This window comes from Streptomyces sp. NPDC002209, from assembly GCF_042890265.1.
Taxonomy (GTDB): Bacteria; Actinomycetota; Actinomycetes; order Streptomycetales; family Streptomycetaceae; genus Streptomyces.
Genome location: NZ_JBIARX010000031.1, coordinates 1 through 53412 on the forward strand (window position 1 = coordinate 1; position 53412 = coordinate 53412).

The window sequence follows — 53412 nt, forward strand, 5'->3', positions numbered from 1 at the left end:
GCGGCGTACGAGCCCGCGAAACCGATCCCCGCGATGACCACGGCTCCTGCGACCACGACGCCGATGAGTATCCGGTGCGTACGAGTCAGCTGCATCGCGGCCACCCGCGATCCCCTCCCCTTGTCGAGCTACGGCAGGCACAGCGTACGGGTGACTGCACAGGTGACTGAATGTCAGCCTCCTGTTAAGCCGCCCGGATCCGCCACCGCCTACTGCGCGGAGGGAGAAGCCTGCTGCTCAGGCTGCTTCTGCTGCTGGTTGGCGGTGCCGACCGAAGCCACCGCTTCCTTCGCCGCCGCGATCGCGTTCTCGAGCAGCTTGGCCTGATCCGGAGCCCCGGCACCCTCGTACGCCGCACCGTTGTAGTCGAGCGTGATCACGACGTTCTGCGTGCGCGCCACGATCGTCGTGTTGAAGAAGTCCACGTCCTTCTTCACTCCGTACACGACCGACGACGCCTGGTCGCCGATGCCGCCCGCCTGCTCGACCTTCACGTCGTGCGCGCCCTCGGCCGCCTTCGCGGTCTCGACCTGCTTGGCGAACTGCTCCTCGGCGCGCTTGTTCGCGCCGCCGAGCGAGGCGTGCGACTCGTAGCGGACCAGGGAGATCGACAGCCAGCGGTACTGCGAGCCCTTCAGGCCGTCCTCGTCCAGGCCGTTCCAGGAGCAGCTGGCGCGGGCGGTCAGGTCGTTCGACTTGGTCGCGGTGCCGTTCTTGTCCTTCGCCTCCGGGACGAGGGTCTCGACGGTCTTCGTCGCTATCGACTTGCACGGGTCGGGCAGCGTCGCGAACGCCGCCTTCTCCAGCGCGGCCGACGCCTTGCCGCTCGGCTTGGCGGACGAGGACGCGCCGGGCTTCTTGTCGCCGCCCGACCCCGAGTCCTTGCCCGAGTCGGACGAACAGCCGGCGACGGTGAGGATCACCGGGACGGCTGCGCAGGCGAGAACGCGAGTGAGGCGCGAGGCTGATCGGTGCATGGTTCCTTCAGTACGTTGTGGGGCGCGTTCTGTGGACGCGGTGCGGGCGTGGTGCAGGCGTGGTGCGGGCGCGGGACCCGAGCAACGGTAGCCCGATCCGGCGCGCGCCTGCTGTGCGCGCCGTCACGCCGAGCCCCCCGCGCCCGCTCCGCGCCGACTTCTCACTCGTTGAAACGCTCGACGAGGGCCTGCGCCAACTGCCGTGCCTTGTCCTGGGTTTCGGCGCTCGCCGGGACCGTGCCGGACAGCGCGGGCTGCACGCTGTACTCGACGGTGACGATGACGTTCGAGGTGCGGAACACAATCCGCACGGTCCGCGCCTGCGCCGCGCTGGCACCGGCCGCGCTCAGCTTGTCCTCGAGGAACGCCTCGGTCCCGAGCCCCTCGATGACACGGGAGCCGAGCTCGGGCGGCGGCGCGGAGGGGGTGCCGGCACCGGGGGACGGCGACTGCCCGGCCGGCGGGGGAGCGCTCGCGGCCGGCGGGGTGCCGGGCGCGGGGCTGGTGCTCGTGCCGGGAGTCTGCGTGGGGCCGGGGAAGGGCAGGTGCGCGTCCGTCAGCCGGCGCACGTACACCTGTCGCGCCTTGTCGTCGTCGCTCATGAGGGTCCGGTCGTACGAGACCACGCGCTCGAAGCCGACCGACAGCAGCCGGGTCTCCCCGGGCGTCTGCGCCGTCCAGCGGCAGCCGACGTGCCGGTCGCCGTCGTACGAGGTGTCCGCGCTGCCGGCGTACAACTGCGCGCGCTGCTCGTCGGTGAGGCTGTCCGCGGCCGGGAGCATGGCCTTGAGGCGCTTGCCGTCGGCGGCCCTGCACGGCGCGGGCAGGCTGCGGTACTTGCCGGCCGGCGCCGGTGCGGGGCTGCTGTCTCCCGCCTTGGAGTCGGTGTCGTCCCCGACGCCGTTGCCGCTGGTGCACCCGGTCAGGCCGGTCAGGCCGGCCACGAGTGCGGTCAGCATCGCGATGCCCGGCAGGACTCGTCGCCGTACCGCCTTGCGCTGCACGTCCACTGGCTCCCTTCGACCGGCCGGCGGCCCGGCGGTCAGGAAAATACGTTGCCGCGCTTTGGACGCGGATGAACACAATGTCTATCGCACACGCTGGTGCTGGCGCCGGTCCCCTGTCTGATTTGGGGCTAAGAGCGAGGCTTTTTGCGTATAACGAATTTTCTATGCTTCTCAGGGGATTGACGTCTTATGTCGTATGTAGAGGTACCGGGAGCGAAGGTCCCGATCCGGATGTGGACCGACCCGGCGTCGGTCGAGGCCGGCGCGATGCAGCAGTTGCACAACGTCGCCACCCTTCCGTGGATCAAGGGCCTGGCGGTCATGCCGGACGTCCACTACGGCAAGGGCGCCACGGTCGGCTCGGTGATCGCCATGAAGGACGCGGTGTGTCCGGCGGCGGTGGGGGTGGACATCGGCTGCGGCATGTCGGCGGTCAAGACGTCCCTGACGGCGAACGACCTCCCGGGGGACCTGTCCAAGCTCCGCTCGAAGATCGAGCAGGCGATCCCGGTGGGCATGGGCCTCCACAAGGAGGCAGTGGACCCGTCGCGGCTGTACGGCTTCTCGGAGGCGGGGTACGAGGACCTCTGGGCGCGCTTCGACCACCTCACTGACGCGGTCAAGTTCCGCCGGGAACGTGCCGCGAAGCAGATCGGAACGCTCGGAAGCGGCAACCACTTCATCGAGTTCTGTCTCGATGAGTCGGGTTCGGTCTGGCTGATGCTGCACTCCGGATCCCGGAACATCGGCAACGAGCTCGCCGCGCACCACATCGGCGTGGCCCGCAGCCTGGACCACAACCAGAACCTGGTCGACCGGGACCTGGCGGTGTTCCTGTCCGCGACCCCGGAGATGGAGGCGTACCGCAACGACCTCTTCTGGGCGCAGGAGTACGCCAAGTACAACCGCGCGGCGATGATGAGCCTCTTCAAGGAGGTCGTGCGCAAGGAGTTCCGCAAGGCGAAGGTCTCCTTCGACCGCGAGATCAGCTGCCACCACAACTACGTGGCGGAGGAGCGGTACGACGGCATGGACCTGCTGGTCACCCGCAAGGGCGCGATCCGCGCCGGCAGCGGTGACCACGGGATCATCCCGGGCTCCATGGGGACGGGCTCGTACATCGTGAAGGGCCTCGGCAACGAGAAGTCGTTCAACTCCGCCTCGCACGGCGCGGGCCGGAAGATGAGCCGGACGGCGGCGAAGAAGCGCTTCTCGGCGCGGGACCTGGCGGAGCAGACCAAGGGCGTGGAGTGCCGCAAGGACGCGGGCGTCGTCGACGAGATCCCCGGTGCGTACAAGTCGATCGAGCAGGTCATCGACCAGCAGACGGACCTCGTCGAGGTCGTGGCCAAGCTCAAGCAGGTCATCTGCATCAAGGGCTGAGCCCAGGGTGCAGTTGTCGGGGGAATGGAGGAGCCCGGGCCGATCGTGATCGGTCCGGGCTCCTCCGTGTCGACCGGTCAGTCGAGCAGCACGTCCACCGACAGCTCGACGCTCACCCCGAGGTAGTCGGGGAGGGGGACCGGTTGGCGGCCGCCTTCGGGCGGGAGCCGAGGCTGCTGCGGCCGCCGTACGGGGCCGTGGACGACGAGGTGCGGGCCGCGGCCAAGGCGTGCGGGGTGAAGGCGCTGGTCACGTGGACGTACGACTTCACGACCTGGAGCGGGACGCCGCCGACTCCGCAGCTCGAGGCCGGGGACATCGGGCTGCTGCACTTCACGCCGACGCCGACGCCGGCCGCGGATCTGGAGCGGGCCCTGGGTGCGGCGAAGGCCGCCGGGCTGGAGCCGGCGGCCCTCATGCCGCATCTGAGGGCGGCGGGAATCGTCTAGAGGTCGCGGTGGACCTTCGTGTTCGAGGCCTGGGCGCGGGGGCGGACCACCAGGAGGTCGATGTTGACGTGGCTGGGGCGGGTCACGGCCCAGGTGACGGTGTCGGCCACGTCGTCGGCGGTGAGGGGGGCCGCGACGCCCGCGTAGACCTTCTCGGCCTTCTCCGCGTCGCCGCGGAAGCGGGTCTTGGCGAATTCCTCGGTCTTCACCATGCCCGGGGCGATCTCGATGACGCGGACGGGCTGGCCGACGATCTCCAGGCGGAGGGTCTCGGCCAGCACGCGGGCGCCGTTCTTGGCGGCGACGTAGCCGGCGCCGCCCTCATACGTGGAGTGGCCGGCGGTGGAGGACAGGACCACGACCGTGCCGTCGCCCGAGGCGACGAGGGCGGGGAGGAGGGCCTGGGTGAGGTTGAGCGTGCCGATGACGTTGACCTCGTACATCGTGCGCCAGTCGGCGGGGTCGCCGGTGGCGACGGGCTCGGCTCCGATGGCGCCGCCGGCGTTGTTGACGAGGACGTCGCAGCGGTCGAGGGAGGCCGCGAAGGCGTCGACGGCGGGCCGGTCGGTGACGTCGAGGGCGTGGGCCGCGGCGGAGTGGCCGGCTGCCGTGAGTTCCGCGGCGAGGGCTTCGATGCGGTCCTTGCGGCGGGCCGTGAGGACGACGTGGTAGCCGGCGTCGGCGAGCTGCCGGGCGGTGGCCGCGCCGATGCCGCTGCTCGCGCCGGTGACTACGGCGGTTCGGGTGGCCGTGCTCATGTGCGGGGCTCCTCGGGCGTTCGGTCGTTCGTATGGGCGAATATCCGCCAGCATAGGCGGGGGTCAGCGCCCGCGCGGCGCGTACATGATCACCGCCATGCCGGCGAGGCAGACGAGGGCGCCGGCGATGTCCCAGCGGTCGGGGCGGTAGCCGTCGGCGGCCATGCCCCAGACGAGGGAGCCGGCGACGAAGACTCCGCCGTACGCGGCGAGGACGCGGGCGAAGTCACCCTGGGGCTGGAGGGTGGCGACGAAGCCGTAGAGGCCGAGGGCGATGACGCCGGCGCCGATCCAGGCCCAGCCCCTGTGCTCGCGGACGCCCTGCCAGACGAGCCATGCCCCGCCGATCTCGAGGAGGGCGGCGAGGGCGAACAGGGCGCCGGAGCGGGCGATCAGCATGGCCCGAAGCCTACGCAGGCGTGCCCGGACCGCCGCCCGCCGGTTGGGCGAGGGCTCGCCCTCGTTCGTGTGATGGTCCGACCGGACGGGGGCGGTGCTGGCTAGCCTCCGCGCGTGGAGGTGGTGGCGGTGCGCCGTGGTGCCGTACGGAGTGTGGTGTTGGCGGGCTTGCTGGTGCTCGGGGTGTCCGGGCTGCCCGGGGTTCCGGGGTGGTCCGGGAGCGCCGAGGCGTGGAGCGGGCCCGAGGCGGACGTGGCCTACCACGGGCGGGTGTCCCTGTCGCAGGGGCAGCTGCGGGTGTGGGTGGTGCCGCAGAACGAGGGGCCGGCGGCGCTGCCGAACGCGACGCTGCGGGTCCGGTTGTCGGCGGAGCTCGCGGACCGGCAGGAGCTGGCGGAGGGCTGCGCGCGGGCCGGGCTGCGCGAGGTGGTGTGCGAGACGGGCGCGCTGCCGCTGCACGGGCGGGGCCGGCACGTCGGGCTGCTGCTGGAGCTGAAGGAGCGGGTGCCCGAGGTGGTGGTCCGGATCGACACGTGGTGGAACGGCGGGGCGTCCGACCGGGACCTGTCCAACAACCAGCACGCGGTGCTGGCGCTGGACACGGGCGACTCCTACGCGTTCTGAGCCGGGGGCGGGGCCGCCCGGCTACGGGGTGGCCACGCCGCCGAACTCTTCCACGGCCTCGCTGACGATCCGCTCCAGGCGGGCGTGGTGGGCGCCGCGCCAGTAGACGCGCTCGCACGCCGTGCACTGGGCGAAGACGTCGTACGAACGGTGCGTGCCGCTCTCGAGGCGGTCGCCGACGCTGTCCTTGTCGGCGCTGCGCAGGGGCCCGTTGCAGGCGGTGCAGCGGGTCCAGGGAGTGAGGGCGGGGGCGAACCGGCCGAGGACGTCGCGCAGTTGCTCGTCGGGGTTGTCGCTGTAGACGTACGCGCCGGCGAAGAGCTCGCGGCGGCGCAGCAGCCCGCGGTCGCGGGAGAGCAGGACGCGCTGCTCGGCGGCGGAGCGCGTGGCGAGGGCGGGGTCGCCGATGTCCTCGTTCTCGTACGCGGCGTCCACGCCGAGCAGGCGCAGGCGGCGGGCGAGGGTGCCGAGGTGGACGTCGAGGAGGAAGCGCAGCGGCGCGCCGGGGATGTGCTGGGGTCGCTCGACGCCGAAGACCTCGACGGACTGCCCGGCGCTGGGCACGTACGAGACGGGCACCTCGTTGCCGTCGACCAGGAGCCGGCCGACCTCGGTGAGCGGTACGCCGGCCGATTCGACGACGTGGCCGAGGCTCGAGGCGCCGTCGGTGGCGGTCGGTACGCGTTCGGCCCGCCGGCTGGGCGGGGCGAACAGGCGTAGTTCGGGGGCGAGGGTGAGCTGAATGCCGGGTCCGTTCACGCTGTCAGCATGCCATCGGGGCCGCGGCGGCGCGGCCGAATTACGCGGCCGGATCACGGGGTGGCGGCGCTGCTGTCGTAGGCGGTGCGGTGGGCGTCGACCTCGTCGAAGTGGTTCTCGGCCCACTGCTTCACGGAGGTGAGGAGGCAGGCGAGGCTGCTGCCGAGTCCGGTGAGGCGGTAGTCGACGCGGACGGGGACGGTGGGGGTGACGGCGCGGGTGACGAGGCCGTCGCGTTCGAGGGAGCGCAGGGTCTGGGTGAGCATCTTCTGGCTGACGCCGGGGATCTTGCGGCCGAGGTCGCTGTAGCGCATGGAGTTGTCCTCGGCCTGGGCGAGGGCGGCGACGATGAGGCCGACCCATTTGTCGCTGATGCGGGCGAGGAGTTGGCTGGTGGGGCACTCCTTGAGGAACGCGTCGTAGGCGTAACGGGCCTCTTCGCGGCGGGCGGCGGCGGTACGGGTGGCCATCGGGTGCCCCACTTCCGGGTCGGGTACGCACCTCCAAGTGCGTACTTACGAAAGGAGAGTACCTCTCCCTAGGTTAGTGCTCAGCGGAACGCAGCAACGCGGCAACGCACCAGCGCAGCAACGAGCGCACGAAACCGGATCGGGGAGACACCATGAGCGAGAACACGCAGAACGTACGGACCATGCAGGCGGCCGTCGTGAACGCCTTCGGCGGGCCGGAGCAGGTGGAGATCGTGCGGGTGCCGATCCCGCAGCCGGAGGCCGGCCAGGTCCGGATCCGCGTGGCGGCGGCCGGGGTCAACCCGGTGGACGGCGCGGTCCGCGTCGGTGTCTTCGGCGGCGCCGGTACGCGGCTCGGGCTCGGCTGGGACGTGGCGGGCGAGATCGACGCGGTCGGCGCCGGGGTCACGGGCTGGTCGGTGGGGCAGCAGGTGGTCGGTCTGCACTACGGGCCGGTCAAGCCGCTGGGCACGCACGCGGAGTACGCGGTGCTCGACGCCTCGGCGGTGGCGGCCGCACCGGTCACCGTGGACGCCGTGGCGGCGGCCTCGCTCCCGCTGAGCGGGCTGACCGCCGCACGGGCGGTCGGGCTGCTGGGGCTGGCTCCGGGCTCCTCGGTACTGGTGACCGGGGCCGCAGGCGTGGTCGGCGGGCTCGCGGTGCAGCTCGCGGCACGGGCCGGGCTGGTGGTGACGGCCCTGGCGGGGGAGTCGGACGAGGAGTTCGTACGGTCGCTGGGCGCGACGGCGTTCGTCCCGCGGGACTCGGCTCCGGCCGAGCCGGTGGACGGGGTCGTGGACGCGGCCGTGCTGGGGGAGCCGGCGCTGGACTTCATCCGTGACGGCGGGGTCTACGTGGGCCTGCGGCCGCACGCCGGCCCGGCCGCGGAGCGGGGGATCCGGGTGGTGGAGCAGGAGGTCGCCGCGGACGGCGCGCACTTGGCGGAGCTGGTGGGTCTGGTGGACGCCGGCGCCCTGACCCTGCGGGTCGCGCAGGCGGTCCCGCTGGCGGACGCGGTGAAGGCCCACACCCGCCTGGCGGAGCCGGGCACCCGCGGCCGCCTGGTCCTGACGGCCTCCTGACGGCGCGCCGCCGGTCCTCCCGCCGGCCGCGGGGACCGGCGGGAGGACCGGGAGTCCGGGAGGGCCCGGAGGTACGGCCTAGTGGAACAGGGCGTAGCCGGTGGGGTCGCCGGGCATCTGCCAGGCGAAGCCCTGGAGGAAGAAGCAGGCGACCAGGTTGCTCGCGGCGAAGGCGAGCAGCACCGCCGAGGTGACGGGGCCCGCCCGGCGCAGCGCGGGGGAGGTGAGGCCCGCGTCGAGGGGCTGGGTCCGGGGGGTCAGGAACAGCGCGGCTGCGGCGGCGACGGCGGCGGCCAGGAAGGTGATCAGGGCCCAGGTGTAGAGGTGCAGGCCGAACAGGGCGCCGGCGTAGCCGGGGTCCGGGGGCACGATGTGCATCAGGACCTGGGTGGCGGAGACGGTGCTGCCGGCGAGTGCGGCGACGATGGCCCAGCCCCAGCCGGAGGCCCATTCCCCGGCGGTGACCGCGCCCTTGCGGGAGCGGGCGATGATCCAGGCCGGGCCCAGCGCGCTGAGCAGGAAGAACATCCGCTGGAGCAGGCACATGGGGCAGGGGTACTCCCACAGCCCGAACTGGAAGAAGTACGCGCCGGCCAGGGTGCCGCAGAGGCCGATGACGTAGGCGTGGGCGAACCAGAGGCCCAGGCGGTTCGAGGCCGAGGCGCGCCCGGGGCCCGAGACGGGCCCGGCCGAGGTGGGCCGGGGGGTCGAGGTGGTGGTCATGGGCTCTTCTCCTCAGAGGGCGATGTGGAAGGTGTGGTCGACGGCGTGGGGGAGGAAGGCGATCACGGAGGCGATCAGCGTTCCCGCCCACAGCGGCACCCGGATCCTGGCCGGGCAGTCCCTGAGCACTGCCATGACGCACAGGAAGATGAGGAGGAAGAGGAGGGTGTACATGGTGTCCCAGCTTCATCGGGGGGAACTCTTTCTGGTTCCACCCTCTGCCCGGGGGTTCCTCGCCGGTAGCGGCAGCGGCGCTATGGGCCCATAACCCCGCTTTATGGGCGGTCGGCGGCCGGCTCGGCGGCCCGCTCGGCAGCCGGTTCGGCCACCGGGTCGGCCGCCGGTTCGGCCGCCGGTTCGCCGGCCGCCCCGGCCGCCGGAACGAACGCCCCCGTGAACAGCCCGCGCAGGGTGAGGGACGCGGCGGTCGCCCAGGCCGCCAGGAGGCATGCGTACAGGAAGGCGGCGAGCCAGCGGTACACGTCGAGGCCCGTGTGCTGGGCCAGCCCCTCCGCCCCGGTGACGCAGGTGCCCACCGGGAAGGTCAGGGCCCACCAGGTCAGCGAGAAGCGCATGCCGAGGCGCCGGGCCCGGACGAGCATCGCGCAGGCGAACGCGAACCAGAGCAGCGCGAACCCCATCACCGGCACCCCGTAGATCACGGCGAGCATCCGGAAGCCCTCGGCGTACGGGGGCTGCACCACCCCCGGGGCGGCGTCGGCGAATTTGCCGGCGGCGGTCACCGACTGCCCCAGCGGGCCGAGGACGAGGAAGAGCGTCGGCGTCAGGGCGAGCGGCAGCCGCGGACCGGTCACCATCCGCCCGAAGACGATGGGGAGCAGCACCAGCGTGGCCACCATGCTCAGTCCGAACAGGGTGTAGCAGCCGAGCAGCAGGGCGCGCTGCCACTGGCCGGGGGGCAGGTGCGGGACCAGCAGCGGGCCGAGGGCGGCGGCGACCATCGGGGCGACGACGGGGAGCAGCCAGACGGGTGAGGCGCTGCCGGGGCGGAGCCGGTGGCCCTCGACCATCAGGTACGGGATGGCGACGGCGGCGAGCAGTCCGATGGCCGTCCCGGCGACGAACAGGACCCAGTCGGTGACCACGGCGGCGTGGAGGCCGATCACGTCCTTGCCGACGAGCAGCGTGCCGCCGCCGACGGCGAGCAGGGCCATGGACAGGCAGCCGTAGAAGGGGGCGACGGCCGGGTCGAGCAGATGGGCCCGGGCCTGGTCGGCGTGGCGGGCCCAGTGGAAGGCGCGGCTGGTGAGCAGGAGGGCCAGCATGACCGCGGACAGGGCCCAGAAGACGAGGCTGAACGTGTGCAGTCCGCGGACGTGCACGGGCAGGGCGACGCCCGCGTTGGCGACGATGGCGGTCCCCATCACGGCGGCGTACCAGTTGGGGCCGAGGTGCCGGATCAGGCTGGGGGCGGCGGTGGGCGGTGGGGGTGGCGCGGCCATGTGCCCACCGTGACCCGGGGCGGTGACCTCCGCAAACAGTGGGCGCAAGCGGTCTACGGTGGCCCGTCCGCCGCCGCGGTGGAACACTCGGGGGAGAGCGGCGACGAGCCGCCGGGAGTGTCGCATGGGTACCTCGACTGCGCCGGTCCGGCTGGACGACTCCGCGTACCACGAGCTGGCGCGTTCCTTCCGGGGGAGCCTGGTGCGGGCCGGGGACGCCCCGTACGAGGAGCGCAGGCGGATCTGGAACGGTTCGATCGACCGGCATCCCGCCCTGATCGCGCCCTGCACCGGTTCGGCCGATGTGGTGGCGGCGCTGAAGTGGGCGGTGGAGACGGGTGCGCCGGTCGCGGTGCGCAGCGGAGGGCACAGCTTCCCCGGGCATTCGGTCTGCGACGGCGGCGTGGTGATCGACCTGTCGGGGATGAAGGAGGTCCGGGTGGACCCCGAGGCCCGTACGGTCCGGGTCCAGGCGGGGGTGCTGCTCGGGGAGCTCGACGCGGCGACGCAGCCGTTCGGGCTTGCGGTGCCGTCGGGGATCGTGACGCACACGGGGGTCGCGGGGCTCACCCTGGGCGGCGGGATCGGCTGGCTGAGCCGCAAGTACGGGCTGAGCGTGGACCAGCTGCTGTCGGTGGACCTGGTCACGGCGGGCGGGGACCGGATCACGGCGAGTGCCTCGCACGAGCCGGAGCTGTTCTGGGGGATGCGCGGGGCGGGCGGCAATTTCGGGATCGTCACGGAGTTCACGTTCCGGCTGAACCCGGTCGGCCCGACCGTGCTCGCCGGGCCGGTGATGTGGCCGGTGGAGGATGCGGTGCAGGTGCTGGGCCGCTACCGGGAGTGGATCGCGCAGGTGCCCGACGAGCTGACGACGATCGTGGTCCACCGCAGGGTCCCGCCGCTCGCGGCGATCCCGCCGGAGCTGCACGGCAGGCGCGTGGTGATGGTGATCGGCTGCTGGGTGGGGGAGGTGGAGGCCGGTGAGGAAGTGATGAGGCCGATGCGGGAGTTCGGGCGGCCGCTGCTCGACCTGTGCCGGCCCAAGCCGTACCTGGCGCACCAGGCGATGTTCGACCCGTCGTTCCCGCACGGCTGGTGGTACTACTTCCGGGGCTGCGGCCTCGACCGGCTCGCCGACGGGGTCGTGGAGACGATGGCCGAGTACGCGGCGCGGATCGCCTCGCCGCAGAGCGGGTTCCCGCTGTTCCAGCTGGGCGGTGCGGTGGCCCGGGTCGGCGAGGACGACACGGCGGCCGGCGGGCGCGGGCTGGGCCACATGCTCAACATCAACGGGATCCGGGAGAGCGCGGAGGGCTTCGCCGAGGAGTGCCGGTGGGTCCGGGAGTTCTGGTCCGCGCTGGAGCCGTACCACGCGGGCGTGTACGTGAACTTCCTGATGGACGAGGGCGAGCAGCGGATCCGCCAGGCCTACGGTGCGCGGGAGCGGAAGCTGGACCGGCTGCGGGCGCTGAAGGCCGAGTGGGACCCGGGGAACGTGTTCCGGCTCAACCAGAACATCCCGCCGGCGGCCCGGGCCGCCGCCGCCTAGCCGGAGCGCTCCGGCGCGGCTACGGGCACTCGTGCGGCGCCATGGCCAGGCTGGGTGGGGAGAGCAGGGGCCACCACCGAGCCGGAGGCACAGATGAACCAGGCCGTACCGTTCACGACCGCCGAGACCAGTGCACTGCACGACGCGCTGCGCGAGACCGTCGCCGACGGCGCGACCCCGGGCGGGGTCGTCGTCTGCGGTACGGCGGCCGGGGAGCGCACCGTCCGGTCGGCCGGTGTCGTCTCCCCGTTCACGGGTCCGGGCACTCCCGACGCGAGCACCGTCTACGACGTCGCGTCGCTGACGAAGGTCACCGCCACCTGGCCGCTCGTGGGCCGTGCCGTCGATGCGGGTCTGCTCGACCTCGACAGCCCGGTACGGGAGTTCCTGCCGGTCATGGACGGGACGATGCCCAGCGCGCAGGCCACCGTGCGCCAGCTGCTCTCGCACACCTCCGGCCTGCGGGCCGCCACCCGGTTCGACCTCTACGACCTGACCGAGCGGCCCCTGCACGAGCTGATCTGCCGTGAGCTCATGGAGAACATGCCGGGCACCCACCGCTACATCAACCGCGGCTACATCCTCCTCGGCCTCGCGCTCGCCCACGTCCACCGGCAGCCGCTGGACGAGCTCGCCGCCGTCCTGTGGGCCGAGCTGGGCATGGCGGACACCGCGTACGGGCCGGTCGAGCAGTCGCCCCGGGTCGCGCCGACCGAGCGGCACGACGGCCACGACCGGCTCTGGGGTGCCGTCCACGACGAGAACGCGGCCGTCATGGGCGGCGTCGCCGGCCACGCCGGGGTCTTCGCACCGGCCGCCGACCTCGCCACGTACGCCGAGCACCTGCTCGCCGGAGACGCGAGCCCGCTGGGCCGGTGGCTGCGGTCAAGCCTCGTCCCGCAGGCCGAGATCGAGCCCGGCCTGCAGCGCGGCCTGGGCTGGATCCTCGCCGCGGGAGGCACGGTGGCCTACCACCACGGTTTCACCGGTACGAGCCTCCACCTCGCGCCCGCCACCGGCCGGTACGTGGTGATCGCCACCAACGCCGTCCACAACGGCGCCGCCTCGCGCATCCGTATCGCCCCGCTGCGCGAGCACGCCCTCAAGACCCTCGCGACCGGCTGACCGCGGAAGGCGACGCCGGAACGGCTCGGGTCGGTCGGGCCCGGGTCACTTGACGGACGACGGATCGCACGTCGATCGCACGGACTTGACCTGGGGCGACACCCGTCCGGCCGGACGGCAGACATCCCAAGGCAGCCTGGCGCAGGATGTGTCCCGGCGCTTTTTCGAGGAGTTGGAATTGATGGAGAAGGTGGCGTGCGTTCATTGCGGCCAGGATTGGGTTCGATGCTACAAGCGTAAGGATTCTGGTCAGATCTTCTTCATGTGTCCGGAGTGTGAATCCCTATGGCCAAAGGAGGAGGATTTGCGCGACGAGACGGATATGTACCTGAGTGAATTTCTTCTCACGGGAGACTCCGTGAAGGACTGGGAAGCGATCGTTCCTTGTGACGAACCCGTAGCCCTTGGTGACGGGGATTAGCTTGACCCGTCTTCTTGCCCGGTAGCCCTGGCCAGATGCGTTCCGGCTCCTCTTCGTGGACGAGGAGGCGGGCGTACCTACACGCACCTGCTGTCCGAGAGCGAGGCGCGGACGCGGACGGCGATCGGCGCGGCCTTCGCGGACGACGGCGCCGAGGCGCGAGGCGCAGCCGGGGCACATTCCTCAGCCGTGTGGCTTCAATGTGCCCTGGCCGCTTGAGGGGCGAGTGTGGAGCGAGGTCGGGCAGCCCCTGCAGAGGGCCGGACAAGCTGGACGAAAGACCGGGTCAGGGCCAGACCAGGCAGTACGGCTGGTGGCCCGCCTCGTGCAGGCGGTGGCTGAAGTCCTGCCACTCGTGGAGCAGCTGGTAGACGTTGAAGGCGTCGCGCGGGCCGCCGCGGTCCGGGACCGTGGACCAGATGAACGCCGCGGCGCCGACCGACTCCTCGCCGATGCCGCGCAGCGGGTCGACCACCGTCATCGGGAGCTTGACCACCGCGTAGTCGGGGTGGAGGACGACCAGCTCCAGCGGGGGCACCTTGTGCAGGGGTATGCCCTCGATGCCGGTCAGGACCATCGCGGCCACCGTCTCCGGCTTGATCTTGGTGAACAGGCCGCCCATGCCGAGCTCGTCGCCGCCGAGCTCCTCCGGCCGCATCGTGACCGGGACCCGGGCGGCCGTCGCGCCGTCGGGCGCGCCGAAGTACTTGTACGTCACGCCCATGCCGCGGCCCTTGGGCAGGCCGTCCGGGTCCTCGAGGGGCCCGGGTACCGGATCGGCCGCGTCCGCTGCCCGGCGCCGGTGCTTGCCCCGTCGGCGGGCTTCGCGCGCCTCGCGGGCGCGCTGCGGGTCGAGGCCGTCCGTACCCTCGCCCGGTCCACCACCGCGTTGCATATCTCCACCCGACTGGTCTTGCCTGCCCCGGCCCCGCGGCCCCCGCCACGCAGCCTGATCATCATGGCAGTGACCTCCCCAGGGGCGGCGCGGTGAAACGCCCGTCCGCAAGTCAGTCGCGGCCTGATGAGACCATGGCTGGTGTGAGCTACCCGTACCCGTATGAAGCCAAAGTCTCGCAGACTCTCTTTGACCGCGCGTCCCTCGTGACGCCTGGCGGCGTGAACTCTCCCGTGCGCGCCTTCCGCGCCGTGGGTGGAACGCCCAGGTTCATGGTGTCCGGTACCGGTCCGTACCTGACCGATGCCGACGGCCGCGAGTACGTCGATCTGGTCTGCTCGTGGGGACCGATGATTCTCGGCCACGCCCACCCGGCCGTGGTGGAGGCCATCCAGGCCGCCGTCGCCCGCGGCACCTCGTTCGGCACGCCCGGTGAGGGCGAGGTCGCGCTCGCCGAGGAGATCGTGGAGCGCATCGAGCCCGTCGAGCAGGTGCGCCTGGTGTCCTCGGGCACCGAGGCGACCATGTCGGCGATCCGGCTGGCGCGCGGCTTCACGGGCCGGGCCAAGGTCGTGAAGTTCGCCGGCTGCTACCACGGTCACGTGGACGCGCTGCTGGCCGCTGCCGGTTCCGGTTTGGCAACGTTCGCGCTGCCGGACACCCCCGGGGTGACGGGCGCGCAGGCCGGCGACACGATCGTGCTGCCGTACAACGATCTGGATTCGGTACGGGCGGCGTTCGCCGCGCACCCCGGCGAGATCGCCTGCGTGATCACCGAGGCGGCGCCCGGCAACATGGGCGTCGTGACCCCGGCCGAGGGGTTCAACCAGGGGCTCGCCGACCTGTGCCGCGAGAACGGCGCGCTGTACATCTCCGACGAGGTCATGACCGGTTTCCGCACCTCGCGCGCCGGCTGGTACGGCGTCGACGGGGTCAAGCCCGACCTGATGACCTTCGGCAAGGTCATGGGCGGCGGCTTCCCGGCCGCGGCGTTCGGCGGCCGCGCCGACGTGATGGGGTACCTGGCCCCGGCGGGCCCGGTCTACCAGGCGGGCACGCTCTCCGGTAACCCGGTCGCCACCGCCGCCGGCCTCGCGCAGCTGCGGCTGCTCGACGGGGCCGCGTACGAGAAGGTCGACGCGGTGTCGGCGCAGATCCAGGGCCTGGTCACGGACGCGCTCGCCAAGGAGGGCGTGGCGCACCGGCTGCAGACCGCGTCCAACATGTTCTCCGTCTTCTTCACCGAGGACGAGGTGAAGAACTACGACGACGCCAAGAAGCAGGAGTCCTTCCGCTTCAACGGTTTCTTCCACTCGATGCTGTCGCAGGGCGTGTACCTGCCGCCGTCGGCCTTCGAGTCGTGGTTCGTCTCCACCGCCCACGACGAGCAGGCGGTCGAGCGCATCGCGGCGGCGCTGCCCGCCGCAGCCCGCGCCGCCGCGCAGGCCACCCCGGAGGGGACCGCATGAGCAGCAGCGAGATCACCGTCGTCCACCTGATGCGGCACGGCGAGGTGCACAACCCGGACGGGGTGCTCTACGGGCGCCGTTCCGGCTACCACCTCTCCGAGCTGGGCCGGGAGATGGCCGAGCGCGTCGCCGAGCACCTGCAGAACCGTGACATCACGTACGTGGTCTCCTCCCCGCTGGAGCGGGCGCAGGAGACGGCGGCGCCGGTCGCCAAGGGGCACGGCCTGGACGTGGCGACGGACGCGCGGCTGCTGGAGGCGGAGAACGTCTTCGAGGGCAAGACCTTCGGTGTCGGGGACGGCGCGCTGCGCAAGCCCGCCAACTGGAAGCACCTGACGAACCCGTTCAAGCCGTCCTGGGGCGAGCCGTACGTGGAGCAGGTCGTCCGGATGACGAGCGCCATCGAGGCGGCGCGCGATGCGGCCCGCGGCCACGAGGCGGTGGCGGTCAGCCACCAGCTGCCGATCTGGATCGTGCGCAGCTTCGCGGAGAAGCGCCGGCTGTGGCACGACCCGCGGCGCCGGCAGTGCACGCTGGCCTCGCTCACGTCGTTCACGTACCAGGGCGACCGGCTGGTGTCGGTGGGCTACAGCGAGCCGGCCCGGGACCTGGTCCCGGCGCATCTGCTCGCGGGGGCGAAGCCGGTGAAGGGCAAGTCGAAGGCTTTCGGCGCCTAAAAGTTCATACAAGTCCTGTCGGATCGCCGCGCCGAGCCTCGACTTCATTGAAAAGTCCGTTTATGTGACTATTCATGAGCGAAGCGAAGCGCGACTTCACCCGAAGGGGACTCCTCGGGCTCGGCGCAGCCGCGGTGGCGGCCGGGGTCGTCGGCTGCGGCGCCGACGGCCGCCCGGCCCGTCCCGGCGGCTCCGGCCCGTCCGGGTCCGCGGCCGCGGTCCGGCCGATCGGTGACGGCTCCACCGCCGACTCCGGGCCGCAGCCCCACCAGCCGGACAAGCCCGTGCCGCTCCAGCCGGGCGAGACCCCGCCGCAGTTCGTGGTGTTCAGCTGGGACGGCGCGGGGGAGATCGGCAACGGGCTCTTCCCGCGCTTCCTCAAGCTCGCCAGGGACCACGGCGCGGCCATGACGTTCTTCCTCTCGGGCATCTACCTCCTGCCCGAGTCGAAGAAGGACCTCTACAAGCCGCCGAACAATCCGGCCGGGGCCTCCGACATCGGCTACCTCAAGGACGAGAACGTCCGCAACACCCTGAAGTGCGTCCGCGAGGCGTGGCTCGACGGCCACGAGGTCGGGACCCACTTCAACGGCCACTTCTGCGCCGGCCCCGGCTCCGTGGCCCACTGGACCCCGGACGACTGGCAGAGCGAGATCGACCAGGCCGTGGCCTTCGTCACCAACTGGCGCACCAACACCGGCTTCACCGACCTCGAGCCCCTGCCCTTCGACTACCGCAAGGAGCTGGTCGGCGGCCGGACCCCCTGTCTCCTCGGCCGGGACGGCCTGCTGCCGGTCGCGCAGAAGCTCGGCTGGCGCTACGACGCCTCCTCGCCCGGCGGCCTCCAGGTGTGGCCGGGCAGGAAGTCGGGCATCTGGGACCTGCCGCTGCAGTCCATGCCGTTCCCCGGGCACTCCTTCGAGGTGCTGTCGATGGACTACAACATCCTCGCCAACCAGTCGAAGAACACCACCCGGGGCATGCCCTCCAACTACCCGGCCTGGCGCACCCAGGCCACCGGCACCTACCTCGGGGGCTTCCGGCGCGCATACGAGACGAACCGTGCGCCGCTCTTCATCGGCAACCACTTCGAGGAATGGAACGGCGGCATCTACATGGACGCCGTCGAGGAAGCCCTCAAGGGCATGTCGGACAAAAAGGACGTACGGCTGGTCTCCTTCCGGCAGTTCGCCGACTGGCTCGACGTCCAGGACCCCAAGCTGCTCGCCCGGCTCCAGGAGCTGGCCCCGGGGCAGTCGCCGGCCGGCGGCTGGGGCGCGTACCTCTCCGCCGCCTGACCGGCCGACCGGCTGACCAGCGGCTCAGCCCGCCTCCGGGGGGCGGGAAAGATCCGCAAATCGCTCATGCGAAACTTTTCACATGAGAATTGGCCGTGCTCTCCTGCTCACCGCGGTGACCCTCGCGAGCGCCGTGACCCTGTCGGCGTGCAGCGACGGCGGCGGCAAGCCGAACGGTTCCGCCGGCGGCAACTACGTGACCGGCGCCGCCGGCATCTCCACCGTCGCCAAGGGCTCGCGCACCGAGGCGCCCAAGCTCGACGGCGAGACCGTCGACGGCAAGACCCTCGACGTCACCAGCCTCAAGGGCAAGGTCGTCGTCCTCAACGTGTGGGGCTCCTGGTGCCCGCCGTGCCGCAACGAGGCCAAGTACTTCGCGAGCGTCTCCAAGGAGCTCGCCGACGGCGGCAAGGACGTCGCCTTCGTCGGCATCAACACCCGCGACAACAGCAAGCAGAACGCCGTCGCGTTCGAGGAGAACTTCGGGATCACCTACCCGAGCCTGTACGACCCGGACGGGAAGCTGATGCTCCGCTTCCCCGCGGGCACGTTGAACCCGCAGGCCATCCCCTCCACGATCGTCCTCGACAAGGAGGGCAAGATCGCCGCCCGCACCCTCGTCGCGATCAACGACGAGCAGCTGCGCTCCATGATCGACCCCGTTCTCGCGGAGCAGTGACCTCGTGGTCCCCGAGCTCCTCACCCTGGCCGCCGAGCCGACCGGCCTGAACACGACGGTCCTCGACGGCGCCCTGATGCTGGCACTGCCCATCTCGGTCCTCGCCGGCCTCGTCTCGTTCTTCTCGCCCTGCGTGCTCCCGCTGGTCCCCGGCTACCTCTCGTACGTCACCGGCATCAGCGGGGCCGACCTCGCCGAGGCCCGGCGCGGCCGGATGCTGGCCGGCGCGAGCCTGTTCATCGTCGGCTTCACGGCCGTGTTCGTCTCCACCGGCGCGCTCTTCGGGTACTTCGGCGGGACGCTCCAGGCGAACCGGGAGATCATCTCCCGGGTGCTGGGCGGTCTGGTGATCGTCCTCGGCTTCTTCTTCATGGGGCTGATCCCGGGTCTGACGATGCGGGAGTTCCGCTTCCACAGGAAGCCGACCGCGGGCCTGATCGGCGCGCCGCTGCTCGGCGTGCTCTTCGGCGTCGGCTGGACCCCCTGCATGGGCCCGACCCTCGCCGCGGTCAGCACGCTCTCCCTCGACCAGGCCAGCGCCGGCCGCGGCGCGCTGCTGACCGTCGCCTACTGTCTGGGCCTGGGGCTGCCCTTCATCCTCGCCGCGCTCGCCTTCCGCAAGGCGCTCGGTGCTTTCGGCTGGGTGAAGCAGCACTATGCATGGGTGATGCGGATCGGCGGCGGCATGCTCGTCCTGACCGGCCTGCTGCTCGTCACGGGTCTGTGGGCCGGCATCGTCGACGACATGCGCATTTGGACCCAAGGCTTCACGGTGGGGATCTGAGGACTACACGGACATGAGTACGACAGACAAGGCGTCCACCGAGGCGCCGAACCCGTCCGAGGACGCCCCGGACGCAAGCGAAACGGCCGCGGCCGCGCAGTTGTCCACCGCCCCCGCGGAGGACACCGGCGGTCCCGTCGGCATCGGCGTGATCGGCTGGATCCGCTGGTTCTGGCGGCAGCTCACCTCCATGCGGGTGGCGCTGATCCTCCTCTTCCTGCTCTCCCTGGGCTCCATCCCCGGCTCGCTCGTCCCGCAGAACCAGGTCGACGCGATGAAGGTGGCCCAGTGGAAGAAGGACCACTCCTTCTGGGTCCCGGTCGCCGAGAAGCTCCAGCTCTTCGACGTCTACAGCTCGGTGTGGTTCTCCGCGATCTACCTGCTGCTGTTCATCTCGCTGATCGGCTGCATCGTGCCGCGCAGCTGGCAGTTCGTCGGCCAGCTCACCGGCCGCCCGCCCGGCGCCCCCAGGCGGCTGGACCGGCTGCCCGCGTACGCGACGTGGCGTACGGAGAAGTCCCCCGACGAGGTGCTCGCACACGCGAAGTCGGTCCTCGGCGGGCGCCGTTTCCGCACCGAGGCCGGCGCGGCCTCCGTCGCCGCCGAGAAGGGCTACCTCCGCGAGGCCGGGAACCTGGTCTTCCACATCGCCCTGATCGTGATGCTGGTCGCCTTCGCCTGGGGGCAGCTGTTCAAGTCCGAGGGCGGCAAGCTCGTGCTGCGCGGCAAGGGCTTCGCGAACACGCTCACCCAGTACGACGACTTCAAGTACGGCAGCTTCTTCAGCCCCGACGACCTGGCGCCCTTCTCCTTCACGCTCGACAGGTTCGACGCCACGTACGAGGAGAGCGGCCCGCAGAAGGGCACGGCGCGCGACTTCAAGGCGTACGTCACCTTCAGCGACGGCGCGGACGGCGCACCGCAGAAGCGCGAGATCCAGGTCAACAAGCCCTTGGAGGTCGACGGGTCCAAGGTCTACCTGCTCGGCCACGGCTACGCGCCGATCGTCTCGGTGACCGACCCGACCGGCAAGGTGGTCTTCAAGGACGCCGTGCCGATGCTGCCCTTCGACGCGAACCTCAGCTCCTCCGGCGCGGTGAAGGTCCCGGACGGCTACAGCGACAAGGACGGCAAGAAGGAGCAGCTCGGCTTCAACGCCATGTTCGTGCCGACCTTCGCCGGTGAGGGCAAGGGCACGATGCTCTCCCAGTTCCCGGACCTGAAGTTCCCGGTCCTCGCGCTGAGCGCCTACCACGGCAGCCTGGGCGTGGACGCGGGCCTGCCGCAGAACGTGTACCAGCTGAACACCTCCAAGATGCAGGAGTTCAAGGACGCCGACGGGCAGCTGTTCAAGAAGCGGCTGCTGCCCGGCGAGGCGATGGAGCTGCCGAACGGCGCGGGCACCGTGAAGTTCGAGGGCGTCGAGCGCTGGGCCACCTTCTCGATCACCCGGCAGCCCGGCAGCGGCCTCGCCCTCTCGGGCGCGATCGCCGCGATCGGCGGCCTGGCCGCGTCGCTGTTCATCCAGCGCCGCCGGGTCTGGGTGCGCGCGGTGACCGGCAAGGACGGCGTGACCGTCGTCGAGATGGCGGGTCTCGGCCGCAGCGAGTCGGCCAAGCTCCCCGAGGAGCTGGGGCAGCTCGCCGCCGCCCTCCACCAGCAGGCGCCCACGGCGCCCGACCAACCTGTCAAGGACACTGTCGAAGGGGAGCGCGGATGACGCCGCTCGCAGCCGAAGTCAACGAGAATTTGGCGCAGATCAGCAACTACCTGGTCTATTCGTCGATGGCGGTCTACACGCTCGCCTTCTTCGCCCACATCGCCGAGTGGACCTTCGGCAGCCGCAGCAAGGTCGGCCGTACGGCCGCGGCGCTGACCGGCACCAAGACCGCCGGGGCCGGGGCCTCCGGCGGCCCCGCCGTCCAGGTGCGCGGCAAGGGGGGCACGGCCGTCCTCGACAAGCCGAAGGTGATCACCCGCTCCGCCGCCGGCAGCCGAGACGTCCCGGACGGCCCCGGCGCGGCCGGCGGCACCGAGAACGGCGATCTGTACGGCCGGATCGCGGTGTCGCTGACCGCGCTCGGCTTCCTCATCGAGGCGGCCGGCGTGGTCGCCCGCGCGATGTCCGTGCAGCGGGCCCCCTGGGGCAACATGTACGAGTTCTCGGTGACCTTCTCCACCGTCGCCGTCGGCGCCTACCTGCTGCTCCTGGCGCTGAAGAAGAACGTCCGCTGGCTCGGCCTGATCCTGGTCACCACCGTCCTGCTGGACCTCGGCATCGCCACCACCTGGCTCTACACCGACAGCGACCAGCTGGTTCCGGCCCTGCACTCGTACTGGCTGTGGATCCACGTCTCCACCGCGATCTTCTGCGGCGCGGTCTTCTACATCGGTGCGGCCGGCGCGGTGCTCTACCTCTTCCGCGACTCGTACGAGGCCAAGCTGGCGGGCGGCGGCAAGCCGGGCCGCTTCGCCACCTCGGTGCTGGAGCGGCTGCCCTCGGCCGCCTCGCTCGACAAGTTCTCGTACCGGATCAACGCGGCCGTGTTCCCGCTGTGGACGTTCACCATCGTCGCGGGCGCCATCTGGGCGGGCGACGCCTGGGGCCGCTACTGGGGCTGGGACCCCAAGGAGGTCTGGTCCTTCGTGACCTGGGTGGCGTACGCCTGCTACCTGCACGCCCGCGCCACCGCCGGCTGGAAGGGCCGCAAGGCCGCGTACCTCGCGCTCTTCGCCTTCGCCTGCTGGATCTGGAACTACTACGGCGTGAACATCCTGCTCAGCGGCAAGCACTCGTACGCAGGCGTCTGACCCGCGGGAGTGGCACGCTGGTGGCATGGCACCTGTGAGTCATGCCACCAGTGAGAGCCGCGGCGGGAACCGCTGGCTGCTGCGCTTCGAGGTCCACGTGCCGAGCGCGTACGAGACCGTGTGGCCCGCCCTGACCACGCCGGACGGGCTGCGCGGCTGGCTGGCCGCGGCGGACGTCCTGGAACGCCGGCTCGGCGGGCTCGTCACGCTGCACTGGCTGAACGGCGGGACGACGGTCTCCGGGCACGTCACGGCCTGGGACGTCGAGCGGGTCGTGGAGTACACGGTGAGCGAGCACGGCCGGATCCGCTTCCACCTGGAGGCGGTGGGGACGGACTCGACCGTGATCCGCTTCCTGAACGAGCGGGCCGGCTCGGACGAGGACCGCCTCGACTGCCTGGCCGGCTGGCACCACCACTTCGAGCTGCTGGAATCCGCTCTGCAAGGCCATCCGGCGGACTGGTCCCGGTGGACCGACGCCCGCTGGGCGGAGCTGCGCTCGTCCTACGCGTCCTTCTCCAGGACGTAGGCGCTGCGCGCGCCCGGATCGCCGAAGAAGAAGTACAGCTCGAGGGTCTGCCGGTGGTCGCGGCGCAGCTCGAAGGTCCACCTGTACCGTGCGGGCGCGGCCTGCCGGTCCGGTGCGCCGCCCCTGGCCCCGGCGGAGGCGGGGGCCGGCAGGTGGAGGCGGACGTGCTGGCCGTAGTTCCAGCCGGCGGGCTCGCGGCCGATCAGCTTCCAGGTGCCGGCGCCGGAGAGCCGCCAGCCGTGGTCGTAGTCCCGCTCCTGCCCGTCGAGGAGGGTGACGGTGGCGCTCCCGTCGGCCCGGAAGACGACCTCGGTGCCCCCGACGCAGCGCCAGGTGCCGACGATCTCGTCGGTGCGCGCGTCGTAGACGGCCGGGGCGGCGCGGTGGGTGTGCGGATTGCCGCCGGCCATGGTGAGCAGGGCGGCGACGGCGACCCCGTACGCGAGCAGATTGCGCAGGATCGTGTCGACGACCCGCGGCCCTCCGCAGTTCTCCGGCATCCGCCCATTGTTGCAGCCGCCTTGAACGTGTTCAATTGTGCGCTGCGCCACACGCGGGCGGCGCGGCCCTCAGTCCTTGTCCGTGTCCCGGTCCCCGTCCCGCTCCTTGTTCTTGTCGCGCTCCTCGCCGAGCGACCGCAGGAACTCCGGGTTGTCGTCGGGCGCGACCCACTGCGTCCGGCGCGCCCGGCCGCCGCCGACCACGGAGCGCTGCCTGCCGGCGAACAGCCACACCACCGGCCCGACGATCGAGAAGAGCAGGATGATGATCACCCAGACCACCTTGGGGAGGTGCTTGACCTCCTCCTCGGGGGTGTTCAGGCAGTCGATGAAGGCGTAGATGGTCAGCGCGATGATCAGCAGGAACGGCAGGTAGCGCAGCACGGTGTGGGACCGACTCCCCAGCAGTGACGGGGGACCCGCCTCGGGCCCCGGTGACACTCCCAGGCTAGCCGGTGACGGATACTGGCCCCTATGGCTTACGACGATCTCCGCTCGCTGCTCCGGGCTCTGGAGCGAGAGGGCGACCTCAAGCGCATCAAGGCCGAAGTCGACCCGTACCTCGAGGTCGGGGAGATCGTCGACAGAGTGAACAAGGCGGGAGGTCCCGCCCTCCTCTTCGAGAACGTCAAGGGTTCGGCGATGCCGCTGGCCATGAACGTCTTCGGGACCGACCGGCGCCTGCTGAAGGCCCTCGGCCTCAAGTCGTACGGCGAGATCAGCGAGAAGATCGGCGGCCTGCTCAAGCCGGAACTCCCGCAGGGCTTCATCGGGGTCCGCGAGGCGTTCGGCAAGCTCGGCTCGATGGTGCACGTGCCGCCGAAGAAGGTGAAGGGCGATTCCGCCCCCGTCCAGGAGGTCGTCCTCACCGGCGACGACGTCGACCTGGACCAGCTCCCGGCGCTCTTCACCTGGCCCAAGGACGGCGGGTCCTTCTTCAACCTCGGCCTCACGCACACCAAGCACCCCGAGACGGGCGTGCGCAACCTCGGCCTCTACCGCCTCCAGCGCCACGACAAGCGCACCATCGGCATGCACTGGCAGATCCACAAGGACAGCCGCAACCACTACGCGGTCGCCGCCAAGCGCGGCGAGCGCCTCCCGGTCGCGATCGCCTTCGGCTGCCCGCCGGCCGTGACGTACGCGTCGACCGCACCGCTGCCCGGCGACATCGACGAGTACCTCTTCGCCGGGTTCGTCGCGGGCAAGCGGATCGAGATGGTCGACTGCAAGACCGTCCCGCTCCAGGTCCCGGCCAACGCCGAAGTCGTCATCGAGGGCTGGCTGGAGCCGGGCGAGATGCTGCCGGAGGGTCCCTTCGGCGACCACACCGGCTTCTACACCCCGCAGGAGCCGTTCCCGGCGCTGAAGATCGACTGCGTGACGATGCGCAAGCGCCCGCTGCTCCAGTCGATCGTGGTCGGCCGCCCGCCGACGGAGGACGGCCCGCTCGGCCGCGCCACGGAGCGCTTCTTCCTCCCGCTCCTGAAGATCATCGTGCCGGACATCGTGGACTACCACCTGCCCGAGTCGGGCGGCTTCCACAACTGCGCGATCGTCTCGATCGACAAGAAGTACCCGAAGCACGCCCAGAAGGTCATGCACGCCATCTGGGGCGCGCACATGATGTCGCTGACCAAGCTGATCATCGTCGTGGACGCCGACTGCGACGTCCACGACCTGCACGAGGTGTCCTGGCGGGCGCTCGGCAACACGGACTACTCCCGCGACCTCACGGTCGTGGAGGGCCCCGTCGACCACCTCGACCACGCCTCGTACCAGCAGTTCTGGGGCGGCAAGGCGGGCATCGACGCCACGAAGAAGCTCCCCGAGGAGGGCTACACCCGCGACGGCGGCTGGCCCGACATGGTGGAGTCCGACCCGGCGACGGCGGCCCTGGTGGACCGCCGCTGGAAGGAGTACGGCCTGTGAGCCCCATCGTGGTCGGAGGTCCCGAGCTCTTCCTCGGCACCGGCGGCGTCTACGTGGCCCTGCTGCGCCCGGAGATCGACCCGGCGGACCCCGGCGTGCGGCAGGCCGCCGAGCAGGCGGGCGTCTCGCCCGAGGAGTTCGCCGGACCCGGCGACGTCTGGGCGCTGATGTACGAGGACGGCACCGGCTACGGCGAGTTCGAGCTCCCCGGCGCCCGGGACGTCGAGGCGGACGGCTTCGCGGAGCAGCTCCAGGCCGCCTTGGCAGCGGGCGAGCCGTTCACGGTCGAGGCCGGGGACTTCCTGCGCATCGACGCCGGCCCGGCGGCCGACGCCTGGCGGCTGACCGTGCACGTCAGCCCGCCCGAGGACAGCGACGACGCCCCGCACACCCTCGACCTGGGCCCGCTCCCCGCCGCGGAGCTGCTCGCGGACCTCGAAGACTTCCGGAGAGCCCTCGCATGATGACGACCGCCGACGGGGTGATCGGGCCGGGCCCGGCGCCGCAGCCGACCGGCAAGGTGAAGGCGTTCCTCCGGCTCGTGATGATCGAGCACTCGGTCTTCGCGCTGCCGTTCGCGTACATCGCGGCGCTGACGGCCATGTTCCGGCTCGACCGGACCATGCACTGGGCCGAACTGCTGCTCGTCACCGTCTGCATGGTGGGTCTGCGGACCTTCGCGATGGCCGCGAACCGGATCATCGACCGGGAGATCGACGCGCGCAATCCGCGCACTGCCGGGCGCGAGCTCGTCACGGGTGCCGTCTCCGTGCGGTCGGCCTGGACCGGGGCCGGGATCGCGCTGGCCGTGTTCCTCGGCTCGGCGGCGCTGCTGAACCCGCTCTGCCTGGCGCTGGCGCCGGTCGCGGTGATCCCGATGGTGGTGTACCCGTACGGCAAGCGGTTCACGAACTTCCCGCACGCCATCCTGGGCCTGGCCCAGGCGATGGGGCCGGTCGGGGCGTGGCTGGCGATCACCGGCGAGTGGTCCTGGGACGCCGTGATCCTGGGCCTGGCGGTGGGCGTCTGGATCGGCGGCTTCGACCTGATCTTCGCCTGCCAGGACGTGGCCGCGGACCGCGCGGACGGCGTCAAGTCCGTCCCGGCGCGGTTCGGTGTCCCGGCGGCCCTGTGGGGCGCGCGGGGCGCGCACGCGGTGACGACGGCCCTGCTGGCCTGGTACGCCGTGGCGACGGACGCCGGCCCCTTCTTCTGGTTCGGCCTGGTGATCGTCGTCGGGGCCTTCCTCTACGAGCACACGATCGTGAAGCCGCACGACCTGTCCCGCCTGAACCGCGCCTTCTTCACGGTGAACGGCTTCATCGGGATGGCCCTCTTCGTCTGCGCCCTGGCGGACCTGGTGGCCCGGGGGCTCACGCTGTAACCCGATGGTGTGGCCGCCACAGGAACTCGTCGTTCGGAGTCCGCCCCCGTGAGTAGCGTGCGGCCTACCATCGAGTGCATGGACAGGGAGGCCGACGTGACCGTCTCGGAGAGCGACCGCCTGCACTCACAGCTCAGCCGGTTCGAGGACATGTTCCCCGGGTACCGGATGGAGATTGTCGAGGGCGCCATTGTGATGAGTCCGGTCAGGCCCTACCACAACGAGACGATCTGGGGGGTGCGAGACGACCTGAAACCCCAACTCTCGGAGGATTGGGCGTTCATCAGCGATGTTGCAGTGCCCATGGACGATGACAACGAGTTCTGTCCGGACCTGGCGGTGATCCCGAAGGTGGAATGGCGCAAGAACCTCACCGCCTACCCCCCGGATCTGATCGAGCTCGCCGTAGAGGTGGTCTCCCCGAGCAGCGTCCGCAACGACTACGAAGTGAAGAACCGGGCCTACGCACGCGCCGGAATCCCCCACTACGTGATCTTCGACCCGTATCGGGCGGAGTGCGTGAAGCTTTGGAACCCGGGACCCGACGGCTATCGGGGCCGGGACACCTTTCCCTATGGCGGAACGGTCACCATCCTGACCGAGATCGGCAAGCTGTTGATCGGCACGGCCGAGCTGCCCGTGGACCCGGGCGCGACCGCCTCCTGAGGCCCGTACAGGCCCTACCCACGCACAGGGCGGCGGAACAGGACCGCGCAGGCCACGCCCGTCAGGAGGCCGAAGAGGTGGCCCTGCCAGCTGACCGTGGTGTTCGTCGGCAGGATGCCGGTCAGGATCCCCGCCCCCCAGTACGCGGCGATCACGACGCCTACCAGCACCCCCAGCGCCCGCCGCTCCACGAAGCCGCGGACCAGCAGATAGCCGAAGAGCCCGAACACCAGCCCCGAAGCCCCGGCCGTGACGGTGTTCGACGCGGAAACCAGCCACACCCCGAGCCCGTCCACGAGCATGACCACCGTGCACAGCACGAGGAACCGTCGGATCCCGCTCAACGCGGCGACGAACCCGAGCACCAGCAGCGGGACGCTGTTGGACGCCACATGGTCGAAGCCGAAGTGGAGGAACGGGGACAGGGGAATCCCGGTCAGCCCATCGGCGGTGCGCGGGATGATCCCGTACGCGTCCAGCGCGTGCCCGGTGGCCAGGTCCAGCACCTCGATCAGCCACAGCAGGGCCACCCAGCCCAGCATCAGCTTCCCGGCGGCCTTGGCCCGTTCGGCCCGGCTCCACTCTTCGAGGTGTACCTCGGCCATGTCCTGATCCCCCTGCCCGCCGACCGTCCGCCGACGCTCAGGTCACCTTACTCAGCGTCGTTTTGCAGTGGCCGGATAGTCTCGGAGCTATGACTGACGGCAAGCGCACCCCGTGGGTGGTCGGGGTTTCCGGGGCGTCCGGGACGCCGTACGCGGCCGCGGTGATCCGCGGACTGCTGGCGGCGGGGGAGAGCGTGGACCTGGTGGTCAGCCGGGCCTCGCGGCTGACCCTGCTGGACGAGACCGGGATCGCATTCCGCGACGGGCACTGGCGCGACGATCTCGCCGCCTGGCTCGAGCGCGGGGCGGACGGCAAGCCCGCGACCTTCGCCCGGCCGGAACTGGACGACGTCCGCCACTGGGGCGCCGGCGACCTGGCCGCCGGGCCGAGCTCGGGCTCGTATCCCGTGAAGGGGATGCTGATCGTGCCGGCGTCCACGGCCTGTGTGGCGGGGGTGGCGCTCGGACTGTCGAAGGACCTGCTCCAGCGCGTCGCGAGCGTGACGCTCAAGGAGCGGCGCCGGCTGGTGGTGGCGGTGCGGGAGACCCCGTTGAACGGGCAGACGCTGCGGCATCTGGTGGCGCTGGACGAGGCGGGCGCAGTGGTGCTGCCCGCCTCTCCGGCGTTCTATGCGGGTGCGACGCACATCCAGGACCTGGTGGATTTCGTCGCGGGGCGGGTGCTTGACGCGGCAGGGGTGCCGCACAAGCTGTACCGCCGGTGGGAGGGGGAGCTCGGTGGCTCCCGCCCCCGGGAGGCAAGCAGTGACTAGCGCTTCTTCGCCGTGCTCGGCTTGCGGGTCCGGTCGACGCGGTGGGCGGCGGCGGGCTGGTCGGTGCGGGATCGGTTGGCCAGCTCCTGGAGCTGTCGCATGTGCGCGTAGGCCATCTCGATCGTGTACACGGTGAACCACTCCTGATGTCGTCAGATCATCGAGATCATCGCTGATCTGTTGAAAGATTCACAGGGTGTTGACCCTGTGCGCCTTTGATTCTATACGTAAACTTGCGGGATCGCCGAATAATGGAAGGCTCCAGGTATATGGACGCGGTGGATAGGCAGCTCATCCAGGCACTCCGGGAGAACGGACGTGCCTCGTACGCGGAGCTGGGCCGGCTCGTGGGCCTCTCCGGCCCCAGCGTCACCGACCGGATCAACCGGCTCGAGTCGGCCGGCGTGATCACCGGCTACCGCGCGACCGTCGACGCGGCCTCGCTCGGCCTCGGCGTCACGGCACTGATCGGCATCTCCCTCTCCGACGCCGCGGACCACGAGGACGTGGCCCGCCGGCTGCGCGACCTGGCGGAGATCGAGGACTGCTGGTTCATCGCCGGCGACGACTCGTACATGCTCAAGGTGCGCGCCGGCGACGTGGACGGGCTCGAGCGGATCATCCGCAAGCTCTCCAGCACCAAGGGCGTCTCCCGCACCCGTACCACCATCGTGCTCTCCACCAAGTGGGAGAACCGGGTCGGGGACCTGCCCGAGGAGCGCTAAGAGTACGGTGGGTGGCGGTTTGCAGGCAGGACGGGACGCGTAGAGGAGACGACCGGGATGACCGGAATGGACGCTGGGCTCAAGCGCGAGCTGGAGGAGAAGGTCCGCTCCGGCGAGCGGCTGACCCGTGAGGACGGCATCGCCCTCTACGAGTCCGACGATCTGGCCTGGCTGGGCGGACTCGCCCACGAGGTGCGCATGCGCAAGAACGGCGACGTCGTCCACTTCAACGTGAACCGCCACCTCAACATGACGAACGTGTGCACCGCGTCGTGCGCCTACTGCTCGTTCCAGCGCAAGCCGGGCGAGAAGGACGCGTACACGATGCGCATCGAGGAGGCCGTGCGCCTGGCCAAGGCCATGGAGAACGAGAACCTCACCGAGCTGCACATCGTCAACGGCCTGCACCCGAGCCTGCCGTGGCGGTACTACCCGCGCTCGCTCTCCGCGCTGAAGGAGGCGCTGCCGAACGTCTCGCTGAAGGCGTTCACGGCGACCGAGATCCACCACTTCGAGACGATCTCCGGGATGTCGGCCTCCGACATCCTGGACGAGCTGATCGAGGCCGGTCTGGAGTCGCTGACGGGCGGCGGCGCGGAGATCTTCGACTGGGAGGTCCGCCAGCACATCGTCGACCACCGCACCCACTGGGAGGACTGGTCGCGCATCCACCGGCTCGCGCACGAGAAGGGTCTCAAGACCCCGAGCACGATGCTGTACGGGCACATCGAGGAGCCGCGCCACCGCGTGGACCACGTGCTGCGGCTGCGCGAGCTCCAGGACGAGACCGGCGGCTTCCAGGTCTTCATCCCGCTGCGCTACCAGCACGACTTCGTGGACATGCAGGACGGCAAGGTCCGCAACAGGCTCCAGGCGCGGACGACGATGGCGACGGGCGCGGAGGCGCTGAAGACCTTCGCCGTCTCGCGGCTGCTGTTCGACAACGTGCCGCACGTCAAGGTGTTCTGGGTGATGCACGGCGTGCAGACCGCCCAGCTCGCGCTGCAGCACGGCGCGGACGACATGGACGGCTCGGTCGTCGAGTACAAGATCACGCACGACGCGGACAACTACGGCACGCCGAACAAGCTCGGCCGTGACGACCTGCTCGAGCTGATCCGCGAGGCGGGCTTCCGCCCGGTCGAGCGGAACACGCGCTACGAGATCATCCGCGAGTACCCCGGACCGGACGCGTCCCTGCGCGAGACCCCGCAGGCGATGCGCGTCTGACGCGCCGTCGCCGCACCCCAAGCGCCCTGGTCCGCATGCCGGACCGGGGCGCTCTTTTGCTGGCGGACCCCTATGGGTAATAGATACTCTCACCCAATGACCCTTACCTTTACGCTGGATCCGCAGATCGACCCGGCGCTGCACGAGGCCCTCCTCGACCTGTGGACGGACACCTCCAACGCCGGGGGCGCCGTGGGTTTCGTGCCGCCGGTCGTCCGGGACGACATCCGCCCGCAGCTGATCAAGCAGCTCGGCATGATCGCCGATGGCCAGATGCGGCTCCTGGTGGGCCACGACGAGGCCGGGCTGGCCGCCGTCGCCTTCCTCGGGCTCAACCGGCACGCCCTGATGGGGCACTGGATCTGGCTCTACACGGTGATGGTCCATCCGGACCGTCAGGGCCGGGGCTACGGCCGCCGGCTGATGGCCGCGTCCGCCGACTGCGCCCGCGGGATGGAGGGCGTCGAAGCAGTCCGCCTGTCCTGCCGCGGCGGCATGGGCCTGGAGCACTTCTACGCGGCCTGCGGCTACAAGGAGGTCGGCCGCGTCCCGGGTGCCATCCGGGTGGCCCCGGGTGACGACCGCGACGACATCACGCTGCTGCTGCCGCTGCACTGACCCCCGGAGGGTTTGTCCGTGGCCGCGGCGTGCTTCACTGGACGGGCACGTGACGACGTACCGACGAGAGAGAAGGGGTCACCGTGTCCCTCAAGCCGAGCGCGACGATCCGCTACACCGCGATGCGCCTGGGCATCTTCGTCGGATGCCTCGTCCTGGTCTCCGTCCTGGTCAACGTGGGCTGGGTGCCCGCCGGCCTCGGCGACGCCAACCCCGCCTGGGTCGTGCTGCTCGCCCTCGTGATCTCCGCGCCGCTGTCCTTCGTCCTCCTGCGCAAGCAGCGCGACGAGATGTCCACGCAGATCTCCGGACGCGTCGCGGGTGCGAAGGAGCGGCTCGCCGCGAACCGTTCCCAGGAGGACGCGGCCGACGACGCCGCCCGCGCGTAGTTAGCTGCGTCACAGACCAAAACACACCGAACCGCCCCAGCACCGGGAACTTCCCTCGTGTGCCGGGGCGGTTCGGCGTTTCGGGGCGCCCCTGTCTCAAAGTGCACCTTTGAGATCCTCAAAGGGAAAGTGTTAGCGTGTTAAACATGTTGACCACAGTTGCGCATGAAATGACCACGGGTGTCCTGCTCGTGGCGCGCCTGCACGTCGACCTCTGCCGCCGCGTGTCCGCGGCCTGTTGTGGCTGTCGCTGAGTCCACGCCGTTCTTCCTTCCCCACTTTCTTTGCGCATCACCCCCGGAGTGTGTCCGTGTCCGCGACCCCTCAGGCCCCCGCCAAGGCCTCTTTCAAGTTCCCCTTCTGGGCCCAGATCGTCACCGGCCTCGTGCTGGGTGTCCTGTTCGGCTGGATCGCCCGCAGCCAGGACGTCAGCTGGCTGGCCAAGACCCTCGAGCAGATCGGCGACATCTTCGTCCAGCTGCTGAAGCTGGCCGTGGCCCCCCTCGTCTTCTTCGCGATCCTGGTGTCCATCACCAACCTGCGGAAGGTGAACAACGCCGCCCGCCTCGCCTCGCGCACCCTGCTCTGGTTCATGATCACCTCGCTGATCGCCGTCGGCATCGGCCTCGCGATCGGCCTGCTGACCGACCCGGGCGCCGGCACCGGCCTCACCCCGCAGGACGGCAAGCTCCCCAAGCGCACCGGCTCCTGGCTCGACTTCCTGACCGGCATCGTCCCGAAGGACGTCATCACGCCGTTCACCGAGCTGAACGTGCTCCAGATCGTCTTCCTGGCCGCCGTCGCCGGTATCGCCGCCCTCCAGCTCGGCGACAAGGCGCAGCCGCTCCTGAACGTCGCCGAGTCGGTCCTGGAGCTGCTCCAGAAGGCCCTGTGGTGGGTCATCCGCCTCGCCCCGATCGGCACCGTCGGCCTGATCGGCACCGCGATCGCCTCGTACGGCTGGGAGCTCATCGGCAAGTACGCGACCTTCACCGCGGACGTGTACGTCGGCTCGGCGCTCGTGATGTTCGGCGTCTACCCGCTGCTCCTCGCGACGGTCGCCAAGGTCAACCCGATCCAGTTCTTCAAGGGCGCCTGGCCCGCGATCCAGCTGGCCTTCGTCTCCCGCTCGTCGGTCGGCACCATGCCGGTCACCCAGAAGGTCACCGAACGCCTCGGCGTCCCGAAGGAGTACGCCTCCTTCGCCGTCCCGTTCGGCGCCACCACGAAGATGGACGGCTGCGCCGCGATCTACCCGGCGCTCGCCGCGATCTTCATCGCGCAGATCTTCGACGTGCAGCTGACGATCACCGACTACCTGCTGATCGCCTTCGTCTCGGTGGTCGGTTCGGCCGCCACGGCCGGCCTGACGGGCGCCACGGTCATGCTGACGCTGACCCTCTCCACCCTGGGCCTGCCCCTGGAGGGCGTCGGCCTGCTGATGGCGATCGACCCGATCCTGGACATGATGCGCACCGCCACGAACGTCGCCGGCCAGGCCCTGGTCCCGGTCGTGGTCGCGGCCCGCGAGGGAATCCTGGACAAGAAGGCCTACGAGGCCGCCTCGTCCTCCCCGCTGGACGAGCCCACCGCGGTCCCCGTCCCGGCCTGACCGGTCCCACCACCCCGCAGCCCCCGCCCCCGTCCGGGCGGGGGCTGCGGTGCGTTCACAGGGCCGTTGCCCCGAAGTAGGCGAGGGTGCCGAGGACGAGGGGGACGGCGTACCACCAGCGGTTCATCGTCCGCCGGTAGACCGGGAGGAGGGACAGGAGCAGGCCGGCGAAGCTGAGGCACAGGGCCACGGCGCCCATCGCGAGGGCGTCGTCGCGCATGTGGTGGTCCTCGGCGGCGATCGGCTCGGCCGTCAGCAGCAGGACGCAGATGTACACCGCGGGCAGGTAGACGAGAGCCAGCGGGACGCCCAGGACCCACTGGAGGCAGCCCCGGTCCTCCGGCAGGTCGATGCTCTCGCGCCCGCTCCCGTACGTCATTGCATGGCCTTCTTCACGTTGCCGAGGTTGTTGCGGAAATCATCGCCGTAGTCCTGGGCCTTCTTCGACTCCCAGTACGGGCCGCCGTTGTAGCGGGCGGCGATCTCCTGCATCTGGGCCTCGGTCAGCTGGTCCGCCGGCACGTTCGCGTAGCCGGTCTCCTCCTTGATCTGCGCCAGGAAGCCGGCGGCTATGAAGGCGTTCTGCTTCGGGTCCTGGAGCGCGGACTTCACCACGTTGCGCTGCTGGTCCGTGAGGTTCTCCGGGTCGTAGCCCAGCACCTCCGCCCCGCGCCGCAGCTGGACGGCGATCGGGCCGAAGGAGGTCTCGTCCGGCTTGCCGCCCGCCCGGTCCGGCAGGTTCTCGGCCGTGACCGGGCTCAGGCCCCACGGGGCGTCCGCCGCCTGGCGGAAGAAGTCCACGCCGTCGTCGAAGATCCCCGGCTGTCCGCCGACCTCCTTCCAGGCGATGCCGGCGACCATCTCCTCCGGCAGCCCCGCCCGCTGCGCGGCCGCGCGCAGGATCTCCTTGTTGTTGCGGATCCACTCGGCCCGCCCCTCGTCCGACTGCGGCGGGTCCCAGTAGTTGTCGTCCGCCTCCGGCAGCCCCGCCACCCGCATCCGGATGTCGCGCAGCTCGGGGGAGACCGGCTCGTTCCCGACCGGGCCGGTCATCTCCTTCTTCGGGCCGCTGCCCGGCAGGTGCGTCAGGGGGTTGGCGCGGGCCTCCGCCGCCTCGCGGCGGATGTCGGCCATCGCCGCGTAGACGTCGACCCCGCCACCCGCGCCGCCCTTCACCTTGAACTCGGGCAGCAGCTCGTACGCCTGCTTCAGCGCGTGCACGCACACGCTGCGCGCCTCCTGCTCGGCCGTCTTGGCCTGGTGGAAGCTGCCGCCCGCGTCGTCGTGGAGCCGGTTCGCCTCCTCGCGGATGTCGTCCACGTCCATCGTCAGCTCGGCGAAGAAGTCCATGACGCCGGTCGTCGCCCGCATGTCCTCCCACTGGCACATCGGCTCCGCCTCCTGCGCCGTCCGCGTGATCGCCGTGCCCTTCGTGGCGATCAGCGCCGCGAGCTTGCGCTCGGTGCGCTTGCCGTTCGAGTAGTGCGACTTGGCGGTCGTCAGGGCCGCCGCGTACGCGTGCAGCGCGCTCGCCGCCTTGTCGTACCCCTCGGCCATGTGGAGCACGAGCTGCCGGGCCTCCGAGAGGCGGTCGGTGTACGTGTGGCTGCCGTCGCTCTGCCACTGCGTACCGGTCTCGGCGCGCCGGGCGGGTTCCTCGGCCTGCACCAGCAGATCGCGCAACCGCTTGAACTCGGCGGCGTTGCGCTCCACCAGCGCCGGGTTGCACTCCTCGAGGAACTCGACGTCCTTGCGGTGACTCAGGCTCACTTGGACTCCGGCTTCACGTACTGGCCGCCGTCGAGGATGCCGTTGAGGAAGTTTCGTGCCGTCCCGTCGTCCACCTGCGCGAAGCTGGTGCCGGTGGTCTTGAGCTTGGTGGCCAGGGCGGCGAACAGGTTGATCGTGTCCTTGAACTGGTCGTCGGCGAAGCGCGCGAAACGCAGGGCCTCCGCCGAGACGTCCGCATGGGCCCGCGGGGCGCGGGCCATGGTGCTCGCGTCGCCGTCGGGCCGGCCCTCGTGCAGGAGCGCGGCGATCTCGATCAGCAGGTTGGCGTTGCCGTTGATGGACTGCGCCCCGGCGACGAGGCTTCCGGCCGGGCTGCCCGGGGAGCCCGCCTCGGCGGGCACGTGGTTGAGGCGCATGGCGGGCGACTGCTGCGCGAGTACGGCGGCCTTGTGCTGAGCCCATTCCGTGTCGAACGACATGTGTCCCCTGGGTAGTTGATAACCGGACATGACCATAATTGATTGATCATGCTCATCTGGGACGCGGAATGAGTGCGTACGGTTCCGGGTGGTGGACATGGCCGTCCGCTGCCCCGGCCGTGACGGCCGGGGCAGCGGACGCCCGTGCTCAGGCGGTCTGCTCCGGCGCGGTGGCGGTGATCACCGCGAAGGTGCCGCCCTGGGGGTCGGCGAGTACGGCCATCCGCCCGGCCGCCATGTCGAACGCCGGGGCCATGACGCTGCCGCCGGCCCGGACCGCGGCCGCCTGGACGCTGTCGACGTCGTCGACGTGGAAGTACGGCAGCCAGTGCGGCGGTACCCCTTCCGGCAGGGCGGAGAGGTCCATCATCCCGCCGACCGCGCGCTCGCCGACCTTGAACTCCGTGTACCCCTCGGCGCCCGGCATCTGCGACGCGACCGTGGTGAGCGGCAGTACGGCCGAGTAGAACGAGGCGGCGGCATCGGTGTCGCCGGTGTTCAGCTCGTTCCAGATCAGCGCGCCGTGCTCGTTGACGATGCCCGCCCCCGGGAAGGTCCCGTACTGCCAGAGGCCGACGGCGGCACCGGTCGGGTCGACGATGACGGCCATCCGCCCGAGGTCCATCACGTCCACCGGGCCCATCATCACCGAGCCGCCCGCGTCGGCGACCGCCTTGAGGGTGGCGTCGACGCTGTCGGTGGCCAGGTACGTGGTCCACACGGTCGGCGGCATCGGGTCCGGCACCGTCCCGTCGGGGTTCATCGCCTTCATGATCCCGGCCACCGGCTTGCCCTTGAGGGTGCAGACGGAGTAGCCGCCGGTCTCCGCCGGACCGATCTCCCCCTGCCAGCCGAAGAGGTCGCGGTAGAAGTCGAGGGCTGCCTGCTGGTCGGGGACCATCAGGTCGATCCAGCAGGGGGTGCCGGCCTGGTAGGGGCCGTTCATTTCGGGCACGGATGCCTCCGGGGCTGCCGATGAGGGTTGGACGGGCCCTCCCTACCCCGCCCGTGCACTCCGAATCGGGCCATCCGGCTGAATGTGCGAGTGCTCACCTATAGTCGGTCGCTGTTGATCAACTGACGTTGTACGGGGGAATGGTGACGGTACGGGGGATACGCGCGGCAGCGCAGATGATCGGGCGGCGCAACGCACTGCGCTACCTGGCGATCGGAGTCGGCGCCTCGCTGGTCGCGGCGTGCGGCGGCAAGGAGAAGACCCCGGCCGCTGGTGGCGCGGCAGCATCGTCCGCGGCTCCGACCACGGGACCGGCCTCGGCCTCGGCTTCTGCCTCGGGACCGGCGGGCGGCGGGGCCGCCTCCTCCGCAGCCCCGGCACCGGCGTCGACCGCCTCCAGCGTGGTGACCAGGGCCTTCGACGCCTTCATCAAGGGCGACTGGCACCTCGAGTCGACCACGCCGAACGGCGACACCGTGAAGGGCACCGCCCACGTGAACGCGGACGGCGGCGGGAACTCCGGCTGGACCATCACCTGGACCAACGGCCCCGAGCCGGTCACCTGGCACGGAGGCTGGCTGCACCGCGGCGGCTACCTGATCCTCGACGTGTACGAGGCTCCCCCCAAGGGCGTGAGCCGGCTGACCGGAGGCCGGGCCCTCACCGTCCCCAAGGAGGTCGGGGACAACGTCTCCCTCACGTTCCCCTGGCAGCCCCCGGGCCACAAGGACACGAGCGACGGCCAGGTGCTGAAGGTGACGTACAAGAACAACGTGCTGCGGATCGTCCACAGCGAGGGCGGGCACAGCGAGTCGGTGCACGTCTGCACCCGCGCCTAGGGTCTCCGTCAGATACCGGACGCGTGGGCCACGAACCCGGCCCACGCGTGCGGCCCGAAGGCCAGGTGGTTCCGCTGGATGTCCTTGGAATCCCGGACGAGGACCGCGTCGGGGGTATTGGCCACCTCGACGCAGTCGTTGATGTCGCCGCTGTCGCTGTAGCTGCTCTTGAACCAGGCGACCTCGACGCAGTCGTCACCCTCGCTGCTGCTGCTGTAGCTGCTCTTGAACCAGTCCAACTCGGGGTGGTGGATCATGTTTCTCCCAGCAGTTCCTCGATGAAGGCCCTCGACTCTCGGGGCGTGAGCGCCTGAGCTCGGATGATGCCATAGCGCAGCTCCAGGATCCGGAGCTGCCGTGGGAGGGAGACCGGGCGGCTGTGGAAAGCGCCCTCCGAGCGCCCGACTCCCGAGCCGTCCTCGAATTTGAGGAGCTCGATCAGGCCTCCCATACCGGCGTGATCTTCACGGTCGGTCGGCATCACCTGGAACTCGACGTTCGGCAACTGAGACACCTCCAAAAGGTGTTCGAGCTGACGGCGCAACACCATTGTGCCTCCGATCCTCCGGCGGAGGGTTACCTCTTCCTGGACGAAGCTCAAGGTAGGAGCAGGCGACCGCTCGAAGATCGCTTTGCGGGCCATCCGGCCAGCCAGGTTTCGTTCCAGCTCGTCCGGCGAGTACGCGGGCCGCCGCATCCTGAACAGGGCGGCGGCGTACTCCTCGGTCTGCAACAGGCCGTAGATGTTGTGGTTGTTGTACGTGCCGATCTCGACGGCCTTGGCCTCCCTGTTCTTCAGGTCGCGCACCTTCTTGGGGTAGCGGACCTGCTCCAGGTCGGCCTTCATGGCGGCGATCTTGCCGCCGGCGTTCAGTACTTCATCCGCCCTGTCCAGGTACTCGGGGCGGGGGATCCGCCTGCCCGCCTCGACCTTGCGTACCAGGTCCTCCCCGTACTGGATGGCCGCCCCGAACTCGGCGGCCCGCATGCCGGCCGACTCGCGCCAGGCCTTGAGCTGGCGGCCCAGCGCGGCCACCACCGCCACGCCCTGTTCGTCCTCCGGGTCGACGTCCCAGCCGGGCTCTTCCGTACCGTCACTGTTGTCCACGCTCACTGCGCGCCCACTTCCGACGAGCCGATGTCCTCAGCGCCCCGTACCCGTGGGGCCGGTCCGGACAGCCGGGACAGCACTGGACAAGCGCCGGACAAACGCGGGACGTAGAGGCGGTGTTGGTTCCCACGGTACGCACGGACGGCCACGCTGAGTGACGTGATTCCTCAACTCGTCGACTTTCACGTCCAGCTGTCCGCGACCCCGCGCGGGGCTCGACTCGGGCGCGTGCTCGCCATCGAACAACTCCGGGCCTGGGGCCTGCCCTTGGAGGTGCCGGGGCAGATCATCGCCGAGCTCTCCTCCAATGCGATCACCCACGGACGCGTGCCCGGGCGGGACTTCAAACTCGCCCTCACCGTCACCCCAGGCAGGCTGCTCATCGAGGTGACGGACACCCGGGGCGACCGGATCCCGCAGATCCACGACACGGGACGCGGGCTCGTACTCGTCGAGGCGCTCGCAGACCGTTGGGGCGTACGGGAAGGGCCGACCCCGTGCAAGGTGGTGTGGGCGGAGGTCTCGCTCGAAGCCGCGTCGCGGGCCGCCGCGATCCGGCGGGCTTAGACGCATAAAGACCTAAAGAACCGGGGGAAAGAACCAACCGACCCAACCCCACCGGCCCGCGTCGCTCGGTCGGGTGAACTGTGCCAACTGGGCTGGATTTCGGGCCGGTTGGCGGGCATATGCTCGCCCCGACAACAGCAGACATGAGACGGCCCCCGGCGGGACTGGCATCCCGGTCGAGGGCCTGACCAACTAGGAAGTAAGCGGCTTCCCAATGGCTCTTGAGCACCCTAGCGCGCCCACGCGCACCTCGCCGGGACTTCACCCGGGGACCCCCCGATCCGGTGTCATCCACGTCAACACGTGGCATGCCAGTCACTACACCGTGGTCGGCAACCACCTCCTCCAGCACCGCGAGCTCTCGGCGACGGCGATCGGTGTCGCGGCGTACATCCAGTCGCTCCCCGAAGGCTCCCCGGTCGGCATCAGGGCGCTCACCGAGCGGTTCCCGGAGGGCGAGAAGCGCATGAGCGCCGCCCTCCGTGAGCTGGAGCGCCACGGCTACCTGGAGCGACGCCGCGAGCGGCTGGACACCGGGCGGGTGGTGACCCGTACGTATTCGTACAACAAGCCGCTGACCGGCGGCGACGAGCCCCCTCCGCCGCCGGACCGGGAGCCCGTACCGGAGCCGGAGCCGGAGGAGACCCCGGAGCCGGAGCCGGAGCCCGCGCCCCCGCCCCCGCGGCTGGAGCTGCACCCGGGTGCAGCCGACCTGCTCGCCGGGCTACGGCGGCACGACCCGCGCCTGCTCCTGGCGGAGCGCGACGTGCAGCGGCTCGCGCCCAAGGTCGCGGCCTGGCTGGAGCGAGGCGCGGACCCGGAGGCGGTCGGGCTGGCCCTGACCACGAACCTCCCCGAGCCGATGCGCAGCCCCGCCTCCGTACTCGCGTACCGCCTCCAGGCGCTGCTCCCGCCGCCCCTGCCCCAGGCACCGGCGCCGAGGCCGGTCAGACGGCCGGACCCGTTCCAGACCTGCGACGGCTGCGACCGCGCCTTCCGCGCCCCGCACCCCGGCCGCTGCCGCGACTGCCCACCCGAGGTGCGCGCGGCCGCCTGAGCCGCGCGCACTGCGGTCGGGTCAGCGGCAGTTGGCGGCGCTGTTGTAGTCGGCCTCCACGAAGCCGTTGGTGTACGCGGTGTCGAAGAAGTACTTGCCGGTCGTCACGTGGCGGCCGATGTACTTCCACCCGTACGTGATGCTCCAGCCGTTGTCGGTGCTGTGGATGCGCTGGCTGGCCGCGCCGAAGGTCTTCGGGCCGACGACGCCGTCGGCCTGGGACGCGCCGAGGAAGCGGGTCTGCCACGCCTTGGTGGCCGCCTGGGTCTTCGGGCCGAACTTGCAGTCGACATCGGCCTCGGACAGGTAGCCGTCCTTCCACAGCACGAGCTGCCACAGGCCGGTGGCACCGCTGTAGGAGTGCTGGGTGGTGGACAGGAGGCCCTCGTCGGCCCAGTCGTCCTTGTAGTCGTCGAAGCCGTTGACGTAGCCCTGGGCGGTGGCTGCGTTGGCGCTCGTCGTGGTGGTGGCGAACGCGCAGAACGCCAGGGCCGCCGCGGCGAGAGCGGTGGCGCGGTAGCGGGTCTTCTTGGTGATCGTGCTGCTCATCGGTGTCCTACCCCCGTATGAAGATGGATGAGTCCGGTGGTGCGTTCGGTGGCGCGGCGGCGGCTCAGCCGAGCTTGGTCGTGTAGTCCGAGTAGAACGTCTTGCCCGAGGTGTGGTCGATGACCTTGGCCCGGCAGGTGCCGCGGACGCCGACGGCGAAGACGTAGCTGCGGGTCTCGCTCGGGTTGATCCAGAAGGCGCCGTTGTCCCCGTAGGTGTAGCCGTTCTGGCACTCGAGGTTGAAGTCGATGTAGTGGGCGCGGCCGTCGTCCCAGTGCTTGATGTACTGGACGTCGTAGCCGTTGCCGACGGTGCGGACGCAGGCGTTGCCCTCGTTGTACAGGCGGCACTTCCACGAGCCCGCGGCCTCGGCCGACGAGGCGAAGGCGATCGTGCCGGTGACGACGGTGAGGGCGGCGGCAGCGAGCGTGCCGATGCGCTTGGCGATGTTCATGCATTCCCCCGAATTGGCATCCGATGTGGCACGCCGGAACCGGGCGAGGGCAGCGCGAACCGGCCTCGTCCTGATCTCGGCGATGATTCGAACTTATCAACGAGGACTGACAGTTCAGGGTGTGCGCCGCGCCGGTGCGAGCGGCCGGCGTGATCACCCGCGTCACCCGTTCGGCGTAATGGTGACCACGTGCTCGCCAAGGCTCCTGCCGGTGCCGGGGGCGGAACATGCCGTCGGATCCCTGTCGCGGACGTGCGCCGCGGTGGCGGGCGTCCGGGGGCCGTGCCTTCCATGGAGGCAGGCATGTCCGGCTGTGACGGTTCCGTGGGCCCCGTCCCTTACGGACTCGGGCGACCCACCCGCATCGGACTGCTTCCGCGTCGGCCCATGAGCGGCCACTTCTCACCAGGCGAGCGGTCCGCACGGGACCGACCGACCACTCGTCACAGTCATGCGTCCATCGAGGAAGGAGAAAGCCATGCTGTCGACGCCCCAGGCGTTCGGAGCACTCACGGTGTGTTTCTGGGACCCATCCGATGGCTCCGTGCCGGATGACTCCTGGTACAGCCTCGTCCTTGTGGGATACGAGGGCATCCAGATTGCCGGGATCCCCATCTTGGTGAAGGAGACCGACCCGGACCCGAACAACCCCCTGCTGGCCGCTCCCGTTCGCTTCGACCAGCTCACCGACACGCTCTGGCGGCCGGTGGCACCGGACGGATACGTGGCCTTCTCCGATGTGTTCGAACCTGATGGGGCTGACCCCAGCAGCAACGGTGACGTCCGCTGGTGCATGTGTTTGCGGGCAGGGCAGCAGAGTGACGGCCACACCTACGTCAGCACCAACGCGCCGGTGGAGAGCGAGGGCCCTTACGGCGGCTGGCGCATCACGGCCCCTCAGTACACGGGCGATCCGGACGGCATCCTGCTGACGACCGCTGGTGCCTTCGTCTACTCGCCCGATGTGGAACCAGTGGACACCCCCGTCCAAAACCTCCTGAACCTGCCGCCCGTGATCGTCACCGGCCCTCCCCCGACCCCGCCGACCATGGACAGCTTCGACGAGCCGGTCGGGCAAACCGTTCCGTCGGTCGACCGGACCGTCCTCGTCCCGTTCTTGGCCATTCAGGACGGGACGGGTATCAAATGGCAGCTGGCCCACTCGCCCTACTACACGATCATCCGCCAACGCAGTTACACCCTGGCCTTGTTCGGAAACAATCAAGGGGACACTCCGCAAAGCCAGTCCAAGGCGCTCACGTACGGCGTCAGCGACACCGAGTCCCAGACTTTCAGTGCCTCCGTCGGGATCACCGTCGGCTTCGAAGCCGGCGTGGACATCTTCGTGGCGGAGGCCAAGGTCTCCACATCGCTGACGGTAAATCTCGGCTACGCATCCTCGACATCGGTCACGGACATGGAGTCGGAAACGATCACGCAGACCCTCGTCGTCGAACCGAAGACCGCCGGGGCCATGTACAACGAGACCCACACCATCGACGTTCACCGGCAGGACGGTTCCGAGGCCAGCGTCACGGGACCCCTCACGTTCGAGGCGTACAGCTCCGTCTACTACGTGAGTTATGACGGTTCGAGCTCACAGGGGCGACGTGAGCCGGTACGAGCACACGAGCCCAGCCTGACACTGCCCGGGACCTGACCGTACCCGTACGCCACCGGCGCCCGGCGAGGGACGACACCCCCGCCGGGCGTCCATCATGAAGGTCATGCCGTTGCCCGCGGCCGCCCCGGTTCGTAGCCTCTCGCTGTGACCGACACTTCCGAGGCCGAAGACGCCTTCAAGAACCGCTGTGCGCACGGGGCCCGCACGCTCGCCCGGTGCGTCGGCTACTTCGTCCACCGCATCGCGTTCGACGCCTTTCCCGACGACGACGCACTGGAGATCACTCTCCGGGACGGCCCCCACGAGCCCGATGTCCTGATCTCGCTGTCCGGCGTGCGGTACGTCTCGGTGGCGAAGGGAGCCGATCTCCACGGCTTCGTCGACGACGCCTGCCTCATCCACCTCCCGAAGATGCCGCACGCCTGGCCCGACGAGGCCGTCGGCATGGTCGGTCGGTTCGGCGGCCTGCCCGAGCTCGCGTGGCTGAGGATCGTGGGTCCGGTCGAGGTGGACGTCGTCGCGTCGGTCGTGACCGTCTACTCGGCGACGAGCGACGACGAGGCCTCTGCGGGTGCGGGGCAGGCCGGCACCTGAGGCGAGGGACATGCCGGCGGCGGCCCGTGCGCCGGCCAGTGGCAGGCCGACGCACGGGGAGACGCTCCGGCGTTACGAGGTGTAGTAGCCGGCGATGTCGGCGATGAGGTCGACGGAGCCCGCGTTGTTGTAGAAGCTGACCTTTCCGTTCACGACGGGGACGATGACCAGGTTCGGGATCGTCTGACCGGCGGTGAAGTTGAGGTTGGAGGCGCTGGTGCGGGTCGTCCCGTTGGGGTAGACGGACACGTAACTGCCGGTGGTGGGGTCGGTTGCCGTGACGTTCAGGACGACGGCCGTCACCCCCGCCGCCGGGATCCCCGCGGTGCCCGTGACCTGCAGGGTTGCGGTGCCGCCCTGGCCCACCTTGGCCTTGGGGACGCCCAGTCCACTACGGGTGTCCATGAGTCGGGTGGGCGTGATCGGCTTGTAGGTGGAGCCGGTGCCGTCGGTCGTGTAGTAGCCGGCGATGTCGGCGATGAGGTCGACGGAGCCCGCGTTGTTGTAGAAGCTGACCTTCCCGTTCACGACGGGGACGATGACCAGGTTCGGGATCGTCTGGCCCGCGGTGACGTTCAGGTTGGAGGCGCTGGTGCGGGTCGTGCCGTCGGGGTGGACGGACACGTAGCTGGCGTCGGTGGGGTCGGTTGCCGTGACGTTCAGGACGACGGCCGTCACCCCTGAGGCGGGGAGTCCGGCGGCGCCTGTGACCTGCAGGGTTGCGGTGCCGCCCTGGCCCACCTTGGCCTTGGGGACGCCGAGTCCGCTGCGGGTGTCCATGAGCCGGGTGGGCGTGATCGGCTTGTAGGTGGAGCCGGTGCCGTCGGTCGTGTAGTAGCCGGCGATGTCGGCGATGAGGTCGACGGAGCCCGCGTTGTTGTAGAAGCTGACCTTTCCGTTCACGACGGGGACGATGACCAGGTTCGGGATCGTCTGGCCCGCGGTGACGTTCAGGTTGGAGGCGCTGGTGCGGGTCGTGCCGTCGGGGTAGACGGACACGTAGCTGGCATCAGTGGGATCGGTTGCCGTGACGTTCAGGACGACCGCGGTCACTCCCGCCGCCGGGATCCCCGCGGTGCCCGTGACCTGCAGGGTCGCGGTGCCTCCCTGGCCGACCTTCGCCTTGGGGACGCCGAGTCCGCTGCGGGTGTCCATGAGCCGGGTGGGCGTGATCGGCTTGTAGGTACCCAGGCCGGAGACCGGGGGCGCCGTCACCGTCAGCGTGCCGCGCGCGTACTCGCTGCCGAGCGCGACGACGCTGATGTTCCAGTTGCCTGCGGGAGCCGTACGCAGGTCCACGCTCGCCTTCAGCGTCCGGCCGTCGTCGGAGACCGAGACCGTCGTCGCCGTCAGCGGCGCCGGGCCGCCGGTCAGCCGGACGGTGGTGCCCATGCCCAGCGCAGTGCCCTGCACGGTGAGGGTGGCGACCGTACCGCTCTGCGCAGTGCCCGGCGTCACCGTCCCGACCGACACGTCCTCGGAACCGCAGGGCGCGTTGGTGCAGACGAGATTCGCGCGGTAGGCCGAATGGTCGGACCAGTTCTGCAACGAGAGGACGTACAGGCCCTGGTCGGCGCCCTGGCAGTCGTACATGGACGAGTTGGACGCGTTGACCGTGCAGAGGTTGCGCCCCGCGTTGTCGTAGAGCGCGGGCTCCGGGCCGGGTGACCCGTCCGTGGCGGTGGAGGTGATGTCCGCCCTGAACCGGTCGCCCTGGACGCTCGGCAGGACGGCGCACGCGCCGGTGCGCTGCTCGGAGAGCGTGCCGGTCAGCGGGCCGTACCCGTACGCGACCGATCCGATCCGGGGGCATTCGGGGGCGGGCCCGGCGGCCGTGGCGATCCGCCAGGCGTCGAGGCGGTAGTAAGCGGGCAGGTAGTAGCCCTCCGGGACCTGGGTGACCACCTGGTAGCCGGTGGAGCCCGTGGGGATGCACGCCGAGGTCCGCTGGTGGCAGGCGATGCCGCCGTTGTTGTCCATGACCAGCACGTTCGTGCCGTCGTGGGCGTCCCGGGGGTTGATGTACAGCCGGTCCGTGGCGGCGGCCGTGGTGATCCTGTGGCAGCGCAGCGTACCGACCTTGCCGGACGTTCCGTTCGTGGCCGGGGCGCCGATCGCCGTCGCGGCGGAGACGGTGCAGCCCCGGGCCGTGGCCGTGACGTCCCGGCGGTCCAGGATGTGGCTGCGCCGGGCGTCCTGGCCCCGCAGGAGCACGGTGTACGCCTTGCCGGCGGTGAAGGAACAGCTGGTGAGGCCGTCCGTCCGGAGCTGCTGGCCCTGGGCGGGGTGGTCGTAGCACGAGGGCGGCCCGTTGCCGTCGGTGTCGACCACGCTGAGCTCGTAACGCGGGAACAGGTCCGTGTCGTCCGGGACGCCGTAGCGGATGCGGAGGAGCTCGGAGGTGGAGTGCGCGTCGGCCGGGATGGTCAGGCAGTGCGAGAAGACGCCGTCGCCGGTCTCCAGCTGCACGGACGCCGCATCGTCGTCGAAGCTCCCGGCGGGCAGGACCCGACAGCCGTTCTGGGCCACGTCCGTACGGACGAAGTGGACGCCGTACGGCCCGGTCGCGGTGGTGTCCTCGGCGTGCACCAGTGCACGGAACGGCGCCGTTCCGGTGAGGGCGCAGCCACCCCGGGCGAGAACGCCGGCGGTGCACTGTGCGGTGCCGTTCTTGTCGACCACCTCGACCTGGACGGTCACACCCGCGCCGCCGAGCGAGGTGAGGGCGGCGATCCGGGCGCCCTGCGGGCTCGGCAGCTCCAGGCAGTGGGTCTTCCCCGCGGTGGTGAACTCACCTGCGTACCGCCCTTCGGCGACGCTGACGCAGTCCTGGGCGACCGGCGCGGCATGCGCGGAGCCCGTCGGCAGGAGGAGCGCGGCGAGGACGGCCAGCAGGCACGTCAGTGCGGTGGAAATCGGACGTCTTATGGACGCCGAAGGCGTTGGCATGAACCCCCCAGGGTGGTGTGCGACGAGTGATCGTCGCATGCCCCTTGTGGAGCCCAGGTGTTGGGGGACCGGTTGCCCCACGGAAGATCGCCGGTCGGGTACGCGTACATGAGCATGCTCGGCGTCGGAGAGGGCCGGGCGCCGATGGCCGGGGCGCGCAGGGGCACGGCCCTGATGCCCTCGATCTCCGACCAGGCCGGCCGTCGCGTCCGGATCGGCCCCCGCCCCTCTCGCAGTTCGTCCACTGTACGCAGGGGGTGTGGAGGAGTCGCGCGGATTCGTCCGACGCGTGCGCAGGGGCTGGTCAGAGGGGCTACCCGTGCATAGATTACCGGCGGTAACCCCTGAGTCGAGCCGAGGAGGGCGCCGTGGACGCCGTGGGAGCCGAGCCCGAGCCGGTACCGCCCGTGTTGACCGTCGTCGACGGGGTGGTGCGGCAGGTGGAGGTGCCCGCACTGGCGGGGGTGCCGGCGAGCGGGTCGCTCGGGGACATCCCGTTCCAGAACGCCCGCGAGGCCCCGGGCGAGGTGGTGCTCGCCCGCAAGGAGCGGGACGGGAGCTGGCGGGACGTCACCGCCGCCGAGTTCGCGGCCGAGGTGATGGCCGTCGCCAAGGGCCTGATCGCCGAAGGGCTGCGCGAGGGCGACCGGCTCGCGATCATGGCCCGGACCACCTACGAGTGGACCCTGCTGGACTTCGCCGGGTGGGCCGCGGGGCTGGTCACCGTGCCCATCTACCCGACCTCCTCCGCGCTCCAGGCCCGCTGGATCATCCAGGACTCCGGCGCCGTGGCCTGCGCCGTCGAGGACACCGCGCAGGCGCGCATCATCAGCGCCGAGCGGGCGCACCTGCCCTGGCTGGCGCACCTGTGGGAGTTCGACACCGGCGCGGTGGCACGGCTGGTCAAGGCCGGCGAGGACCTGCCCGACGCGGTGGTGCACGCGCGCCGGTCCGTCCGTACGCCGGACTCCGTGGCCACCCTCATCTACACGTCCGGCACGACCGGACAGCCCAAGGGCTGCGTGATCACGCACGCCAACTTCTTCGCGGAGGCGGACAACGCGGTCGAGCTGCTGCATCCCGTCTTCAAGTCCGTCAGCACGGATCCGGCCTCGACGCTGCTCTTCCTGCCCCTCTCGCACGTGTTCGGGCGGATGGTGGCCGTGGGGTGCCTGCGGGCGCGGGTGAAGCTCGGGCATGCGCCGAGCATCCAGACCGAGGACCTGCTCGCCGACCTCGCCGGGTTCCGGCCGACGTTCCTGCTGGCCATCCCGTACGTACTGGAGAAGGTCTACAACACCGCGCGGGCCACGGCCGAACGGATGGGCCGGGCCTCCTCGTTCGACCGGGCGGCGCGGATCGCGCAGCGGTACGGGGAGATCGTCGAGGGCCGGACCCCGGGGGTGAGCCTGCGGGCGGCGCGGGCGCTGTACGACCCGCTCGTCTACCGGCGGATCCGGGCGGCGCTGGGCGGGCGCGTGCGGTACGTCCTGAGCGGCGGCTCGCCGCTCGGGCGGCGGCTCGCGGCGTTCTACACCGGAGCCGGGATCGAGGTCTTCGAGGGGTACGGGCTCACGGAGACGACCGGGGCCAGCACGGTGACGCCGCCGCTGAAGCCGAGGCTCGGGACGGTGGGGTGGCCGCTGCCGGGCACGGCCGTGCGGATCGCCGACGACGGGGAGGTGCTGCTGTGGGGGCGGCACGTGTTCGCGGGGTACTGGAACACCACCGCGTACGGGGGTGTGGACGGCGGGGGATGGCTCGCCACCGGGGACATCGGGGAGCTGGACGGCGAGGGGTACCTGACGATCACCAGGCGGAAGAAGGACGTGATCATCACCTCCGGCGGCAAGAACGTGGCCCCGGCCCCGCTCGAGGACTGGCTCCGGGCGCACCCGCTGGTCGGCCAGTGCATGGTGATCGGCGACAACCGGCCGTACGTCGTGGCGGTGATCACGCTGGAGCCGGAGGGGCTGGCGCACTGGCGGCAGATGCGGAAGAAGACGACGATGCCGATGCGGGAGCTGGTGCAGGACGAGGAACTGCGGGCGGAGCTCCAGCGGGCGGTGGACGAGGCCAACCGCCTGGTCTCACGGGCGGAGTCGATCCGCCGCTTCGCCGTCCTGCCGGGGGAGTTCACGGAGGCGCGGGGGCAGCTGACGCCGTCCCTGAAGCTGAAGCGGGGGGTCATCGCCAGGGACTTCGAGCGGGAGATCGAAGCCCTCTACCGCCGCCCATGACCGCCCCTGCCCCTCCAGGCTGAAAACAGTGGGGGTCCTGCCCGTCTCGAACGCAGCGGCCGGGGCGAGCGGGCCCGGCACTTCGCAGGGCGGCTGCGGGCCTGCCCTGCGGTGCATGCCGCCGAACCGGCCGACACCGGGCAGGGCGCCTCCGCCCGGTGCCTCTCCCCACTCCGCCCGGCCCTTCTCCCTTTCCCGAGGGCCGGGTTCCGTTACGCGGGGATCGCGGCGAGCCCCGCCTCGGCGATCTTCACGTCGTCCGACCAGTGGCCGCCCGAGACGCCGATCCCGCCGACGAGCTGGCCGTCCACGACGATCGGGAGGCCGCCGCCGAAGGTGACCAGGCGGTCGATACCGGTCCGGGCGCCCACCGACAGCTGCGCGTCGTTCTCGACGAACTCGTGCCAGTCGGTGGTGCTCAGGCCGAAGGCGGCCGCGGTGTAGGCCTTGTCCTGGGCGATCTGGATGGTCATCAGGCCCGACCCGTCCATCCGGGCGAACGCGCTGAGGTGGCCGGACTCGTCGACCACCGCGATGGCGTACCGCAGCTCCGACTCGCGGGCCGCGGCGAGCGCGGCGTCGACGATGGCGCGCGCGAGGTCGTTGCCGAGGGCGGGGCGCATGCGGACAGCAGTCATGTCGAGCTCCTTGCAGAAGTAGCTGCCGGTGATTCGTATGCATGCAGCTAACAGCATGCGAATAGCTGTACGCAAGCTGCCTGCCGTCTCGGCGGGAACTGGTGACCGTCTCCTACACTCGGCGCATGCATTACTCCGAGCGACTGTTGGTCTTCATCAAGCAGGCCGAGCGCGTGACCCAGGCCGCGAAGGAGGCCGCCGTGCGCGAGGCGGGCATCACCGCTGCGCAGCAGGGCGCGCTCGCCGTACTCAGCGACAACCCCGGGATCAACGCCGCCGAGCTCGCGCGCAAGCTCTCGGTGACTCCGCAGACGATGAACAGCCTGCTCGGCCGGCTGGAGGCGCGCGGCCTGGTCGCCCGTACCCCGCACCCGATCCACGGCACGCTGATCGAGATCCGGATGACCGAGCGCGGCGCGGAGGTGTTCGCCCAGGCCGACGCGCTGGTGGCGAAGCTCGACGCCCGGCTCCACGAGGGGCTGTCCGAGGACGAGTCGGCCGCCGTACGGGACCTGCTCACCCGGATCATCCGGAACGCCGAGACCCCAGGCCCCTGAGTCCGGGGCCTGAGGTCTGAGGCCTGGGGGGCCTGGGGCCGGGGGCCCGAGTCGGTCGTTCAGCAGTTCGGATGCGTCGGGCGGTCCGCGAAGCGGTCCGCCAGCCAGTCGCCCGCCGCCGGGGAGTGGGTGATCACGCCGCTGACGTGCTCGCCGACCCAGATCGTGTCCCACTCCACGTTCGCGCCCTTCGCGCACCACTCGGAGCGCAGCTGCCGTCCGACGGCGTACGGGATCAGCTCGTCGCCGAGCGCGTGGTACTGGTGCACCGGCGCGGCCGGGGCCGTCCGCCCGAGCCTGCTCTGGTTCAGCCGGGCCTGCCAGTCCGGCTGTTCGAGGGGGTTGCGGGTGGTCAGGTCGGAGATCCGCTTGAAGGAGCCGGCGATGGCGTCGATGGCCACGCAGTTCTCCTTCATGCCGGCGACCAGGGCCCTGCCCGCCGGGTTGAGGTACGAGTCGAGCCGGAGCTCGGGGAAGGCGGCGTCCTGACCGGCCGCCGCCATGAAGATGAGGCCCGAGCCGTACGAGCCGTTGTTGAAGTCGGCCACCTTCAGCAGGTCGGCCGGGACCCCGCCGGTCGCCGTGCCCTTCACCTTCAGCTCGGGGGCGTACGAACCCTGCAGCTCGGCGGCCCAGCTGCTGGCCTGGCCGCCCTGGGAGTAGCCCATGATGCCGACCGGGGTGTCGGCGGAGAGGCCCGCCCCCGGCAGGCGCTCGGCGGCCCGCGCCGCATCGAGCACGGCACGGCCCGCCGAGGGGCCGACCGTGTAGGTGTGGACCCCCGGGGTGCCGAGGCCCTCGTAGTCGGTGACCACCACGGCCCAGCCGCGCAGGGTGAGCTGCTGGATCAGGTTGGCCTCCATCGCGGTGCCGTACGGGAGGTTGCTGCTCGGCGCGCAGGAGTCGCCCATGCCGACGGTGCCGACGGCGTACGTGACGAGCGGGCGCGGGCCCGTCCGGCCGTCCTGCGGGACGATCACGGTGCCGGAGACGGTGTTCGGGGCGCCGTCGGCGGTCGTGGAGCGGTAGTGGATCTTCCAGGCCTTGGTGCCGGTCGGCTGGCCGGGCAGCGGGTGGAAGGCCGAAGGGGCCACATCGACGAGGTCACCGGGCCGGCCGGCTCCCGCCTCGGACGCGGTGGCCGTCGCGGGGATCCCGGCCGAGGCGGCGGCCAGGGCTGCTACGGCGGTCACGGCGGCGACGGCGGTCCTGCGGGTGGGGGTTCGCAAACGCATGGGCGGCTCTCCCAACGGAACGTCTTCGTGCGGGGGGTGGGTGAGGAGAACGTAGTGACCGACCGGTCGGCACGTCGCTGACCGCGCAGCTCACCTTTCCTGGCCCCGGATCGCACCCGCCCGTCCGGCCCCGTCCGGCCCCCGTACGACGGACAACATGAGCCAGCCGGCGCAGTCGGCGCTTGCGGACCGGGCGCCGTGTGGCATGCCTCCCGCATGGCACGCATCATCACGGCCGGTGTCGTCACCGCGACGACCGCCGCGCTCTTCACCCTCGGACTGCCCGCAGCCGGCGCCGCCGCCCCGCCGACCTGCTTCGGCGTCACGGCCACCCTCACCGGCACGGGCACCATCACCGGCACACCCGGCAACGACGTCATCGTGGGCTCGGCGGCGGCCGACACCATCGACGGCCTCGGCGGCAACGACCTCATCTGCGGGCTCGGCGGCAACGACCGGCTGGTCGGCGGCCTGGGCGGCGACCGGCTCGACGGCGCCGCCGGCAACGACGTCCTGCGCGGCGACACGGCCCTCGACACGGGCAACGCGACCGGCGGCGGCAACGACGAACTGCGCGGCGGCGACGGCGACGACGACATGGTCGGCGACTCGTACACAGCGAGCGGCAACGCCATGGGCGGCGGCAACGACCTGATGGACGGCGGCCCCGGAGCCGACTTCATGACCGGCGACTCCGAGAGCGACGACGCCGGGACCGCGACCGGCGGCGGCAACGATCGAATGTTCGGCGGCGACGGCGACGACGAGCACATCACCGGCGACAGCGTCGCCTTGGGCGGAGACGCCACCGGCGGCGGCAACGACCTGCTGGAAGGCGGCAACGGCGACGACGGCCTGCTCGGCGACTCGGCCGCGCCCTTCCAGGGGACGGGCACCGGTGCGGGCAACGACATCCTGCGCGCCGGCCAGGGCGCCGGCGACAACGTCGTCGGCGACAGCGAGGGCATCGCGGGGGCCGTCGGCGCCGGCGGCAACGACGTGATCGACATGGGAGCCGACGGCGGCGTCTTCGCCCTGGGCGACCACAACATCGGCGACCCCGACGGCGGGCGGGCCATCGGCGCGGGCAACGACCGGATCACCGGCGGTTCCGCTGCCGACATCCTCATCGGCGACAGTTCCGTCGGGGACGCGTCCGTCACCACGGCCGGAAACGACCAGATCGACGGCGGGGGCGGCGACGACACCCTCTTCGGCGACAACTCCAACTTCGACGGGGACGCGACAGCCGGCACGGCAGGCGGCCGGGACCAGCTCCGCGGCCAGGCCGGCGACGACTCGATCTTCGCCGGCCCCGCCAACGACTTCCTCGACGGCGGAGCGAACACCGACTTCTGCGACGGGCAGGCGGGCACCGCCGACGTGGCCGTCAACTGCGAGACGACCGCCGACATCCCGTAGGCCGCCGCAGGCCCCTCACTGCCAACCACCGGATGCGATCCGGTACGCACCCGGCGTCGTCCCCGTCCAGCGGCGGAACGCGCGGTGGAAGGCGGTGTCCTCCGAGAAGCCCAGCCGGGCCGCCAGTTCGGCGATCGGCTCCCCGCTCTCCGCCAGCCCCGCGATCGCCGCGTCCCGCCGCACATGGTCCTTCAGCTGCTGGAACGAGGTCCCCTCCTGCCGGAGCCGGCGCCGCAGCGTCGCCGGGGACACCGCCAGCCGCGCCGCCACCTCCCCCAGCGCCGGCAGCCGCGGAGAGCTGCGCAACTGCCGTGCGAGGGCCCGGCGGACCTGCTCCGCGACCGTCGTCCCGTACTCCGGCCGCGACAGCAGGTCGAAGGGGGCCCGGCGCAGCATCGCGTCCAGCGCGGCCTCGTCCCGTACGAGCGGTGCGGCCAGCCAGTGCGCATCGAAGGCGGCGCCCGTACGCTCCGCCCCGAAGCGGACCGGACAGCCGAAGAGGATCTCGTACTCGGCCTCGTGCGGCGGCGCAGGGTACGCGAACGCGGCGTACGCGAGCGGGATGCGCCGCCCGATCAGCCAGCTGCTCAGCCGGTGCCAGATCGCGAGCACGCACTCGGTCAGGAAGCGCTCCTCGTCCCGCGCGAAATCGTTGTGCACGGTGAACCGCGCCTCGTGCTCCGACACTTCGAGCGCCAGCTCCGGGCCGCCCGGGAAGAGGCCGTAGAAGGTCGCGGCGCGCTCCACGGCCGCGCCGAGGTCCCGGCAGCCGAGCGAGGCGTAGCACATCATCGCGAACGTACCCGGGCGGCTCGGCACCGCGGACAGCCCCAGGAACTCGTCCTGCGTGGTCCGGTACAGCGCCCGGAACAGCCGGGCGAACTGCGCCGGCGTGATCCGCGCCCGGTCGTCGCCGAGCAGCAGCGGCGGGATCTGCGCCTCCTGCAGCAGCGGCACGGTGTCGATGCCGCTGCGCGCCGCCCCTGCGAGCACGGCGCGCACATGGTGCACGGTGATCGTCCGCCTCCCCATGGGTCCGACGGTAGCCCCAATGAGCGCAGGGGTCAGCGGGGGTGACGCTTCCGGTCATGTCGCCCGGGGGTCCGGCCTGCCTAGCGTCTTTCGTACGTACCCCAGGACCCCAGGGAGGCGAAGGCGATGGACGCTGTGCGACCGCAGACGCTGGCGGTGTTCACGGAGTGGACGGGGGAGCGGTACGGCGGCGAGACCGCCCTGCGGTTCAGAGGGGACGGGGTGGACGGGGGCTGGACCACCGTCACGTACGCCGAACTGCGCGCCCGCGTACGGCAGACCGGGCGGGCGCTGCTCGGGCTGGGGGTCGCGCCGGGGGAGCGGGTGGCGGTCCTGGCCGAGACCCGGCCGGCGTGGACGTACACCCACTTCGGGATCCTGGCGGCGGGCGCCGTCCTCGTACCGGTGTACCCGACGGCGGGGGAAGAGGAGCTGGCCTGGGTCCTGGCGGACTCGGAGGCGGTGGCCGTGGTCTGCGACGACGCGGCGCAGGCGGACCGGGTGGAGGCGCTGCGGGCGAAGCTGCCGGCGCTGCGCGCGGTCGTGCGGATGGACGCGCTGCCGGGGCTGTCGGAGCTGCCGGGGCTGCCGGGGATCGAGCCCGCGCCGGA

General features: G+C 70.9%; 60 protein-coding genes (1 of these 60 only partly in view). 34 read left to right on the forward strand and 26 right to left on the reverse strand.

The features are described from left to right. Window positions 1-209: 209 nt before the first annotated feature. The gene (locus ACFYXK_RS32755) at window positions 210-977 is read right to left on the reverse strand and encodes a DUF3558 domain-containing protein (RefSeq protein ID WP_389414456.1); all 768 of its coding nucleotides are present in this window, start codon (window positions 975-977) and stop codon (window positions 210-212) included. Window positions 978-1138: 161 nt separating this feature from the next. After that, entirely contained in the window at window positions 1139-1981 is an 843-nt protein-coding gene (locus ACFYXK_RS32760; protein WP_389414457.1) for a DUF3558 domain-containing protein, read from the reverse strand. A 192-nt stretch (window positions 1982-2173) separates the two neighbouring features. Here ACFYXK_RS32760 and ACFYXK_RS32765 point away from each other — a divergent pair, with 192 nt between their 5' ends. Together ACFYXK_RS32765 and ACFYXK_RS32770 are read left to right on the forward strand one after the other, a co-directional pair. Then, entirely contained in the window at window positions 2174-3367 is a 1194-nt protein-coding gene (locus tag ACFYXK_RS32765) for an RtcB family protein (RefSeq protein WP_389414458.1), read from the forward strand. Between the two features lie 143 nt (window positions 3368-3510). Beyond that, window positions 3511-3816 carry a polysaccharide deacetylase family protein gene (locus ACFYXK_RS32770; protein WP_389414459.1) on the forward strand — a complete coding sequence of 102 codons (306 nt, stop codon included), beginning with the start codon at window positions 3511-3513 and terminating at the stop codon, window positions 3814-3816. Here ACFYXK_RS32770 and ACFYXK_RS32775 read toward each other — a convergent pair. Further along, a complete protein-coding gene (locus ACFYXK_RS32775) occupies window positions 3813-4574 on the reverse strand; it encodes an SDR family NAD(P)-dependent oxidoreductase (RefSeq protein ID WP_389414460.1) in 762 nt (253 codons plus the stop codon). The two genes, ACFYXK_RS32770 and ACFYXK_RS32775, sit on opposite strands and share 4 nt — an antisense overlap. A gap of 63 nt (window positions 4575-4637) precedes the next feature. Continuing rightward, window positions 4638-4973 (reverse strand): YnfA family protein, encoded by a 336-nt coding sequence (locus ACFYXK_RS32780; RefSeq protein ID WP_389414461.1) that lies wholly within the window; start codon window positions 4971-4973, stop codon window positions 4638-4640. Window positions 4974-5087: 114 nt separating this feature from the next. Between ACFYXK_RS32780 and ACFYXK_RS32785 the strand changes: the two genes are divergently transcribed. Next, complete coding sequence (locus ACFYXK_RS32785; protein WP_389414462.1) at window positions 5088-5597, forward strand: hypothetical protein; 510 nt, start codon at window positions 5088-5090, stop codon at window positions 5595-5597. 21 nt (window positions 5598-5618) lie between these two features. On the opposite strand, the gene ACFYXK_RS32790 is transcribed toward ACFYXK_RS32785, so the two are convergent. Continuing rightward, window positions 5619-6356 (reverse strand): Mut7-C RNAse domain-containing protein, encoded by a 738-nt coding sequence (locus ACFYXK_RS32790; RefSeq protein ID WP_389414463.1) that lies wholly within the window; start codon window positions 6354-6356, stop codon window positions 5619-5621. 53 nt (window positions 6357-6409) lie between these two features. Then, window positions 6410-6826 carry a winged helix-turn-helix transcriptional regulator gene (locus ACFYXK_RS32795; protein ID WP_389414464.1) on the reverse strand — a complete coding sequence of 139 codons (417 nt, stop codon included), beginning with the start codon at window positions 6824-6826 and terminating at the stop codon, window positions 6410-6412. A gap of 182 nt (window positions 6827-7008) precedes the next feature. Here ACFYXK_RS32795 and ACFYXK_RS32800 point away from each other — a divergent pair, with 182 nt between their 5' ends. Continuing rightward, window positions 7009-7908: an NADP-dependent oxidoreductase gene (locus ACFYXK_RS32800; RefSeq protein WP_389414506.1), complete on the forward strand. Its 900-nt coding sequence runs from the start codon at window positions 7009-7011 to the stop codon at window positions 7906-7908. Between the two features lie 78 nt (window positions 7909-7986). On the opposite strand, the gene ACFYXK_RS32805 is transcribed toward ACFYXK_RS32800, so the two are convergent. From ACFYXK_RS32805 to ACFYXK_RS32815, 3 genes are all read right to left on the reverse strand, one after another. Then, window positions 7987-8631, reverse strand: a complete 645-nt coding sequence (locus ACFYXK_RS32805) for a disulfide bond formation protein B (protein WP_389414465.1) — start codon at window positions 8629-8631, stop codon at window positions 7987-7989. Window positions 8632-8643: 12 nt separating this feature from the next. Then, on the reverse strand, window positions 8644-8805 hold the full coding sequence (locus ACFYXK_RS32810; protein ID WP_389414466.1) for a hypothetical protein: 162 nt from the start codon (window positions 8803-8805) through the stop codon (window positions 8644-8646). 101 nt (window positions 8806-8906) lie between these two features. Beyond that, window positions 8907-10094 carry a TDT family transporter gene (locus ACFYXK_RS32815; RefSeq protein ID WP_389414467.1) on the reverse strand — a complete coding sequence of 396 codons (1188 nt, stop codon included), beginning with the start codon at window positions 10092-10094 and terminating at the stop codon, window positions 8907-8909. A gap of 124 nt (window positions 10095-10218) precedes the next feature. Between ACFYXK_RS32815 and ACFYXK_RS32820 the strand changes: the two genes are divergently transcribed. The 3 genes from ACFYXK_RS32820 (at window position 10219) to ACFYXK_RS32830 (ending at window position 13192) form a co-directional block, all read left to right on the forward strand. Then, a complete protein-coding gene (locus tag ACFYXK_RS32820; protein ID WP_389414468.1) occupies window positions 10219-11646 on the forward strand; it encodes an FAD-binding oxidoreductase in 1428 nt (475 codons plus the stop codon). A 93-nt stretch (window positions 11647-11739) separates the two neighbouring features. Next, window positions 11740-12771 carry a serine hydrolase domain-containing protein gene (locus tag ACFYXK_RS32825; RefSeq protein WP_389414469.1) on the forward strand — a complete coding sequence of 344 codons (1032 nt, stop codon included), beginning with the start codon at window positions 11740-11742 and terminating at the stop codon, window positions 12769-12771. Between the two features lie 85 nt (window positions 12772-12856). Beyond that, window positions 12857-13192, forward strand: a complete 336-nt coding sequence (locus tag ACFYXK_RS32830) for a hypothetical protein (protein WP_389414470.1) — start codon at window positions 12857-12859, stop codon at window positions 13190-13192. Between the two features lie 286 nt (window positions 13193-13478). Here the strand turns inward: ACFYXK_RS32830 and ACFYXK_RS32835 are convergent, their stop codons facing one another. Continuing rightward, the gene (locus tag ACFYXK_RS32835) at window positions 13479-13916 is read right to left on the reverse strand and encodes a hypothetical protein (protein ID WP_030161262.1); all 438 of its coding nucleotides are present in this window, start codon (window positions 13914-13916) and stop codon (window positions 13479-13481) included. Window positions 13917-14221: 305 nt separating this feature from the next. On the opposite strand from ACFYXK_RS32835, the gene hemL reads away from it, so the two are divergent. From hemL to ACFYXK_RS32875, 8 genes are all read left to right on the forward strand, one after another. Then, window positions 14222-15556 carry a glutamate-1-semialdehyde 2,1-aminomutase gene (gene hemL / locus ACFYXK_RS32840; RefSeq protein WP_389414471.1) on the forward strand — a complete coding sequence of 445 codons (1335 nt, stop codon included), beginning with the start codon at window positions 14222-14224 and terminating at the stop codon, window positions 15554-15556. Beyond that, window positions 15553-16233: a histidine phosphatase family protein gene (locus ACFYXK_RS32845; RefSeq protein WP_383514457.1), complete on the forward strand. Its 681-nt coding sequence runs from the start codon at window positions 15553-15555 to the stop codon at window positions 16231-16233. The genes hemL and ACFYXK_RS32845 overlap by 4 nt, the downstream gene beginning before the upstream one ends. Window positions 16234-16307: 74 nt before the next feature. Beyond that, complete coding sequence (locus ACFYXK_RS32850; RefSeq protein WP_389414472.1) at window positions 16308-17531, forward strand: hypothetical protein; 1224 nt, start codon at window positions 16308-16310, stop codon at window positions 17529-17531. 82 nt (window positions 17532-17613) lie between these two features. After that, window positions 17614-18210, forward strand: coding sequence for a TlpA family protein disulfide reductase (locus tag ACFYXK_RS32855; RefSeq protein ID WP_389414473.1), 597 nt, complete (start codon window positions 17614-17616; stop codon window positions 18208-18210). Window positions 18211-18286: 76 nt separating this feature from the next. Continuing rightward, entirely contained in the window at window positions 18287-18994 is a 708-nt protein-coding gene (locus ACFYXK_RS32860) for a cytochrome c biogenesis CcdA family protein (RefSeq protein WP_389414507.1), read from the forward strand. Between the two features lie 13 nt (window positions 18995-19007). Next, window positions 19008-20714 (forward strand): cytochrome c biogenesis protein ResB, encoded by a 1707-nt coding sequence (locus tag ACFYXK_RS32865; RefSeq protein WP_389414474.1) that lies wholly within the window; start codon window positions 19008-19010, stop codon window positions 20712-20714. Next, complete coding sequence (gene ccsB, locus ACFYXK_RS32870) at window positions 20711-21805, forward strand: c-type cytochrome biogenesis protein CcsB (RefSeq protein WP_389414475.1); 1095 nt, start codon at window positions 20711-20713, stop codon at window positions 21803-21805. The genes ACFYXK_RS32865 and ccsB overlap by 4 nt, the downstream gene beginning before the upstream one ends. 25 nt (window positions 21806-21830) lie before the next feature. Continuing rightward, entirely contained in the window at window positions 21831-22334 is a 504-nt protein-coding gene (locus ACFYXK_RS32875; RefSeq protein WP_389414476.1) for an SRPBCC domain-containing protein, read from the forward strand. Here the strand turns inward: ACFYXK_RS32875 and ACFYXK_RS32880 are convergent. Continuing rightward, on the reverse strand, window positions 22310-22834 hold the full coding sequence (locus tag ACFYXK_RS32880; RefSeq protein ID WP_389414477.1) for a hypothetical protein: 525 nt from the start codon (window positions 22832-22834) through the stop codon (window positions 22310-22312). The genes ACFYXK_RS32875 and ACFYXK_RS32880 overlap by 25 nt on opposite strands. 69 nt (window positions 22835-22903) lie before the next feature. Beyond that, window positions 22904-23218, reverse strand: a complete 315-nt coding sequence (locus tag ACFYXK_RS32885) for a PLD nuclease N-terminal domain-containing protein (protein WP_389414478.1) — start codon at window positions 23216-23218, stop codon at window positions 22904-22906. Window positions 23219-23308: 90 nt separating this feature from the next. Here ACFYXK_RS32885 and ACFYXK_RS32890 point away from each other — a divergent pair, with 90 nt between their 5' ends. From ACFYXK_RS32890 to ACFYXK_RS32905, 4 genes are all read left to right on the forward strand, one after another. Beyond that, a complete protein-coding gene (locus tag ACFYXK_RS32890; protein ID WP_053789440.1) occupies window positions 23309-24766 on the forward strand; it encodes a menaquinone biosynthesis decarboxylase in 1458 nt (485 codons plus the stop codon). Further along, window positions 24763-25230 (forward strand): hypothetical protein, encoded by a 468-nt coding sequence (locus tag ACFYXK_RS32895; RefSeq protein ID WP_389414479.1) that lies wholly within the window; start codon window positions 24763-24765, stop codon window positions 25228-25230. The genes ACFYXK_RS32890 and ACFYXK_RS32895 overlap by 4 nt, the downstream gene beginning before the upstream one ends. Then, window positions 25227-26150 (forward strand): menaquinone biosynthesis prenyltransferase MqnP, encoded by a 924-nt coding sequence (gene mqnP / locus ACFYXK_RS32900; RefSeq protein ID WP_107093646.1) that lies wholly within the window; start codon window positions 25227-25229, stop codon window positions 26148-26150. The genes ACFYXK_RS32895 and mqnP overlap by 4 nt, the downstream gene beginning before the upstream one ends. Before the next feature lie 78 nt (window positions 26151-26228). Then, window positions 26229-26816, forward strand: coding sequence for a Uma2 family endonuclease (locus ACFYXK_RS32905; protein ID WP_389414480.1), 588 nt, complete (start codon window positions 26229-26231; stop codon window positions 26814-26816). A 14-nt stretch (window positions 26817-26830) separates the two neighbouring features. On the opposite strand, the gene ACFYXK_RS32910 is transcribed toward ACFYXK_RS32905, so the two are convergent. Next, complete coding sequence (locus ACFYXK_RS32910; protein ID WP_389414481.1) at window positions 26831-27421, reverse strand: rhomboid family intramembrane serine protease; 591 nt, start codon at window positions 27419-27421, stop codon at window positions 26831-26833. A gap of 89 nt (window positions 27422-27510) precedes the next feature. Here ACFYXK_RS32910 and ACFYXK_RS32915 point away from each other — a divergent pair, with 89 nt between their 5' ends. Then, the gene (locus ACFYXK_RS32915) at window positions 27511-28194 is read left to right on the forward strand and encodes a UbiX family flavin prenyltransferase (RefSeq protein ID WP_389414482.1); all 684 of its coding nucleotides are present in this window, start codon (window positions 27511-27513) and stop codon (window positions 28192-28194) included. Here the strand turns inward: ACFYXK_RS32915 and ACFYXK_RS32920 are convergent. Continuing rightward, window positions 28191-28325 (reverse strand): hypothetical protein, encoded by a 135-nt coding sequence (locus ACFYXK_RS32920; RefSeq protein ID WP_266626677.1) that lies wholly within the window; start codon window positions 28323-28325, stop codon window positions 28191-28193. The genes ACFYXK_RS32915 and ACFYXK_RS32920 overlap by 4 nt on opposite strands. A gap of 138 nt (window positions 28326-28463) precedes the next feature. Here ACFYXK_RS32920 and ACFYXK_RS32925 point away from each other — a divergent pair, with 138 nt between their 5' ends. The 5 genes from ACFYXK_RS32925 to ACFYXK_RS32945 all read left to right on the forward strand — a co-directional run bounded on the left by ACFYXK_RS32925 (window position 28464) and on the right by ACFYXK_RS32945 (window position 32768). Next, complete coding sequence (locus tag ACFYXK_RS32925) at window positions 28464-28919, forward strand: Lrp/AsnC family transcriptional regulator (protein ID WP_030302184.1); 456 nt, start codon at window positions 28464-28466, stop codon at window positions 28917-28919. A 66-nt stretch (window positions 28920-28985) separates the two neighbouring features. Then, entirely contained in the window at window positions 28986-30149 is a 1164-nt protein-coding gene (gene mqnE, locus ACFYXK_RS32930; protein WP_383514561.1) for an aminofutalosine synthase MqnE, read from the forward strand. Between the two features lie 96 nt (window positions 30150-30245). Beyond that, window positions 30246-30767 (forward strand): GNAT family N-acetyltransferase, encoded by a 522-nt coding sequence (locus ACFYXK_RS32935; protein ID WP_389414483.1) that lies wholly within the window; start codon window positions 30246-30248, stop codon window positions 30765-30767. Between the two features lie 83 nt (window positions 30768-30850). Further along, complete coding sequence (locus ACFYXK_RS32940) at window positions 30851-31156, forward strand: DUF4229 domain-containing protein (protein WP_389414484.1); 306 nt, start codon at window positions 30851-30853, stop codon at window positions 31154-31156. Window positions 31157-31460: 304 nt separating this feature from the next. Beyond that, a complete protein-coding gene (locus tag ACFYXK_RS32945; RefSeq protein ID WP_389414485.1) occupies window positions 31461-32768 on the forward strand; it encodes a dicarboxylate/amino acid:cation symporter in 1308 nt (435 codons plus the stop codon). A gap of 55 nt (window positions 32769-32823) precedes the next feature. Here ACFYXK_RS32945 and ACFYXK_RS32950 read toward each other — a convergent pair whose 3' ends face one another. The 4 genes from ACFYXK_RS32950 to ACFYXK_RS32965 form a co-directional block, all read right to left on the reverse strand. Then, window positions 32824-33147, reverse strand: coding sequence for a hypothetical protein (locus ACFYXK_RS32950; protein ID WP_389414486.1), 324 nt, complete (start codon window positions 33145-33147; stop codon window positions 32824-32826). Then, window positions 33144-34538, reverse strand: coding sequence for a hypothetical protein (locus ACFYXK_RS32955; RefSeq protein ID WP_389414487.1), 1395 nt, complete (start codon window positions 34536-34538; stop codon window positions 33144-33146). Before ACFYXK_RS32955 ends, ACFYXK_RS32950 begins: the two co-directional genes overlap by 4 nt. Continuing rightward, on the reverse strand, window positions 34535-34978 hold the full coding sequence (locus ACFYXK_RS32960) for a hypothetical protein (RefSeq protein ID WP_389414488.1): 444 nt from the start codon (window positions 34976-34978) through the stop codon (window positions 34535-34537). Before ACFYXK_RS32960 ends, ACFYXK_RS32955 begins: the two co-directional genes overlap by 4 nt. 148 nt (window positions 34979-35126) lie before the next feature. After that, on the reverse strand, window positions 35127-35924 hold the full coding sequence (locus ACFYXK_RS32965) for a VOC family protein (protein WP_389414508.1): 798 nt from the start codon (window positions 35922-35924) through the stop codon (window positions 35127-35129). 149 nt (window positions 35925-36073) lie between these two features. Between ACFYXK_RS32965 and ACFYXK_RS32970 the strand changes: the two genes are divergently transcribed. Then, window positions 36074-36772: a hypothetical protein gene (locus ACFYXK_RS32970; protein WP_389414489.1), complete on the forward strand. Its 699-nt coding sequence runs from the start codon at window positions 36074-36076 to the stop codon at window positions 36770-36772. 8 nt (window positions 36773-36780) lie between these two features. Here the strand turns inward: ACFYXK_RS32970 and ACFYXK_RS32975 are convergent, their stop codons facing one another. Beyond that, window positions 36781-37029, reverse strand: a complete 249-nt coding sequence (locus ACFYXK_RS32975; RefSeq protein WP_389414490.1) for a DUF397 domain-containing protein — start codon at window positions 37027-37029, stop codon at window positions 36781-36783. After that, the gene (locus ACFYXK_RS32980; RefSeq protein WP_389414491.1) at window positions 37026-37886 is read right to left on the reverse strand and encodes a helix-turn-helix domain-containing protein; all 861 of its coding nucleotides are present in this window, start codon (window positions 37884-37886) and stop codon (window positions 37026-37028) included. Before ACFYXK_RS32980 ends, ACFYXK_RS32975 begins: the two co-directional genes overlap by 4 nt. Before the next feature lie 156 nt (window positions 37887-38042). On the opposite strand from ACFYXK_RS32980, the gene ACFYXK_RS32985 reads away from it, so the two are divergent. Together ACFYXK_RS32985 and ACFYXK_RS32990 are read left to right on the forward strand one after the other, a co-directional pair. After that, entirely contained in the window at window positions 38043-38450 is a 408-nt protein-coding gene (locus ACFYXK_RS32985; protein WP_389414492.1) for an ATP-binding protein, read from the forward strand. 325 nt (window positions 38451-38775) lie between these two features. After that, window positions 38776-39507, forward strand: a complete 732-nt coding sequence (locus tag ACFYXK_RS32990; RefSeq protein ID WP_389414493.1) for a helix-turn-helix domain-containing protein — start codon at window positions 38776-38778, stop codon at window positions 39505-39507. Window positions 39508-39528: 21 nt separating this feature from the next. Here the strand turns inward: ACFYXK_RS32990 and ACFYXK_RS32995 are convergent, their stop codons facing one another. Continuing rightward, a complete protein-coding gene (locus ACFYXK_RS32995) occupies window positions 39529-40056 on the reverse strand; it encodes a peptidoglycan-binding protein (protein WP_389414494.1) in 528 nt (175 codons plus the stop codon). A 64-nt stretch (window positions 40057-40120) separates the two neighbouring features. Then, window positions 40121-40510 (reverse strand): hypothetical protein, encoded by a 390-nt coding sequence (locus ACFYXK_RS33000; protein ID WP_389414495.1) that lies wholly within the window; start codon window positions 40508-40510, stop codon window positions 40121-40123. A gap of 478 nt (window positions 40511-40988) precedes the next feature. Here ACFYXK_RS33000 and ACFYXK_RS33005 point away from each other — a divergent pair, with 478 nt between their 5' ends. Beyond that, window positions 40989-42170, forward strand: coding sequence for an ETX/MTX2 family pore-forming toxin (locus tag ACFYXK_RS33005; protein WP_389414496.1), 1182 nt, complete (start codon window positions 40989-40991; stop codon window positions 42168-42170). A 108-nt stretch (window positions 42171-42278) separates the two neighbouring features. Then, window positions 42279-42728, forward strand: coding sequence for a hypothetical protein (locus ACFYXK_RS33010; protein WP_389414497.1), 450 nt, complete (start codon window positions 42279-42281; stop codon window positions 42726-42728). A 72-nt stretch (window positions 42729-42800) separates the two neighbouring features. Here ACFYXK_RS33010 and ACFYXK_RS33015 read toward each other — a convergent pair whose 3' ends face one another. Then, complete coding sequence (locus ACFYXK_RS33015; protein WP_389414498.1) at window positions 42801-45677, reverse strand: hypothetical protein; 2877 nt, start codon at window positions 45675-45677, stop codon at window positions 42801-42803. Window positions 45678-46054: 377 nt separating this feature from the next. Between ACFYXK_RS33015 and ACFYXK_RS33020 the strand changes: the two genes are divergently transcribed. Further along, on the forward strand, window positions 46055-47917 hold the full coding sequence (locus tag ACFYXK_RS33020; RefSeq protein ID WP_389414509.1) for an AMP-dependent synthetase/ligase: 1863 nt from the start codon (window positions 46055-46057) through the stop codon (window positions 47915-47917). Window positions 47918-48129: 212 nt separating this feature from the next. Here ACFYXK_RS33020 and ACFYXK_RS33025 read toward each other — a convergent pair whose 3' ends face one another. Beyond that, complete coding sequence (locus ACFYXK_RS33025; RefSeq protein WP_389414499.1) at window positions 48130-48555, reverse strand: heme-binding protein; 426 nt, start codon at window positions 48553-48555, stop codon at window positions 48130-48132. Between the two features lie 125 nt (window positions 48556-48680). On the opposite strand from ACFYXK_RS33025, the gene ACFYXK_RS33030 reads away from it, so the two are divergent. After that, window positions 48681-49112: a MarR family winged helix-turn-helix transcriptional regulator gene (locus ACFYXK_RS33030; protein WP_383514376.1), complete on the forward strand. Its 432-nt coding sequence runs from the start codon at window positions 48681-48683 to the stop codon at window positions 49110-49112. 59 nt (window positions 49113-49171) lie between these two features. Here the strand turns inward: ACFYXK_RS33030 and ACFYXK_RS33035 are convergent, their stop codons facing one another. After that, the gene (locus ACFYXK_RS33035; protein ID WP_389414500.1) at window positions 49172-50347 is read right to left on the reverse strand and encodes a lipase family protein; all 1176 of its coding nucleotides are present in this window, start codon (window positions 50345-50347) and stop codon (window positions 49172-49174) included. A gap of 216 nt (window positions 50348-50563) precedes the next feature. Here ACFYXK_RS33035 and ACFYXK_RS33040 point away from each other — a divergent pair, with 216 nt between their 5' ends. Then, window positions 50564-51769, forward strand: a complete 1206-nt coding sequence (locus ACFYXK_RS33040; RefSeq protein WP_389414501.1) for a calcium-binding protein — start codon at window positions 50564-50566, stop codon at window positions 51767-51769. 15 nt (window positions 51770-51784) lie between these two features. Here the strand turns inward: ACFYXK_RS33040 and ACFYXK_RS33045 are convergent, their stop codons facing one another. Beyond that, the gene (locus tag ACFYXK_RS33045; RefSeq protein ID WP_389414502.1) at window positions 51785-52801 is read right to left on the reverse strand and encodes an AraC family transcriptional regulator; all 1017 of its coding nucleotides are present in this window, start codon (window positions 52799-52801) and stop codon (window positions 51785-51787) included. 126 nt (window positions 52802-52927) lie between these two features. On the opposite strand from ACFYXK_RS33045, the gene ACFYXK_RS33050 reads away from it, so the two are divergent. Continuing rightward, window positions 52928-53412, forward strand: the 5' portion of a protein-coding gene (locus tag ACFYXK_RS33050) for an AMP-dependent synthetase/ligase (protein WP_389414503.1). Its footprint extends 1327 nt past the window's final position; the window shows 485 of its 1812 coding nt (coding positions 1-485); the start codon lies at window positions 52928-52930; its stop codon lies off the right edge, out of view.

Excerpts from the sequence above, each read along its gene's own strand:
- ACFYXK_RS32755 (WP_389414456.1), bottom strand. The coding sequence starts at position 977 with ATGCACCGATCAGCCTCGCGCCTCACTCGCGTTCTCGCCTGCGCAGCC.
- ACFYXK_RS32765 (WP_389414458.1), top strand. The coding sequence starts at position 2,174 with ATGTCGTATGTAGAGGTACCGGGAGCGAAGGTCCCGATCCGGATGTGG.
- ACFYXK_RS32775 (WP_389414460.1), bottom strand. The coding sequence starts at position 4,574 with ATGAGCACGGCCACCCGAACCGCCGTAGTCACCGGCGCGAGCAGCGGC.
- ACFYXK_RS32780 (WP_389414461.1), bottom strand. The coding sequence starts at position 4,973 with ATGCTGATCGCCCGCTCCGGCGCCCTGTTCGCCCTCGCCGCCCTCCTC.
- ACFYXK_RS32795 (WP_389414464.1), bottom strand. The coding sequence starts at position 6,826 with ATGGCCACCCGTACCGCCGCCGCCCGCCGCGAAGAGGCCCGTTACGCC.
- ACFYXK_RS32800 (WP_389414506.1), top strand. The coding sequence starts at position 7,009 with ATGCAGGCGGCCGTCGTGAACGCCTTCGGCGGGCCGGAGCAGGTGGAG.
- ACFYXK_RS32805 (WP_389414465.1), bottom strand. The coding sequence starts at position 8,631 with ATGACCACCACCTCGACCCCCCGGCCCACCTCGGCCGGGCCCGTCTCG.
- ACFYXK_RS32810 (WP_389414466.1), bottom strand. The coding sequence starts at position 8,805 with ATGTACACCCTCCTCTTCCTCCTCATCTTCCTGTGCGTCATGGCAGTG.
- ACFYXK_RS32815 (WP_389414467.1), bottom strand. The coding sequence starts at position 10,094 with ATGGCCGCGCCACCCCCACCGCCCACCGCCGCCCCCAGCCTGATCCGG.
- ACFYXK_RS32820 (WP_389414468.1), top strand. The coding sequence starts at position 10,219 with ATGGGTACCTCGACTGCGCCGGTCCGGCTGGACGACTCCGCGTACCAC.
- ACFYXK_RS32825 (WP_389414469.1), top strand. The coding sequence starts at position 11,740 with ATGAACCAGGCCGTACCGTTCACGACCGCCGAGACCAGTGCACTGCAC.
- ACFYXK_RS32835 (WP_030161262.1), bottom strand. The coding sequence starts at position 13,916 with ATGGGCGTGACGTACAAGTACTTCGGCGCGCCCGACGGCGCGACGGCC.
- hemL (WP_389414471.1), top strand. The coding sequence starts at position 14,222 with ATGGCTGGTGTGAGCTACCCGTACCCGTATGAAGCCAAAGTCTCGCAG.
- ACFYXK_RS32845 (WP_383514457.1), top strand. The coding sequence starts at position 15,553 with ATGAGCAGCAGCGAGATCACCGTCGTCCACCTGATGCGGCACGGCGAG.
- ACFYXK_RS32850 (WP_389414472.1), top strand. The coding sequence starts at position 16,308 with ATGAGCGAAGCGAAGCGCGACTTCACCCGAAGGGGACTCCTCGGGCTC.
- ACFYXK_RS32855 (WP_389414473.1), top strand. The coding sequence starts at position 17,614 with ATGAGAATTGGCCGTGCTCTCCTGCTCACCGCGGTGACCCTCGCGAGC.
- ACFYXK_RS32860 (WP_389414507.1), top strand. The coding sequence starts at position 18,287 with ATGCTGGCACTGCCCATCTCGGTCCTCGCCGGCCTCGTCTCGTTCTTC.
- ACFYXK_RS32865 (WP_389414474.1), top strand. The coding sequence starts at position 19,008 with ATGAGTACGACAGACAAGGCGTCCACCGAGGCGCCGAACCCGTCCGAG.
- ccsB (WP_389414475.1), top strand. The coding sequence starts at position 20,711 with ATGACGCCGCTCGCAGCCGAAGTCAACGAGAATTTGGCGCAGATCAGC.
- ACFYXK_RS32875 (WP_389414476.1), top strand. The coding sequence starts at position 21,831 with ATGGCACCTGTGAGTCATGCCACCAGTGAGAGCCGCGGCGGGAACCGC.
- ACFYXK_RS32880 (WP_389414477.1), bottom strand. The coding sequence starts at position 22,834 with ATGCCGGAGAACTGCGGAGGGCCGCGGGTCGTCGACACGATCCTGCGC.
- ACFYXK_RS32890 (WP_053789440.1), top strand. The coding sequence starts at position 23,309 with ATGGCTTACGACGATCTCCGCTCGCTGCTCCGGGCTCTGGAGCGAGAG.
- mqnP (WP_107093646.1), top strand. The coding sequence starts at position 25,227 with ATGATGACGACCGCCGACGGGGTGATCGGGCCGGGCCCGGCGCCGCAG.
- ACFYXK_RS32905 (WP_389414480.1), top strand. The coding sequence starts at position 26,229 with ATGGACAGGGAGGCCGACGTGACCGTCTCGGAGAGCGACCGCCTGCAC.
- ACFYXK_RS32910 (WP_389414481.1), bottom strand. The coding sequence starts at position 27,421 with ATGGCCGAGGTACACCTCGAAGAGTGGAGCCGGGCCGAACGGGCCAAG.
- ACFYXK_RS32915 (WP_389414482.1), top strand. The coding sequence starts at position 27,511 with ATGACTGACGGCAAGCGCACCCCGTGGGTGGTCGGGGTTTCCGGGGCG.
- ACFYXK_RS32925 (WP_030302184.1), top strand. The coding sequence starts at position 28,464 with ATGGACGCGGTGGATAGGCAGCTCATCCAGGCACTCCGGGAGAACGGA.
- mqnE (WP_383514561.1), top strand. The coding sequence starts at position 28,986 with ATGGACGCTGGGCTCAAGCGCGAGCTGGAGGAGAAGGTCCGCTCCGGC.
- ACFYXK_RS32935 (WP_389414483.1), top strand. The coding sequence starts at position 30,246 with ATGACCCTTACCTTTACGCTGGATCCGCAGATCGACCCGGCGCTGCAC.
- ACFYXK_RS32950 (WP_389414486.1), bottom strand. The coding sequence starts at position 33,147 with ATGACGTACGGGAGCGGGCGCGAGAGCATCGACCTGCCGGAGGACCGG.
- ACFYXK_RS32960 (WP_389414488.1), bottom strand. The coding sequence starts at position 34,978 with ATGTCGTTCGACACGGAATGGGCTCAGCACAAGGCCGCCGTACTCGCG.
- ACFYXK_RS32965 (WP_389414508.1), bottom strand. The coding sequence starts at position 35,924 with ATGAACGGCCCCTACCAGGCCGGCACCCCCTGCTGGATCGACCTGATG.
- ACFYXK_RS32970 (WP_389414489.1), top strand. The coding sequence starts at position 36,074 with ATGGTGACGGTACGGGGGATACGCGCGGCAGCGCAGATGATCGGGCGG.
- ACFYXK_RS32975 (WP_389414490.1), bottom strand. The coding sequence starts at position 37,029 with ATGATCCACCACCCCGAGTTGGACTGGTTCAAGAGCAGCTACAGCAGC.
- ACFYXK_RS32995 (WP_389414494.1), bottom strand. The coding sequence starts at position 40,056 with ATGAGCAGCACGATCACCAAGAAGACCCGCTACCGCGCCACCGCTCTC.
- ACFYXK_RS33000 (WP_389414495.1), bottom strand. The coding sequence starts at position 40,510 with ATGAACATCGCCAAGCGCATCGGCACGCTCGCTGCCGCCGCCCTCACC.
- ACFYXK_RS33005 (WP_389414496.1), top strand. The coding sequence starts at position 40,989 with ATGCTGTCGACGCCCCAGGCGTTCGGAGCACTCACGGTGTGTTTCTGG.
- ACFYXK_RS33015 (WP_389414498.1), bottom strand. The coding sequence starts at position 45,677 with ATGCCAACGCCTTCGGCGTCCATAAGACGTCCGATTTCCACCGCACTG.
- ACFYXK_RS33025 (WP_389414499.1), bottom strand. The coding sequence starts at position 48,555 with ATGACTGCTGTCCGCATGCGCCCCGCCCTCGGCAACGACCTCGCGCGC.
- ACFYXK_RS33030 (WP_383514376.1), top strand. The coding sequence starts at position 48,681 with ATGCATTACTCCGAGCGACTGTTGGTCTTCATCAAGCAGGCCGAGCGC.
- ACFYXK_RS33035 (WP_389414500.1), bottom strand. The coding sequence starts at position 50,347 with ATGCGTTTGCGAACCCCCACCCGCAGGACCGCCGTCGCCGCCGTGACC.
- ACFYXK_RS33040 (WP_389414501.1), top strand. The coding sequence starts at position 50,564 with ATGGCACGCATCATCACGGCCGGTGTCGTCACCGCGACGACCGCCGCG.
- ACFYXK_RS33045 (WP_389414502.1), bottom strand. The coding sequence starts at position 52,801 with ATGGGGAGGCGGACGATCACCGTGCACCATGTGCGCGCCGTGCTCGCA.